Annotated in this window: 48 protein-coding genes and 1 riboswitch; of the genes, 7 read left to right on the top strand and 41 right to left on the bottom strand. The window is 47.8% G+C overall.

Annotation, left to right across the window (positions count from 1 at the left end):
• Positions 1–270 (top strand): hypothetical protein (locus AC3WRW_RS25290; RefSeq protein WP_492549007.1); only part of this gene is annotated, 270 nt, incomplete at its 5' end.
• A 153-nt stretch (positions 271–423) separates the two neighbouring features.
• Here AC3WRW_RS25290 and AC3WRW_RS25285 read toward each other — a convergent pair.
• The 5 genes from AC3WRW_RS25285 to AC3WRW_RS25265 all read right to left on the bottom strand — a co-directional run bounded on the left by AC3WRW_RS25285 (position 424) and on the right by AC3WRW_RS25265 (position 6,097).
• Positions 424–1,185 (bottom strand): LamB/YcsF family protein, encoded by a 762-nt coding sequence (locus AC3WRW_RS25285; protein ID WP_492549011.1) that lies wholly within the window; start codon positions 1,183–1,185, stop codon positions 424–426.
• Positions 1,186–1,392: 207 nt separating this feature from the next.
• A complete protein-coding gene (locus tag AC3WRW_RS25280; protein ID WP_492549006.1) occupies positions 1,393–2,433 on the bottom strand; it encodes a 5-oxoprolinase subunit C family protein in 1,041 nt (346 codons plus the stop codon).
• Complete coding sequence (gene pxpB / locus AC3WRW_RS25275) at positions 2,369–3,202, bottom strand: 5-oxoprolinase subunit PxpB (protein WP_492549005.1); 834 nt, start codon at positions 3,200–3,202, stop codon at positions 2,369–2,371. The genes AC3WRW_RS25280 and pxpB overlap by 65 nt, the downstream gene beginning before the upstream one ends.
• Positions 3,154–3,957 carry an alpha/beta hydrolase gene (locus AC3WRW_RS25270; protein WP_492549004.1) on the bottom strand — a complete coding sequence of 268 codons (804 nt, stop codon included), beginning with the start codon at positions 3,955–3,957 and terminating at the stop codon, positions 3,154–3,156. The genes pxpB and AC3WRW_RS25270 overlap by 49 nt, the downstream gene beginning before the upstream one ends.
• A 541-nt stretch (positions 3,958–4,498) precedes the next feature.
• Entirely contained in the window at positions 4,499–6,097 is a 1,599-nt protein-coding gene (locus AC3WRW_RS25265; RefSeq protein ID WP_492549003.1) for a bifunctional metallophosphatase/5'-nucleotidase, read from the bottom strand.
• A 152-nt stretch (positions 6,098–6,249) separates the two neighbouring features.
• Here AC3WRW_RS25265 and AC3WRW_RS25260 point away from each other — a divergent pair, with 152 nt between their 5' ends.
• Together AC3WRW_RS25260 and AC3WRW_RS25255 are read left to right on the top strand one after the other, a co-directional pair.
• Positions 6,250–7,215 (top strand): phosphate/phosphite/phosphonate ABC transporter substrate-binding protein, encoded by a 966-nt coding sequence (locus AC3WRW_RS25260; protein WP_171682720.1) that lies wholly within the window; start codon positions 6,250–6,252, stop codon positions 7,213–7,215.
• Between the two features lie 191 nt (positions 7,216–7,406).
• The gene (locus tag AC3WRW_RS25255; RefSeq protein WP_492549002.1) at positions 7,407–7,658 is read left to right on the top strand and encodes a hypothetical protein; all 252 of its coding nucleotides are present in this window, start codon (positions 7,407–7,409) and stop codon (positions 7,656–7,658) included.
• A gap of 48 nt (positions 7,659–7,706) precedes the next feature.
• Here AC3WRW_RS25255 and phnE read toward each other — a convergent pair whose 3' ends face one another.
• The 3 genes from phnE to AC3WRW_RS25240 form a co-directional block, all read right to left on the bottom strand.
• Complete coding sequence (gene phnE / locus AC3WRW_RS25250; protein ID WP_492549001.1) at positions 7,707–9,281, bottom strand: phosphonate ABC transporter, permease protein PhnE; 1,575 nt, start codon at positions 9,279–9,281, stop codon at positions 7,707–7,709.
• Positions 9,278–10,051 (bottom strand): phosphonate ABC transporter ATP-binding protein, encoded by a 774-nt coding sequence (phnC, locus tag AC3WRW_RS25245; protein WP_492549000.1) that lies wholly within the window; start codon positions 10,049–10,051, stop codon positions 9,278–9,280. The genes phnE and phnC overlap by 4 nt, the downstream gene beginning before the upstream one ends.
• A 173-nt stretch (positions 10,052–10,224) precedes the next feature.
• On the bottom strand, positions 10,225–11,250 hold the full coding sequence (locus AC3WRW_RS25240; protein ID WP_492548999.1) for a HoxN/HupN/NixA family nickel/cobalt transporter: 1,026 nt from the start codon (positions 11,248–11,250) through the stop codon (positions 10,225–10,227).
• A 168-nt stretch (positions 11,251–11,418) separates the two neighbouring features.
• Here AC3WRW_RS25240 and AC3WRW_RS25235 point away from each other — a divergent pair, with 168 nt between their 5' ends.
• The 3 genes from AC3WRW_RS25235 to AC3WRW_RS25225 all read left to right on the top strand — a co-directional run bounded on the left by AC3WRW_RS25235 (position 11,419) and on the right by AC3WRW_RS25225 (position 13,647).
• On the top strand, positions 11,419–12,264 hold the full coding sequence (locus AC3WRW_RS25235) for a sensor histidine kinase (RefSeq protein WP_492548998.1): 846 nt from the start codon (positions 11,419–11,421) through the stop codon (positions 12,262–12,264).
• A 5-nt stretch (positions 12,265–12,269) separates the two neighbouring features.
• Positions 12,270–12,932: a response regulator gene (locus AC3WRW_RS25230; protein ID WP_492549010.1), complete on the top strand. Its 663-nt coding sequence runs from the start codon at positions 12,270–12,272 to the stop codon at positions 12,930–12,932.
• 94 nt (positions 12,933–13,026) lie between these two features.
• The gene (locus tag AC3WRW_RS25225) at positions 13,027–13,647 is read left to right on the top strand and encodes a YcnI family copper-binding membrane protein (RefSeq protein ID WP_492548997.1); all 621 of its coding nucleotides are present in this window, start codon (positions 13,027–13,029) and stop codon (positions 13,645–13,647) included.
• Positions 13,648–13,709: 62 nt separating this feature from the next.
• Here the strand turns inward: AC3WRW_RS25225 and AC3WRW_RS25220 are convergent, their stop codons facing one another.
• Together AC3WRW_RS25220 and AC3WRW_RS25215 are read right to left on the bottom strand one after the other, a co-directional pair.
• Positions 13,710–14,192: a dihydrofolate reductase gene (locus AC3WRW_RS25220; RefSeq protein WP_492548996.1), complete on the bottom strand. Its 483-nt coding sequence runs from the start codon at positions 14,190–14,192 to the stop codon at positions 13,710–13,712.
• A gap of 28 nt (positions 14,193–14,220) precedes the next feature.
• Entirely contained in the window at positions 14,221–15,186 is a 966-nt protein-coding gene (locus tag AC3WRW_RS25215) for a thymidylate synthase (RefSeq protein WP_492548995.1), read from the bottom strand.
• A gap of 130 nt (positions 15,187–15,316) precedes the next feature.
• Positions 15,317–15,360, top strand: a riboswitch (PreQ1 riboswitch).
• A 13-nt stretch (positions 15,361–15,373) separates the two neighbouring features.
• Between AC3WRW_RS25215 and queF the strand changes: the two genes are divergently transcribed.
• Positions 15,374–15,871 (top strand): preQ(1) synthase, encoded by a 498-nt coding sequence (gene queF, locus AC3WRW_RS25210; RefSeq protein ID WP_492548994.1) that lies wholly within the window; start codon positions 15,374–15,376, stop codon positions 15,869–15,871.
• Here queF and AC3WRW_RS25205 read toward each other — a convergent pair.
• The 31 genes from AC3WRW_RS25205 to AC3WRW_RS25055 form a co-directional block, all read right to left on the bottom strand.
• Entirely contained in the window at positions 15,868–17,115 is a 1,248-nt protein-coding gene (locus AC3WRW_RS25205) for an ATP-binding protein (RefSeq protein WP_492548993.1), read from the bottom strand. The genes queF and AC3WRW_RS25205 overlap by 4 nt on opposite strands.
• Positions 17,116–17,285: 170 nt before the next feature.
• Positions 17,286–17,993 (bottom strand): DNA alkylation repair protein, encoded by a 708-nt coding sequence (locus AC3WRW_RS25200; RefSeq protein ID WP_492548992.1) that lies wholly within the window; start codon positions 17,991–17,993, stop codon positions 17,286–17,288.
• Between the two features lie 701 nt (positions 17,994–18,694).
• Positions 18,695–18,937: a hypothetical protein gene (locus tag AC3WRW_RS25195; RefSeq protein ID WP_492548991.1), complete on the bottom strand. Its 243-nt coding sequence runs from the start codon at positions 18,935–18,937 to the stop codon at positions 18,695–18,697.
• A gap of 71 nt (positions 18,938–19,008) precedes the next feature.
• The gene (locus tag AC3WRW_RS25190) at positions 19,009–21,081 is read right to left on the bottom strand and encodes a molybdopterin-containing oxidoreductase family protein (RefSeq protein ID WP_492548990.1); all 2,073 of its coding nucleotides are present in this window, start codon (positions 21,079–21,081) and stop codon (positions 19,009–19,011) included.
• A gap of 592 nt (positions 21,082–21,673) precedes the next feature.
• Positions 21,674–22,558, bottom strand: coding sequence for an L-serine ammonia-lyase, iron-sulfur-dependent, subunit alpha (gene sdaAA / locus AC3WRW_RS25185; protein WP_492548989.1), 885 nt, complete (start codon positions 22,556–22,558; stop codon positions 21,674–21,676).
• Positions 22,559–22,560: 2 nt separating this feature from the next.
• Positions 22,561–23,238 (bottom strand): L-serine ammonia-lyase, iron-sulfur-dependent subunit beta, encoded by a 678-nt coding sequence (gene sdaAB / locus AC3WRW_RS25180; protein WP_492548988.1) that lies wholly within the window; start codon positions 23,236–23,238, stop codon positions 22,561–22,563.
• Between the two features lie 201 nt (positions 23,239–23,439).
• Complete coding sequence (locus tag AC3WRW_RS25175) at positions 23,440–24,282, bottom strand: ABC transporter ATP-binding protein (protein ID WP_492548987.1); 843 nt, start codon at positions 24,280–24,282, stop codon at positions 23,440–23,442.
• 208 nt (positions 24,283–24,490) lie between these two features.
• Positions 24,491–25,147 (bottom strand): deoxyribose-phosphate aldolase, encoded by a 657-nt coding sequence (gene deoC, locus AC3WRW_RS25170; RefSeq protein WP_492549009.1) that lies wholly within the window; start codon positions 25,145–25,147, stop codon positions 24,491–24,493.
• A 186-nt stretch (positions 25,148–25,333) separates the two neighbouring features.
• On the bottom strand, positions 25,334–25,600 hold the full coding sequence (locus AC3WRW_RS25165; RefSeq protein WP_492548986.1) for a EutN/CcmL family microcompartment protein: 267 nt from the start codon (positions 25,598–25,600) through the stop codon (positions 25,334–25,336).
• Between the two features lie 3 nt (positions 25,601–25,603).
• On the bottom strand, positions 25,604–25,882 hold the full coding sequence (locus tag AC3WRW_RS25160; protein ID WP_171682692.1) for a BMC domain-containing protein: 279 nt from the start codon (positions 25,880–25,882) through the stop codon (positions 25,604–25,606).
• Positions 25,879–26,169, bottom strand: a complete 291-nt coding sequence (locus AC3WRW_RS25155) for a EutN/CcmL family microcompartment protein (RefSeq protein ID WP_492548985.1) — start codon at positions 26,167–26,169, stop codon at positions 25,879–25,881. Before AC3WRW_RS25155 ends, AC3WRW_RS25160 begins: the two co-directional genes overlap by 4 nt.
• A 10-nt stretch (positions 26,170–26,179) precedes the next feature.
• Positions 26,180–26,641, bottom strand: coding sequence for a ribose 5-phosphate isomerase B (gene rpiB, locus AC3WRW_RS25150; protein ID WP_171682690.1), 462 nt, complete (start codon positions 26,639–26,641; stop codon positions 26,180–26,182).
• A gap of 14 nt (positions 26,642–26,655) precedes the next feature.
• A complete protein-coding gene (gene tpiA, locus AC3WRW_RS25145; RefSeq protein ID WP_492548984.1) occupies positions 26,656–27,495 on the bottom strand; it encodes a triose-phosphate isomerase in 840 nt (279 codons plus the stop codon).
• 9 nt (positions 27,496–27,504) lie between these two features.
• A complete protein-coding gene (locus tag AC3WRW_RS25140) occupies positions 27,505–27,786 on the bottom strand; it encodes a BMC domain-containing protein (protein ID WP_492548983.1) in 282 nt (93 codons plus the stop codon).
• A 114-nt stretch (positions 27,787–27,900) separates the two neighbouring features.
• On the bottom strand, positions 27,901–29,331 hold the full coding sequence (locus tag AC3WRW_RS25135) for an aldehyde dehydrogenase family protein (protein ID WP_492548982.1): 1,431 nt from the start codon (positions 29,329–29,331) through the stop codon (positions 27,901–27,903).
• The gene (locus AC3WRW_RS25130) at positions 29,328–29,630 is read right to left on the bottom strand and encodes a EutN/CcmL family microcompartment protein (protein ID WP_171682686.1); all 303 of its coding nucleotides are present in this window, start codon (positions 29,628–29,630) and stop codon (positions 29,328–29,330) included. Before AC3WRW_RS25130 ends, AC3WRW_RS25135 begins: the two co-directional genes overlap by 4 nt.
• Complete coding sequence (locus AC3WRW_RS25125; protein ID WP_492548981.1) at positions 29,627–30,382, bottom strand: hypothetical protein; 756 nt, start codon at positions 30,380–30,382, stop codon at positions 29,627–29,629. Before AC3WRW_RS25125 ends, AC3WRW_RS25130 begins: the two co-directional genes overlap by 4 nt.
• Positions 30,383–30,401: 19 nt before the next feature.
• Positions 30,402–31,040 carry a phosphate propanoyltransferase gene (locus AC3WRW_RS25120; RefSeq protein ID WP_492548980.1) on the bottom strand — a complete coding sequence of 213 codons (639 nt, stop codon included), beginning with the start codon at positions 31,038–31,040 and terminating at the stop codon, positions 30,402–30,404.
• 14 nt (positions 31,041–31,054) lie between these two features.
• Positions 31,055–31,999, bottom strand: a complete 945-nt coding sequence (gene deoR, locus AC3WRW_RS25115; RefSeq protein ID WP_492548979.1) for a DNA-binding transcriptional repressor DeoR — start codon at positions 31,997–31,999, stop codon at positions 31,055–31,057.
• Between the two features lie 98 nt (positions 32,000–32,097).
• Positions 32,098–32,265 (bottom strand): XapX domain-containing protein, encoded by a 168-nt coding sequence (locus AC3WRW_RS25110; RefSeq protein WP_492548978.1) that lies wholly within the window; start codon positions 32,263–32,265, stop codon positions 32,098–32,100.
• Between the two features lie 26 nt (positions 32,266–32,291).
• Complete coding sequence (cdd, locus tag AC3WRW_RS25105) at positions 32,292–32,681, bottom strand: cytidine deaminase (RefSeq protein WP_492548977.1); 390 nt, start codon at positions 32,679–32,681, stop codon at positions 32,292–32,294.
• Between the two features lie 5 nt (positions 32,682–32,686).
• Positions 32,687–33,652: an ABC transporter permease gene (locus tag AC3WRW_RS25100; protein ID WP_492548976.1), complete on the bottom strand. Its 966-nt coding sequence runs from the start codon at positions 33,650–33,652 to the stop codon at positions 32,687–32,689.
• A complete protein-coding gene (locus AC3WRW_RS25095; protein ID WP_492548975.1) occupies positions 33,627–34,724 on the bottom strand; it encodes an ABC transporter permease in 1,098 nt (365 codons plus the stop codon). The genes AC3WRW_RS25100 and AC3WRW_RS25095 overlap by 26 nt, the downstream gene beginning before the upstream one ends.
• Positions 34,721–36,259, bottom strand: a complete 1,539-nt coding sequence (locus tag AC3WRW_RS25090) for an ABC transporter ATP-binding protein (RefSeq protein WP_492548974.1) — start codon at positions 36,257–36,259, stop codon at positions 34,721–34,723. The genes AC3WRW_RS25095 and AC3WRW_RS25090 overlap by 4 nt, the downstream gene beginning before the upstream one ends.
• A 91-nt stretch (positions 36,260–36,350) precedes the next feature.
• Positions 36,351–37,418, bottom strand: a complete 1,068-nt coding sequence (locus AC3WRW_RS25085) for a BMP family lipoprotein (protein ID WP_492549008.1) — start codon at positions 37,416–37,418, stop codon at positions 36,351–36,353.
• Between the two features lie 941 nt (positions 37,419–38,359).
• A complete protein-coding gene (locus AC3WRW_RS25080) occupies positions 38,360–39,238 on the bottom strand; it encodes a hypothetical protein (RefSeq protein WP_492548973.1) in 879 nt (292 codons plus the stop codon).
• A gap of 30 nt (positions 39,239–39,268) precedes the next feature.
• Complete coding sequence (locus AC3WRW_RS25075; protein ID WP_492548972.1) at positions 39,269–40,183, bottom strand: TIGR03943 family putative permease subunit; 915 nt, start codon at positions 40,181–40,183, stop codon at positions 39,269–39,271.
• Positions 40,184–40,223: 40 nt separating this feature from the next.
• A complete protein-coding gene (locus AC3WRW_RS25070; RefSeq protein ID WP_492548971.1) occupies positions 40,224–41,315 on the bottom strand; it encodes a permease in 1,092 nt (363 codons plus the stop codon).
• A 45-nt stretch (positions 41,316–41,360) separates the two neighbouring features.
• Complete coding sequence (locus AC3WRW_RS25065) at positions 41,361–42,548, bottom strand: HupE/UreJ family protein (protein WP_492548970.1); 1,188 nt, start codon at positions 42,546–42,548, stop codon at positions 41,361–41,363.
• A gap of 90 nt (positions 42,549–42,638) precedes the next feature.
• The gene (locus AC3WRW_RS25060; protein ID WP_492548969.1) at positions 42,639–44,306 is read right to left on the bottom strand and encodes an S-layer homology domain-containing protein; all 1,668 of its coding nucleotides are present in this window, start codon (positions 44,304–44,306) and stop codon (positions 42,639–42,641) included.
• 81 nt (positions 44,307–44,387) lie between these two features.
• Positions 44,388–52,103, bottom strand: coding sequence for a DUF4073 domain-containing protein (locus tag AC3WRW_RS25055; RefSeq protein WP_492548968.1), 7,716 nt, complete (start codon positions 52,101–52,103; stop codon positions 44,388–44,390).
• Between the last annotated feature and the right edge of the window lie 365 nt (positions 52,104–52,468).

The following is a 52,468-nucleotide window of genomic DNA, read 5'->3' as shown; positions in this document are numbered from 1 at the left end:
AGGCTGGGATGGTGTGTTTCTGTGGCGGACGGATTGCGGGAGGAGAAATGGTTTGCAGGAGGCTCGGATGGTGTGTTTCTGTGGCGGACGGATTGCGGGAGGAGAAATGGTTTGCAGGAGGCTCGGATGGTGGATTTCTATGACGGATGGGTGGTGGTGCAACAGGATTGGTGTAAAGTGGCGGGGCAGTTGACTGCGTTTACGGCAGTTGGGGTCGCTAACGGACCCGTTAGTCGCTATTTTGATTTTCAGCATCATGGCAGGAGTTAACGGACTGTATGGACTTTATCAGTTCATTTTAGGAAGGATATAGGGAATTTCGGACAAGTAGCTGCACTTGAGTCCGTTAAACCCTACTCCCATCCTAATAGTGGCAGATAGCAGCATCTCAGTCCGTTAGGCTCCGGCCTCTGGGCGCTGGGCTCAATCCCCCAGCGCCATAACCGCAATGCCGCTGCGCTTCAGCTGCGCGCGGATATCGCGCGCAAACGCCACGGCGTGCACACCGTCGCCGTGGATACAGATCGTGTCCGCGCGCATGCTCAGATCCTCTCCCTCCCGGGAGAGGACCTTCCCCTCGCGGACAAGCCGCACTACCTGCGCCGCCGCATCCGCGGCGCTCTCGAGCAGCGCCCCGGGCTGGTCCCGGGGCGTTAAAGCGCCGTCCCGCCGGTAGGTGCGGTCCGCGAAGGCTTCGCTCGCGGTCCGCAGCCCCGCGGCGGCGCCCGCCCGCAGCAGCTCGCTGCCGGGCGGGCCGAACAGCGTCAGCTCCGCGCTGACGCTGAGCGTCGCAGCCGCAATGGCCGCGGCGAGATCATGGCGCTTCGCCGCCATGTGATAGAGCGCGCCATGCGGCTTGACATGCTGCAGGCGTCCGCCTTCGGCGTGGACGAACGCCTGCAGCGCTCCGAGCTGATACAACGTCAGCTCGTAAGCCTCGGCCGGCGTGATCGCCATCTCGCGCCTGCCGAAGCCCTGCAGATCGGGAAGGCCCGGATGGGCCCCGATCGCAACGCCCTTGCGCAAGCACAGCTGCACGGTGCTGCGCATGGTGGCAGGATCGCCTGCGTGGAATCCGCAGGCGATGTTGGCGGAGCTGACGAAGTCCAGCAGCTCCGCGTCGCTTCCCAGGCGGTAGGCGCCGAAGCCTTCGCCCATATCGCAATTCAAATCTATTCGCAGCAAGCTCACGCTCGCATCCCCTTCCATGACTACGCGGTATATGATTTATGTCCTTATGTTTTGCAGTTGGTTTTATGTCTAGCAATGGTTTTATGTTTTGCAGTTGGTCTTATGTTTGACAGTTGGTTTTATGTTTAGCAGTTGCTTTTATGTCTAGCAATTGTTTTAATGTTTCGCAGTTGGTTTTATGTCCAGCAATTAGCTTGACGATCAACTATGATCCTTAAACCACGCCAGTACGCCCGCTTCCAACAGCTGCATATCCATCGCTTGCAGCAGAAGCTGCTCCTGCGCCTCGCGAAGGCTGGCTTCACGGAAACGAAGCCTGCCCCCTGGTTTTACTTGCGCGACAAGCGGCAGATGCGCCGAGATCACGTGTGCAATGCGCGGATAGCCTCCTGTTGTTTGGCAGTCGGAGAGCAAAAGAATGGGCTGACCGCCCGGAGGCATCTGAATCGTCCCTTGCACGACTCCTTCCGAGATCATCTCATAGGCAATGCCGTCTTTCGACGTCAGGGGCTCTCCCTCTAAACGATATCCCATCCGGTCCGATTGTGGAGTGACCATAAAGCTTTGGCTCAAAAACTTGCGCTTTGCGGATTCCGTAAAAAGCGCGGCCTCCTTGCCCCATACGACGCTTACAACCGGATTGTCTTCGTAATGTGGACGAATAAAAGCACTCACAGCGCCTGAAACAGACAGGCTGCCAATGTTCAGTGCGATCTTACTCGCCCTGCCTACATTCAGCTCATCACCGGCCGCAAGCGCTCTGCCTTCGTGACCGCCTATCCCCGCTCTTAAATAAGTGCTTTTGCTGCCCATGCTGACATTTACCGCAAAACCCCCGTGTACCGCTAAATAGGCTCGGCAGCCCTTTGCCGCGTATCCGATGTTCAGCTGTTCGCCTTTGCGAATGAGAAAAGGCCGCCATAGGGGCACCCTCCTGTCCTCCACATAGGCTTCCATCTCAGCTCCGCAGAGGGCCAAAAGCATATCCGTCTGCGCAACCATGCTGGGGCCTTGCAGCGTTATTTCTAAAACAGCGGCGTCCGCTGTATTTCCTGCAAGAATATTGGCGGTTCGATGGGCGAACAAGTCCATGGGACCTGATGCAATCACGCCATATTTGCGGTATCCGTAGCGCCCTTCATCCTGCATGGTCGATAATAATCCCGGTTTGATGACCTTAAAGCCCATGTCCTTGGTTCCTTTCGGCGATAAAATGGAACTGCTCCGGCGTGATCGAAACAAACTTCACCCGATCTCCCGCTCGCAGCAAAGACGGGGACTCGGAATCCGGCTGAAACAAAGCGATCGGCGTGCGTCCGATCAAATGCCATCCGCCCGGCGTTTCAAGCGGGTAAATGCCGGTTTGCGCGCCGCCGATCCCTACGGATCCGGCAGGAATGCGGGGCCTGGGCACCGGTTTTCTCGGTGTAACAAGCCCTTCGTCCATTCCCCCCAAGTACGGAAAACCCGGCGCAAAGCCAATCATATAGACCGGGTAAATTTTCGCTGTATGCAGCGCTACAACCTCTTCTGAGGTCACACCGTGATGAGCCGCTACATCCGCCAAATCCGGGCCAAAATCTCCGCCGTAACAAACGGGAATTTCTATCGGGGCCTCAGGCTGGCCGGGTTGGAGGGGACTTTCGGGTTCGAAGCTTTCTAAAAGCCGTTGAATATGTTGCAGAACTTTATCATAAGGCAGCAAATAATTCGCTCCGGCGAGATACTCCTGTTTGCGGAAAACTTCCGCTTCCGTAAATTGCCGGTATACCGCTACGGCGTCATAATAAATCGTTATAGTTGTATAGGCAGCCACTACTTCCGTGAAACCTTCGAAAGGATGTTTCTCCAGATAGGCTGTTACTTGCTTTACCAGCTCCAGTGTGGACGGCTCTATGCTCCCGCCAAGCGTAAGCACGATCGCCGAATCTCCGAGGTGATGGCAGTCATACTGCAGCTTCGTCATGCGAATTGCTGCTTTTTCAGCCAATTTGCGCAAAGCTCCGGCCACAAATAAGCTTCTCCATGGTCAACGGCCATGCCGATTCCATGTTTTCCACTCTCAAAAATGTGCAAATCATACGGCACTTTATGACGGCTTAGCGCTGCGGCGAACAGCAGGCTGTTCTCTACGGGAACGGCAGCATCGTCTGCTGTATGCCATAGGAAAGTCGGCGGCGTGTCGTCTGTGACTTGTTTCTCGGTAGACAGCAGGATAACCAGCCCCTCATCCGGTGTCTCGCCTAATAAATTGCGTTTGGAGCCCACATGTCCATACTCGTAGAAGGAGATGACCGGATAGCAAAGGATTAATGCATCCGGACGGCTGCTTTGTCTCTCGATCGGATCGGCCGCTTCTTGATTCCCAGCGTCGTAAAGAGTCCCGGCCGAGGAAGCCAGATGTCCACCGGCAGAAAAACCAAGGATGCCTACTCGCTTCGGATCAATGCCCCATTCCGCTGCGTGATGTCTCACGGTTCGAATCGCCCTTTGGGCATCATGAAGCGGAACCGGATGCTCGTATGGAGCTACCCGGTAGTTTAAAACGTAGGCGGATATCCCCAATCCATTGAGCCATTTGGCAACAGGCTCCCCTTCGTGGGCCGCACGCATGGCGTAACCGCCTCCCGGACATACGATAACGGCAGCGCGCAAACCTTCGCCTGCTGCAGGATACAAAGTCAAGCTCGGACATCCTTGGTTTACCTCGCCAATGCTCTCCCGGGATGCTCCGGGCCATAACTCAATCGTTGTTGCAGTGCTCAATTCAAGAAACCCCCTTCTTCAATTTCCTACTACGCTTATCATATCGAATCCACACCCGGCCGCATAGAGATAATTTTACAGTTTCCAAATCCAAACTTTACTGAAGAAGGAGAAGGTAAGTAACCGGAAAGACTCCCTCTAAATTACTCGAAAGAGGACCTCGCAGGAAGCATAGAGGGAAAAAATCCCGTTAATTTGACCCGGCATAGTCTGTTCTCACGAAATCGGCGCAATTAGTGGAAGGTTATCCGGCTAAATGGATCTGACAAGCTTCTTCAGTCAAAATAGTGGGAGTTTCTCCCTTTACTTAGATTACTTAGTGCCAGTTGCGGAGGAAGTTTGAAGTTTTTTGCTAATAAAGAAAGCCTCCATAGACGCAAAAAAACAAAGGAGTTAAGCAGATCCAATCATGCAATCCGCTTAATTCCTTTGCCTGATAATTGGCTATATCCACAGCCTATAGACATCCTCATTCATTCATACTTTCATTCATTCATACTTTCATACTTTCATTCATTCTCTCATTCATCATCTCAGCTTACTATCTGTCCCAAATAACTTCCCAATTCCCATTCACGGCAGCTTCAATCGTGCCCCGCTCCATAATGTACCCGGCAAGCAGCTCCGCTACGTCTGTCGGAATATCCTTGATCACCGGCTTGTCCTGGAACATGGCGTAATTGCCGCCGCCCGCCGCCCGGTAATTGTTCATGACTACGTCGTAGGACGCGTTAAGGTCCAGCGGCTTCCCTTCGTAGTCGAGTTGAACGACGCGCTCGCCGATCGGGCGGGAGATGTTCAGTTTATAGGTTATGCCTTCCCACATATCATAGTTGTAATGCTGCGGCTTCGGCTCACTAAACTTGCTGCTGACCTGAACTTCGCCGTCAGGCGTAAGCTCGAAATATTCCGCGGACTGCTCCAACGCATCCTTGATGTCTTGTCCGGAGATGCGAATCACTTTGAGTGTATTCGGATAAATATAGTTGGATACGATATCCCGCATCGTAATATCCGAAGGAAAGCCCGGCGAGACGTTATCGAACAGCGCCGTATTCGAGATGGACGCTCCGGACAGATCCATTTGCACGCGGTTGATGAACTCAATGAGCGCACTGTCTTTTAGACGAGTTTGCATAGGGTCTTTCACCAGCATATCGCCGGTGAGCTTGCCGATAGGCTGATCCAGCCACTCTTGTGTTTTAGCTTCGTATGCACTTACTAGCTCTACGAGCTTCTTGTCCGCTTCAACTCCGGAAACTGAGAGCAGTTCCGATGTCTTAGCGTCTATACGCCATTTGCCATCCGACATGGACAGCTCCAGCTTCACTTTCCCAAGGGCAACTCCTGCCGTTCCAGGCTGAACAACGGTAACCCCGTTGATGGCTTGGCCTGCAATGCTCCGATGCTGATGCCCTGTAAGCAGCACATCCAGCCCTTCGATTTCCATACAAAGCTGATAGCCTTGATTTTCCCCCGTCAATGGTTCTGTCGGTTCGCCTGTCTCCAGATGTCTTTCGAAACCGCCATGATAAGAGAGCACAACGACATCCAGCTGCTCCTCTTCCTTGAGCACTTTCACCCATTTCCGGGCTGCTTCCACGGCATCCATGAACGTCAAGCCTGCAATGTGAGCGGGACTCTCCCAATTTGGAATATAAGGCGTCGTCAAACCCAGAATGCCGATGCGTGCGCCCTCAGGGAGCTCTTTAACGATGTAAGGCTTCCCTAAGAACGGTTCTCCGGTCTCCTCATTGAGAATGCTGGCGCACAACCAAGGAAACTCGGATTCTTTGACCGCTTTACCAAGTACGTCAAGCCCATAATTGAATTCATGATTCCCGATAACCGCCGCATCGTAGCCGATATAGTTGAGTCCAAGCACCATAGGATCCACCGGCTCGTTGTCCAATCTAGCATGATGGTAGGCAAGCGGAGTACCCTGAATGAGATCGCCGTTGTCGATCACAATGACATTAGCTTCCTTCTTCCGCTCTTCGGCAACCAAAGCCGCTATTTTAGCTAAACCCACATCGTTTGGCTTATTATTCGCATAATGCAAAGGCAGCATATTGCCATGCAAATCGCTTGTTTCCAGTATGACTACTGTACTTTTCTGAACCTTATCAGGTTGAGCCAAGTTCCCCACTCCGCAACATTTTATTTTGTAAAGCCATACATACCAATTGTCAGTTTAACAAATACTTCACACTATCTTCCATATCTTTTATGATAATGTTATATTACATCTTAGATAAATAGCAAATTAAATTAAACGGAGGTCAAAAAGAAATGAAAAAATTAACAGTTATCTCGTTGTCCATGGTTGTGGCGGCAAGCATGCTTGCAGGCTGCGCCAAAAAAGAAACTCCGGCTCCATCTGCTTCCGCTGGTGCAGCGGCGACTGCTACTCCAGCAGCAGCGGCAGGTTTTATTCCGAAAGAGCTTAAAGTCCAGTTCGTTCCTTCCCAAAATGCTGAGACGCTTGAAGCGAAAGCAAAACCACTTGAAAAACTTCTCGGGGACAAGCTGGGTATCCCGGTTAAAGTTTCCGTTTCAACTGACTATAACGTTGTTATCGAAGCCATGGCTTCCAAACAAGTTGACGTAGGCTTCCTGCCTCCGAGCAACTACGTTGTTGCCCATGACAACCGCAAAGCCGCTGACCTGGTTGCTCAAGCAACACGTCTTGGTGTTGACGATGCAACTGGCCAACCAACGAAAGATCTCGTAAATTTCTATAAATCCGAAATCCTTGTTAAAGCAGATTCCCCAATCAAATCCGTTGCTGATTTGAAAGGCAAAAAAATGGGCTGGCAAGGTGTTACATCCGCAGCTGGTTATGTGTACCCAGGTCTCTTATTGAAAAAAGCTGGCGTTGATCCGGTGAAAGACGTAACAGGCGTACAATTCCAAGGGCATGACAAAGCGGTTATCGCGCTTCTGAACGGTCAAGTTGACGCTGTTGGCGTGTTCCAAGATATTCGTACGAACATGACCAAAGATTACCCGGACATCTTTAAACAAACCAAAGTTCTAGCTTTCTCCGATAAAATCCCTAACGATACAATCGCTGTCCGCTCCGATATGGATGCAGCTTGGAAAAAGAAAATCCAAGACGCTTTCATTGCGATTGGCAATGACCCAGAAGGTCAAAAAGTCATTTTTGAAGTTTACACACATAAAGGTTATGTTGTTGCCAATGATGCTGATTTCAATATCGTTCGCGACGCTAACAAAGAAATGGGCTTAAAATAAGCCACCACTCCTTTTATCTAACAAAAACCTCTACATGGACTCTTCCGGGATCATGTGGAGGTTTTTTCAATTCTACGCCGTTTTACTCTTGCATACTATGAGTGTGGCACGTCCGTGCAAATTTTTTTTTTACTTTTGCATGACAAATGTTTACCTGGACTTGTCCTATATCATAGTGGGGTGAAAATTGGATGTTCGAAAAGCTAATCAGCTGTAAAAATGAAGTCTCCATCCGGTGCGGCAAAGATGAGATTAAAGGAGTTATTACGAATTACTATTCAGCTTTTCGACTTGTGAAAATACGCAACATTTTGATTCCAATTGAACTGATCGAACAGATTGAAGTATTGGAGCCGCCTAGCAGTTCATCGGGATTAGCACCCATTAGCCGCGGATCGCTTCGTTTGGTGGTGCATGAGAGGCTTTCCGGCCAGGTGAAATAGATAAGCCTACATAACAAAACAGACGCCGCAGATGCGGCGTCTGTTGCTTTATACGATACGTTTGCGAAGCGACCCTGAGATGTAATCAATGATAGAGACGGTAATGATAATCCCGATAAGGATTATGCCCACACGCGGCCACTGCCTTGCATTGAGCGCGAAAATCAGCGGCGTACCAATCCCTCCGGCACCAATGATACCGAGCAGGGTAGCGGAACGAACATTAATTTCAAATCGATATAAGGTGTACGAAATGAAATCAGGAATAACTTGCGGCACCACGGCATAGGCCATCCGCTGCCAAATGTTCGCACCGACGGCATTCATCGCTTCCGTAGGTCCCATATCCATATTTTCGATAGCTTCCGCATACAGCTTTCCGAGCATCCCTACGGAGTGCAAGCCGAGTGCCATTACCCCGGCATAAGCATTAGGTCCTACGGCTTTGATAAAGATTAAAGCCATAATAATTTCGGGTATCGTTCGAACAACGCTCAAAAAGAATTTCCCCGTACCCGAAACGGCACGGTACCGGCTCATATTCGCTGCAGCCCAGAAGGCAAACGGCAAACATACGACGGCCGAAACGAAGTTGCCTAAATAGGAAATCGACAACGTTTCAAGCAGGGAGCGAAGCAAATCTTCGCCTTCCGGAATGTAAACATACGCCCAATCCGGGTGGAACAAGCCCGAAATCATGGCTTTTGTCAAAATCCAAGTCGTTGGCTGGAAGCCCGTCAGCTCCAAACCTGTCAACGACCAGATGAACAAAGCGATTACCGCAACCCAGCCTACGATTTTGTAAGTACGTGAGCGCGCCTCCGACATCGGCTTTGAGCTGCCTTTGAGCAGGTAGGAACGGAACCGTGTACTTACCAGATCGATGATGACAACAACCAGCAAGGTGTAGATAACAATCGCGCAGGACTGATCGTAGCGGAACAGATCCAGCGTGTTTTTGAGTAGCAAGCCGATACCGCCGGCTCCAACCAAACCGAGGATGGCGGACGCGCGGATGCTCACTTCAAACGTGTACAGGAAATGAGCCAAATAGGTAGGCGCGACCTGCGGGAGAACACCGAAACGAATCAGTTTCAGCTTGTTGGCGCCAACGGCTGTCATCGCTTCCAGCGGACCCGGGTCGATCGCTTCCGTCGATTCATAGGATAGCTTGGACAAAATACCGAACGTGAAAAAAATCAGAGCAAGCGTACCCGCTGTCGGCCCAAAGCCCACCAGCACTGCAAAAAGCGCAGCGTACAGCAAATCCGGAATCGTGCGGAGCAGATTCATGATTAGCCTCGCCGGATAGAATAGCCATGGCGACGTCGTTACGTTACGGGCTGCCAGCAGCGCAAAAGGATAAGCGAACAGCGCTCCAACGGTTGTACCAATAATGGACATTTGGAGAGTTTGCGCCATCGGCTTCCAAATGTCAGCGAAGAACGCCCAATCCGGCGGAAACATTTCCCCGATGAATTTGAAAATTTCCGGCGTGCCTGTAGCCAGCCTTGTGAGCGTCGCGTCTGTCTGATAAATACTTCCGACCAGGAACAGCACCATGATCAGAGCAGTGAGATAAAGCTTCGTACGAGGAGGTCTTTTGACGGTCGTCACACTCATCCCTCCTGCACCCCCAACAGCTCATCTTTCTTAATGGCACGGCCATAAATTTGGGAAAACACTTCATCCGTTGCCTCAGCAACCGGCCCGTCATAGACGACTTTACCGGCGCGAAGTCCAATGATACGGGTTGCATACTCGCGCGCCAAATCAATAAAGTGAAGGTTAACAACCGTTGTGATGCCTAATTCTGTATTAATGCGTTTCAAATCATCCATAACCTGTCTCGTTGTTAACGGATCCAGGGAGGCTACCGGTTCATCCGCCAAAATAATTTTGGCTTCTTGGGCCAGCGCTCTCGCGATGGAAACACGTTGCTGTTGACCACCGGACAATTCGTCAGCGCGTGAATAAGCTTTCTCCCGAATATTCACTCTTTCCAGTGCTTTCAGGGAAAGCTCGATATCATGTTTTGGAAACAAGCCGAGGACGGTACGCAGGGTGGAATGATAGCCTACACGGCCTGATAGCACGTTGCGCAGCACGGTAGAACGCTTAACCAAATTAAACGTTTGAAAAATCATGCCGATATCTCTGCGCATGCGACGCAATTCGGCACCGTTCGCCTTCGTGATGGATTTGCCATCTATCAAAATTTCTCCGTCAGTCGTCTCATGCAAGCGGTTGATGGAACGCAGCAAAGTCGACTTACCAGCGCCTGAGAGACCAACGATTACAATGAACTCCCCCGGTTTAATTGTCAAATTAATGTCGTTAAGACCCACAGTTCCATTGGGATATACCTTGGAAATATGTTTAAACTCAATCATATAAGTCCTACTTTCTATAAATGGTATCAAAGATCAGACCAACTAAATTCAACGAAATTCGGCAAAATCCTTCTTTCTAGCTTAACCTTAATAAAAAATTCATATTCCATTGTTCGCCAAAACAAAAGGTGGCCCAGAAACTAGTTCTAAGGCCACACGTCCATCCTTATGACTTAAACTTTTGCAGACCAGCGCTCCTCAATTTTCATCCCTTTCCAGACCGCAACGGAGACGATCCACGCGACGACGAACAGGGCAACGAGGATGAAGCCTAAGGTGCCGAAATCGATGTCCTGCAACCAAGTCCAGAAGGGTCCTTCCATGCCGAACTCTTCCGAGAGCACTTGACCAAGCTCAATGACGCCGATAATTAAAGCGGCAATAACCGCTAGGGCAGTAACAGTCAAATTGTAATACAGCTTCCGGACCGGCGTATGGAAAGCCCACTTGTACGCTTTGGTCATGAACATCCCGTCTGCTGTGTCGAACAGGCTCATCCCCGCTGCAAATAGCAGCGGCAGTGAAATGACGCCGATGAACGGAATCGCGTCCTTTGCCGCATGGGCGGAAATCGCTAACAGCGCAATTTCGCTAGCGGTATCAAAGCCCAAGCCGAAGAGAAAACCTAACGGATACACATGCCAGCTTTTGCTGATAAAAGAGAAAAGCGGCTTGATCATGCGGGTGATAAATCCGCGGGATTCCAAAAGCTCCTCAAACTCATTGTCATCGTGCTTGCCGCCGCGGAATTTCACGAACATTTTATACAAGCTTATGAGAATGAGCAGGTTAATGATTCCGATGATCACAAGAAAAAGCCCGGATACCGAAGCGCCGATCACGCCTCCGAAACGCTGCATCCAAGGAAGTTCCCGCTCCGCCCATTGCACGGAAAAAGCAGTGACAACCGCCATCAGGAAAACGACGGAGGAGTGTCCCAGCGAGAAATAAAAGCCGACGCCCAAAGGATTGCGCTTCTGCTGAACAAGCTTGCGGACCGTATTGTCAATGGCCGCAATATGGTCAACGTCGAAGGCATGCCGCATGCCTAGCGTATAAGCAAGCAGCCCGATGCCCCAAAAGGCAGGAGACGATTTGGCTACCGTATAAAGTCCAATTAATCCCAATACGTGGAGAAGCAGGATAAAGCCGACGTATCCTCCCCAGCTTTTTCGCTGCTGCAACAATGATTTCCACATGCGGTAAACACACACCTCTCTACGTGCTACGATTCATTAATAATGTAGCACACGTGTGCATAGCTTGAGAAGCCTTTTGCTTTATTTTTTGTGAAGGTATCCAACATTTATTTGTTATAATAGTATCCGTTCCAAACTTTAAGTCTTCGTAAGGAGTGTACTTATCTCATGTCTCTGCGTATTTATAAGCTTTTTACTATTTTCGTACCTGTGATTATCATTGGCGGCTTTGAATATATCCGCCATGAATTTCTGCTAAATTATTTAACGATGGAAGCAGGCAACTTCGCCATTACCGTCATTACGCTGCTGCTTTCCTATTTATTTGCTTCGTGGATGTTCCAGAACATTGAACGCAGCAATGAGCAGCTCACAATCGGAGAAGCCCGCAGAGCTGTCTATGAAGAGCGGGAACGCCTTGCCAGAGAGCTGCATGACGACTTGGCTCAGACGCTTTTTTTTCTCAACGTCAAGCTGAAGCAGGGCGATTTGGAGGAAGCCAAAGCCGCCGTTTCTGAAATCGACAACTCGCTCCGGCAGGCCATATTCAATCTCCGTACGCCCCCGGAGGAAGGAACCGGCCTCGATCAGCGCATCCATAAATTTCTGCGGGAATGGCGGTTGGTGACCGGTATTGAGCTGCAGGAGAAGCTGACGATTGATGAGACCAGCTTCTCTCCTTCCGAGGAAGTTCAGCTTTTCGGCATCATTCAAGAGGCTTTTACGAACATCCGCAAGCATTCCATGGCGACGGAGGCGGAGATCGTCCTGGAAGCCCAGCCTCATGTCTGGACGCTGAAAATTACCGACAACGGCCGGGGACTCCAGCACGCCGAAGCCAAAGGCAAGAAGTACGGCATCGAGCTGATGCATAAACGGGCCGCTGAGTTAGGCGCAGTTCTCGAGCTTCATGCAAAGGGCTCCGGCACGGATGGAGCAGAAAACGAAGCCGATGCAGCCGGAACCGGCACTGAGCTTACGGTGCGAGCCGCAGATAGGAGGAACCGGGCATGACAAACATTCAACCGTACCGCGTTCTTATTGTCGATGACCATCCCTTGGCAAGAAAAGCGATTCGCAGCATGCTGGAGCCTGTCGTCGACTTCGAAATTGTAGGCGAAGCCAGCAGCGGTGAGGAAGCCATTCTCCTGTGCGGCGAAGTCGCTCCGGATGTGGTGCTAATGGATATTCACATGTCGCCGATGGATGGACTCGAGGCAACGCGCCGTATCAAACAAGCCTATGGGACGATACGAATCGTTATGCTTACCGTTTCCGACGATGTTGCCGACCTTTTCACCGCGCTGCAATTCGGAGCCCAAGGCTATTTGCTCAAAAATATGGATCCCGATGAATGGCTCACTTATCTGCGCGCCCTGCTCGACGACAACTCCGAGGTCGCCCGGGGGATGGCGGACAAGCTTTTTCAAAGGTTCCGCGCACCTGTAGGCGCCTATGCGGAAGGTCCGACACCAAGCATGTTAACCTCGCGCGAGCAGGAGATTACCGCCTACGTAGCCCAGGGAGACAACAATCGGCAGATTGCCGAGAAGCTGTTGATATCCGAACATACCGTTAAAAATCATATGAAAAATATATTGGTCAAGCTCGGACTTGAGAACCGTGTCCAGCTAACCGGATTCGCCATCAAACACGGACTGACACGAAAAGGACAAAACTAGTCGAAAAAATAGCCCACTAGAGTCATACTCATAAGCTTATCAAACAGGTAACATGGACAAGATGAGAAGAGTTGATTTGAAAGGGGAAAGAAAGATGTTTAAGAAATTCATGTTAAATGCAGGTATTCTGCTAATCGGTTCAATGCTGCTCGCGGGAGTTGCCAGCGCTCACGTAACGGTTTATCCGAAAGAGGCTACACAGGGCAGCTACGAGAAGTTCACCGTACGTGTTCCATCAGAGAAAGATATTCCTACGGTAAAAGTGGAAGTCAAATTCCCGCTGGACTCCGTTGCCGTTTCCCGCTTTGAACCCAAAGCAGGCTGGACATACGAGCTTGCCAAAGATTCCGCAGGTAAAATTACAGGGGTAACCTGGACAGCCAGTGGGGACGGACTTGGCAGCACCGAATTCGGCGAATTCAACATGCAGGGCAAAGTAGCGGATGCAGCGACCCAAATCGTTTGGAAAGCTTACCAAACCTACAAAGACGGCAGCGTCGTGGAATGGGTCGGCGCAGAAGGCTCAGACAAGCCTGCTTCCGTAACGACGGTGAAAGCCAAATCCGGCGCTGTCACGGACAGCCACGGCAATGTCACAGCCGCTCAACCTGCCGCCGGCAGTTCAGAATCCAAAACGCCGCTTTATCTCTCCATTGCGGCCGTTGTGCTTGGAGCATTATCACTGCTCGTCTCGCTAACCAGAAAACGCAGCTAACGCAGCGAAAAGAAAAGGCCTTGAGTTCTCCGTCATGCATGACGTTGAGCTCAGGGCCTTTGTTATTTTCTTTGGTAAATCCGGAAGTAATACTCGTACGGATTTTTCTCGTTCCGCTCTCCTTGCTCGCTGGAGATCAAGTTCCAATCCGACAAGTCCAGCTCCGTCATGAACGTGTCCGCTTCAAACTCATGCTCGATGAACGTAATGTACATCCGGTCGACCTCGTCTGCGAACAGCCGGAATATTTCCGCCCCGCCGATGACGAAAAGCTCCTGATCCCGGAACGCTTCGGCAGCTTCGTGAACCGAGTGAATGACTTCGCAGCCCTCCGCTTGAAATGCGGGATTTTGGGTAAGAACGACGTTGCGTCTGCCCGGCAGCGGCTTCCCGATGGATTCGTACGTCTTGCGTCCCATCAGAATCGAGTGCCCCATCGTCACGGATTTGAAAAACTTCAGGTCGCCAGGCAAGTGCCACGGCAGCTTATTGTTTACACCGATGGCCCGGTTCCGGTCCATGGCGAAAATAAATGAAATACTCATGACTGCAGCCTTCCTTTCGTCAATTCAACTATACAGCTACCGGCGCTTTAATGGTTGGATGGGGATTGTATCCGACCAATTCAATGTCGCTTACGTCGAAATCGAAGAGCGACGCGACGTTCTGATTCAAATTAAGCGTTGGCAGTGGTTTCGGTTCACGGCTTAGCAGCGTGTGAATCTGGTCGATATGATTCGTATAAATATGCGCATCTCCCAGCGTATGCACGAACTCTCCTACGCCTAACCCGCACTCCTGTGCGATCAGGTGAGTGAGCAGCGCGTAGCCTGCAATGTTAAAAGGCACGCCAAGGAACGTATCCGCACTGCGCTGATATAACTGGCAGGAAAGCTTGCCTTCCGCCACATAGAATTGAAACATGGTGTGGCAAGGCGGAAGCGCCATGCTCGGCACATCTTCCGGATTCCAGGCGGAGACGATGAGCCTGCGGGAATCCGGGTTCGTTTTGATCATATGAATAACCTCTTTGAGCTGATCGATGGTACCGCCCTGCGTCGTCGTCCAATCCCGCCACTGCTTTCCATAAACGTCCCCGAGCTCGCCGTACTGCTTTGCAAACGACTCGTCATTCAGCACCTTTTCCACGAAAATAGCCATTTGCTCGTCATATTGCAGTTTGAACGCTTCATCCTGCTGGGAGCGCAGACCAAAATTACGCATGTCCGGTCCTGAATAATCTGTGCTTTCCACCCATTTCTTAAAAGCCCATTCGTTCCAAATATGGTTGTTATGCTGAAGCAGATACCGGATATTCGTACCTCCTTTAATAAACCAGAGCATTTCGCTGGCGATTAACCGAAAAGGCACCCTTTTCGTTGTCACTAACGGAAATCCCTCCGAAAGGTCAAAACGCATTTGCCTGCCGAATACGGACAGCGTCCCCGTTCCCGTTCGGTCTTCCTTCTTGATCCCATTTGTAACAATATCCTGCAATAAATCCTGATAGGCTTTCAAACTAACGTACCTCCATTCCATGTTCGACAAATATTCATCTATTCTACCATTCCCATTCGTTCTATGGTATCTACAATCTGCCGACAATTTTCTCCACGAAATTCCATGACGGCAGTGATGCATTTTCGCGGCATATATGGTACATTTGCTTTTGGAAGAGGTTCGCAAACTCCCTCTATAAAAAACTATGAAATGAGGATTTTCAACTATGGCAGGTAGAAGCAACGAAGATTTACAAGAGATCACTCTACTCGGTAATCAAGGAACGAAGTACGTGTTTAACTATGATCCTTCGGTGTTGGAGGCGTTCGATAACAAGCATCCGAACAGGGATTATTTTGTGAAATTCAATTTCCCTGAATTCACAAGCCTGTGTCCCGTAACCGGACAACCGGATTTCGCGACCCTCTACATCTCCTATATTCCGAATATCAAAATGGTTGAGAGCAAATCCCTTAAACTGTATTTGTTCAGCTTCCGCAATCACGGCGATTTCCATGAAGACTGCGTCAACATTATTATGAACGATTTGATCAAGCTTATGGAGCCTCGTTATATCGAAGTTTGGGGTAAATTCACACCTCGCGGCGGCATTTCGATCGATCCTTACTGCAATTGGGGCCAGCCGGGCACAAAGTTCGAAGCGATGGCCGAACACCGATTAATCAACCATGATCTTTACCCGGAAAAAATCGATAATCGCTAATTTTGCATTAAAGGCAGGGTGATGGTCACTGTCGTTCCGACACCCTCCTCGCTTTCGTAAACGATTTTGCCGTTCATCGATTCAATAATACGAATGGTTACAGCTGTCCCGAGCCCCGTCCCGACATCCTTCGTGGAATAAAAGAGATGGCCGATGCGGGACAGCTGCTCTTTGCTCATTCCTTTGCCGTTATCGCCAATCGTAATTATAACCTCGCCAATCAACCTCTTCGAGCTCACCTTGACTTCGCCATTTGCCTGCGTAGCTTCAATCGCATTTTTAATAACATTCACCAGCGCTTGCTGCAATTGTCCTCTATCGGAATAAATATAAATGTTGTCTTCGAGACGGCAATTCAGTTCCACGCCATTTTTCATCGCCATCGGTGTTAGTAGAATCATAATATTCGTTAGCACGTCGGAAAAAGAGAACGATTCCAGCTTCGTTAACTTAGGCTTGGAGAAATTCAAGTAATCGCTAATGATCGTCTCGGCCCGCTCCAGCTCCTCCATAGCAATCGTTAAGTACTGTTGATTTTTGCCCTGCTCGCTCGGACGCATGAGTTGAAGAAATCCTTTCACAACGGTAAGCGGATTGCGAACTTCATGAGCGATCGAAGCGGCGAGTTCTCCTAACGTTTTCATTTTTTCCGCTTTTTGAATTTGCACTTTCATTTTGGCATGTTCTTCATTAATTTCTTGCAGCATGGCAGAAAACCAAGTTCCCAGAACGAGGAGGAGGCCGAATGCAAGAACCGCTGGAATTAATTTTAAATGGAGCGGCATGTTCGCATAGGTCGAGTAACTCAATAATATCGCAAGCATGACGAACAGCGGGCCTAAGGAAACTACAACCGTTGCTTTTATTCGCGCGTTTCCTGTCAACGTTTTGACTTTCAACGAAGCAAAAAATGGAATTAGAAATGACAGCGTCATATTGAGATATCCGAACCAAAGCGTATCTCCGCCGAGATACGTACGCGTCAAAAAAATCATAACAAAATTCATGATCACTGCGGTTTGCCCCACATAAATAGCTGAGATGACCGTAGGAACATAGCGCAAGTCCCAATATAAATTAAAGTCTTTATAGGAAAATAACAAACAAAGAGTTGAAGCCAAACCATACAGCAAGCCCAAGGCAACGGGGGACTTCGCATAACGCCAGCGCTCTCCAAATACACTTTGCAGTAAAACGGGAGCGAGGACGATAAGGAGGTTAAGAAATAATTTTTCCAACAGCATAGCTCCTATTATCGCCCTCTCTTTCAAAAATTTAACTTCCTGTAACTTTTCTGCAAAAAATAAATTATTCCTTTATTTGACCAATGGATTTATCTGACATGTCTTGTAAACTAAAAAACTATGACAGAACCACCTCTCTCGAAGGCATCCCGTCATAGTCTCATCATCCTTTAACAAATGCACGTCTTCTTCTTTTTCCCTATCCGCCCCATCGCTTCCACTTTGTGAATATAGTCCGCGGCAAGCGGTACTTTGCACGCCGTCTGGCCCACGTCGACATGCACTTTGCCAATCTCCTTGGCCACATCCACGGCCGTATCATATAACGGGTGGCAGTACGTACCGACAGTCAGGACAAAGGTGTTCATCGTATACTTTACGCGATTGCGCTCCTCATGAATCGTTGTTCTAACTTGTTCCAGCAGCCCGGCAATCTCCTGCAGATCGAGCTTCTCGTCCGGAGTAATGCTGATAAAATTCGCATATGTGCTCCATCCGCAAGCTGCCAACATCTCATCAGGGGAATGCAGCCATACCCGCGCCATCTCAAGGGCAAAACCGCTCTCAGCGGCCACTCCCGCCACCGTAAACTCGGCCAGCATGTACCAATAAGCCTTCTGCGCCCAGTTCTGAAGCTCTTCCTTCGTCATCGTCTTGGGATTGATCGAAAGACCCGCCAAGTACATGGCATCCGTGTTCCCTGAATCATAAAGCGCAAGCGCCAAGCCGCGGTCTTTCTTAACATATTTGACCAGCTTCTTCAGATCCCCGACCTTCACGCCAAAAAACGGCTCTTGTGCGCCATGGCGAAGAAACGTTTTCTTCGTTTGCTCGCTCCCCAGCTCCTCCAAATGTCCCATTACCTCATCAAAAGTCATGATTTCACCAACTTGGCCTCATTTTTCCGTATTGTATCATACTGTGAACGGGATGCGAAGCTGATCTTGTGAAAGCCCCAGATTAAACTTATCAGGGGGAGGGGCACTCCCTTTGCGGCTTGCGCCAAGTATAGTCCGCTATTTTGGGTGAAAAGCGCAGGTGTTGGTGCTGGAGGGGCACTGCAGAGCCTTATTTGCCTTGGGATAGCCTCTTTTCATCAATAGTGACAGAATAGCGGATCGTAGGTTCCACTCTTTTACTCAAAGGGTTTTTTTCGGGGAAATAGTGGCCTGTAGTTCCTTTTCCCTCTCACGAGATGGTTTTCCCCCCGCAGTTCCATCAGCTTTGCATAACCATAACCCATACCCGTATCCTCGCAAAAAGACAAGCTTCGCAGCATCCATCCCCCGAGGTTAACAACAAGAAAAATCCAGCCTGAGGCTGTCCTCGTATTTCATCATGCTTCGGACACCACGGCCGTTATATTCGCGAAAAGCGTCTGTCTCTCTGCTAACAGACACAAGAGACTTTACTTGCCGAGTTCCGGGTGAAATCAGTACCCAAGCAATCAAGTAATAACGCTGGTGTCCGTTACATGTTCAAAGAGGTCCTTTTTCATCGAATAAGGGCCTCTCTGTCCGTCAGCTAGAGCAAAAAACCGATCCGCTGGGGATCGGCTTTCATCGCCTTGATCAATGACTTAATACAAAGGTTTCGTTTGGTACAGCGCCTGCGGCTGCGGGCAGTGTGGAAACGGGAGAATGTCCCGTATTTGGCTGAACGCATAATGTTTGGTGGCAAATTGAGTGTGGTATAAGTATTCGATCACATAGATCGACCCGCCTTGTATACTGCACAGAATTCCCGATGCGCCGGTGCCGTCCATTAGGGATACACCTACCGGACTGCCGATCAATGCATATGCTTTATGCTGCAAGGACATCGGCCATCACCTCCTGCATTACTTTATGCGGGGAAGCGCCCATGGGTTCAGCTCAGTTATGCTCAGTTTGCTCAGTCCAAATCAGCTGAGTAAACCTCGCGTTTCTCCAGCTTTTCGACCCTCACACGGCCGGAAAAGAAGGTTGCGCCTCCGCCCATATCCGCTAAACGATCCGGCGTAAGCGCGTTGACCAAAGCTTTGCTCCCGCCGTTCTTCGGCAAATCCGCCCACAGCCCTTGGCTCACAACGACGCCCGGGAGCACGTCCGAACCCGTCGCTGCGGTTAATTCACACTCGCCGCGTTCATTCCAAACGCGAACCATTTCGCCGTTCGCTATCCCTAATGCGGCTGCATCCGCCTCATTCATGTGCAGCTTTGGCATTTTCTCCATGCGGACATGCTTCTCATTATGAGCAAACGTCGAATTCAGGAAGTTATGATTCGGCGCCGGAATGAAGAGGAAAGGCAGGTCTCCTTCCTCTTGGAGCGGCACGTAGGTCGGCAGAGCCGGATAGCCTTTCTCCTCCATCTCACGGGAGAACAGCTCGATTTTGCCGCTCGGCGTCCGTAATTTCCCCGGAAATAGCGGCTGCACCTCCGCCTTCAGGAACTGATTCTCCAGCAAGCTTTCGTAAGTGATGTTCGCTAGCGCCGGATTGCCGGGATGATTCAAGGCTTGGCGCACCAGATCTTCGTCGGTATCCTGCAAAGCTTCATCCTCATAGCCCATTCCCGACGCAAGCAGACGAAACACATCGACATTCGCTTTGCTTTCGCCGTAAGGCCGGACGACAGGAAGCTGAATCTGCACGTACCGATGCCAATAGGAGCGGTAGAAGTCCGTATTTTCAAAAGAAGACGTAGCCGGAAGAACGATATCCGCATACTTCGCTGTCTCTGTCAGAAACAGATCATGCACGACCGTGAACAAATCCTCCCGCTGAAGCCCTTCTCTCACTTTATTGGCATGCGGAGCGACTAACGCCGGGTTGGAATTGTATACATACAGCGAGTGAATAGGCGGATCAAGCTCCTGCAAAGCGCTGCCGAGCAAGTTCATATTAATCTGCCGCGCTTCCTTCGTTCGTAGATCAGGGCGCTGCAGGGCTGGGATGTTATGCTCCAAATAGGCGCCATTCCCTTTGATGGCGCCGCCTCCGCGCTGCAGCCACTGCCCCGTCAAGGCCGGCAGGCAGGCAATCGTCCGCACGCACATTCCGCCGTTATCGTGATGCTGAATCCCGTTGCCGATTCGAATGAACGAAGGCGAAGTCTGACCGTACAGTCGAGCTAAACGGTAGAGATCCTCGGCTGGAACTCCCGTTATTGCAGATACCACAGAAGGTTCATACTGCCGGACATGCTCCCTCAGCTCTTCGTGACCAACCGTATATTGCTGCAGGAAAGCTTCGTCCACGTAATTTTCGGCGAATAAAATATGCATGATGCCCAGCGCCAACGCGGCATCCGTTCCGGGCATAATCGGAATAAACCAGTCCGCCCATCGGCCGGTTTGGTTCTTATGGGCGTCAATGACGACGATTTGCGCCCCGTTCTTGCGTGCCTTCTCAGCCAGCATCACCTGGTGCATATTCGTGCTGACGGCGTTGATGCCCCACATGATGATGAGCTTCGCATGCACCGTTTCCTCCGGATCGGTTCCAAAGCTGCCGCCCATCGTATACTTGTAGCCTACGGTTCCTGCCGCCTCGCAAATCGAATACAGCAGCCGGCTTGCACCCATCCGGTTAAAAAAGCGGCGGTCCATCCCTTCCGTCCCAATCCGCCCCATATTGCCATAGAAGCTGTATGGCAGAATCGACTCGGCGCCTTCCTCGGCAATCAGCTTTTTCCAACGGCTTGTGATGGTTGCAATCGCTTCTTCCCAGGAAATTCGTTCAAACGAGCTGCCCTCTCCTTTCGGGCCTATGCGCTTCATGGGGTACTGCAGCCTTTTATCATCATAAAGACGTGCCGTCATGTTACGGACTTTATTGCAAATCGCCCCTTGTGTCACCGGGTGGTTGGGGTCCCCTTCTATTTTAACGATCTTGCCGGCTTCTTTATGAAGCAGCAGACCGCATTGATCCGGACAATCCAGTGAGCATACCGCAGGGAAAATGCCGTTTTCTTTCTCGATCATAGACGTTTGCATCTGTTATTAGCTCCCCTCCATCACTTTAACTCCTTTACTATATACCGAATTGCAGCCCAGGGAAACATTTTCGCGTTAGTACAACGGCTCATCGGCCTATTCTCCTTCTAATAAACCACTGCTCCGTTGCGGGTCATTTTTTGTTCCGGTTTGACTTCTGAAAAGGCCGGTCGTTTGGGGCCTAGGCATTATAATGAGAGTGTGGGAGCAGATGCGAATGTGACATTATGTCCCTATGTTGTAATTTATACAACGTTATAGATGATTTTTGCAGCAATAACTCCCTACATTGTACAAAATGCAATGAAATAGCCTGGTTTGTCCTGAATCGGTCGTTTTAGAGTGCAAATGGTTGTATTAAGTACAATATAGCTGACCCGAGGCTTGAGATTCCGTCTAAATGGTTGTATAAAATACAACTTAGACGAGTTGGGGCACGTGAAGAAGTGGGGGACTTCAGTTCGAAGGCGCGGGGGGAAGATGTATTCTGGGAGGATGTATTCTGGAAGGAAGTACTCCGGAAGCATCCCCCTCACAAAAACACAAAAAACCCGCAGGACCACACCTGCGGGCTTCATCTCTATCGCTTCTTGCCTAAATTAAGCTCTTTCATAATTTGCCGGCCCGTTGGCGTCTGGGCTAACCCGCCTTTGGCGGTTTCCCTGTGTTTTTCGGGCATCGCGGTGCCTACCTCGTACATCACCTGTACGACTTCGTCGGATGGAATGACGGAACGAACACCGGCCAGCGCCATATCGGCTGCAGCCATCGCATTCACCGCTCCGAAGCCATTGCGAACGATGCAGGGAATTTCGACCAACCCGCCGACCGGGTCGCAAATGAGCCCTAGCGTGTTCTTCAGCGCAAGTCCTACCGCATGCATCGCCTGCTCCGGCGTGCCGCCGCGAAGCTCCACGAGCGCTCCTGCCGCCATCCCGATGGCCGAGCCGACTTCCGCTTGGCAGCCGCCCTCCGCGCCGGAGACGAAAGAATTATTGGCGATGACGTAGCCAATGGCACCGGCGCTTAATAAGCCTCTCACCATGTGATCGTCATCCCAGCCGAACCGCTGCTGACTGCTGATGAACACTCCGGGAATAATGCCGCAGGAACCCGCAGTCGGCGTGGCAATAATGCGGCCCATGGAAGCGTTCACTTCGGATACCGCAAGCGCATAGGCCATCGCTTTACAAGCTTCCTCCCCCAAGGAAGCTTCTGTCGTCGTCATATAGCTGGCTACGCGCTGAGCATCCTTCCCTGTCAACCCGCTGCGGGAGGTGGTGTCCTCCGTCAGTCCTTTCGCCACGGCTTCTTTCATAATTTGATAGTAAGCCCGCATTTTATCAAACACGTATTCGGGCGATTTGCCCGATTCTTGGCTTTGATCCGCCAGCATGACTTCAGCAATGGTCATTCCCTCTGCGGCGCATACCTCTGTTAGTTGTTTTAATGTCCGGAATCTCATTTCTATTCGCCTCTTTCTGTGAGATCCACTCTTTTAATATCCGATATCATGCTTAAAGCGTTAAGCTCACCCAAAAGCGCATCCGGAATGGGAACGTCCGTTTCAATGACGGTCATCGCATCCCGATCCCGGCCTTTCCGGTCCAAATCCATAAAGCCGATATTGATTTCATTGCGTCCAAGGATGGTTGTGATGTCAGCAATCATCCCCGGACGGTCATGATGAGAAATAATGAGAGTAGGATACACCGCCGTAAATTTTACATCAAAATGATTCACATTTACAATCTCAACGTTGCCACCACCGATGGAAGCCCCGGTCATTGTCACTTCTTTTGAACCTGAAGTAAGATGGAATTTAACGGTATTCGGATGATCCGCCTTATCTTTACTCGTAAGAAACGCTATCTCCACCCCGCGAGTTTGGGCCTCTTCGGCTGCATCCGGAATCCGCGGATCATCCGTTTCAAAGTCGAGCAAGCCGCCAATAAGCGCCAAGTCGGTGCCATGCCCACGGTATGTATCCGCAAATGAACCGTATAACGTAATTTCGGCTTTCGCCGGCTGCTCGCCGAGCAGTTGTCTGACAACACGTCCCAAACGGACGGCTCCAGCCGTATGCGAGCTGGACGGACCTATCATGGAAGGTCCGATGATGGAAAACACATCTTTAAAGCGCATTCTGAAGTTCCCCAATCTTATGAAGTTATTGCTTTATACTTCTATTGTATGAGGCGCTTTCACTAATGACAAGGTCTTTTGTCTTGTCCTTATTTTCCCATGCATGCGGCTCTCTCATTCAACTGTACCTTCGATCAACAAAATAAAAAGCCCCCACATACGCTTACAGCGTACATAGAGGATTTGGCTGCTTGTAATATTTTAGACAAGCACTGCAGCGGCTTCTACGCTGCTGTAGGCTTGCTTCCGTTGACTAACCTTCCTGCCTTTGCCGAAAGGGATACAAAGCGGAGTCCCAAACAGAGGATCTTGAATAATTTGGCAATCCATCTGAAATACCGTTTGAATCGTCTCTTCGGTGATGATATCTTCCGGCTTCCCTTGGATGGCGATCTTCTTGTTATGAATAGCCACAATGTGATGCGCATAACGACAAGCAAGGTTGATGTCATGCAGGACCATAACAATACTTCGCTGCTGCTTGGCATTCAACTCAAATAATAAATCCAGCACTTCAATTTGGTGGGACATATCCAGATAGGTTGTCGGTTCGTCCAGCAGAATCGTATCCGTTCCTTGTGCCAACGTCATGGCAATCCATGCGCGCTGTCTCTGTCCACCCGATAAAGAATCGACGGAACGATCCGCATACTGCTGCATATTCGTCGCTTTCAGCGCTTTCGTTACCATCTCCTCATCTTCGGCGGACCACTGTTGAAGCCAGCTCTGATACGGATATCTGCCTTGTTTGACAAGCTGGAGCACAGTCAATCCTTCCGGAGCTACAGGACCTTGAGGCAGAATGGACAACCGCTTCGCAATTTCCTTCGTCGGAAGCTTGGCGATTTCTTGTCCGTCTAGCAAGATGCTGCCATTCGTGGGCTTCAGCAGTCTGGCCAGCGAACGAAGCAACGTTGATTTACCGCAGCCGTTGCTGCCGATAAACACGGTGATCTTCCCTTTCGGAATGGCGATATCCAAATCTTCATAGATGCTGGTATCTCCGTAAGTTAACGTTAAATGCTGAGCCTCGATGGCGTGCATCGGTCATCAATCCTTCCTCGCTATATAATGAACGAAATCTTTTAGTGGTTAAGTTATCGATCATCCAACCATGATTTCTTTTAGTGTATAGTCGATGAAAAACATTGTCAATGATTTTGAGAATCATTTTCAATATATTGGATCTTTCCGGCAAAAAAAAGAGATTATCCTTAAAGGATAATCCCCATGCTATCAGTGCTTGTTGCAATTAGTAACCTTCGGTTTTGCCGCCAGTGACTAAAGCGACACTGGAGCTTGCGCCAATGCGGGTCGCGCCGGCAGCAATGATTTTGCGAGCCGTGTCAATGTCCCGGACTCCGCCGGATGCTTTCACACCCATCTCAGGTCCTACAGTGTTTCTCATCAAAGCGATGTCTTCCACCGTTGCTCCACCGTGACCGAAACCAGTCGAAGTCTTAACGAAGTCGGCTCCAGCCATTTTGCAAATAGAGCATGCCTTCACTTTTTCTTCGTCCGACAACAGGCCGGTTTCCAGAATGACTTTAACGACAGCCTGTCCGTTAGCGGCAAGAACGACGCCTTCAATATCCTTCTTCACCGTGTTCAGATCGCCTGATTTGAGTGCGCCGATGTTCATAACCATGTCAATTTCCGTTGCCCCGTTTGCGATTGCATCGCGGGTTTCGGCCATTTTGGAGAAGGTCGTTGTCGCTCCTAATGGGAAACCAACAACTGTCGTAATACCGACTTTAGATCCAGCCAGTTCCTTCGCTGCAAGCGGCACCCAGTAAGGATTGATACATACGGTTGCAAAATTATATTGCTTAGCTTCGCTGCACACCTTAATAATTTCATCTTTGGTCGCATCTGGCTTCAACAAAGTATGGTCAATTTTACGGGCAATTTCAGGCCCTGTAATGAATGGCGCTTTTTGTGAAAAAGAAGATCCGGACCGCGTACCTTCAGCAGCTTTAACGCTGACCGTTTCCTTTGTAATTTGCTGATTGCTAACTTGTGCAAGCACTTTTTGTGTAATTTGTTCTATAAGCTTCTCCACTTCCACAATCTTTCTCCTCCGCTTCATTTTTCTCTATTTATTTAGATCGTCGATAATCCCTACGATAACCGCATCTACAGCCCCATCAGGCCGCTTCATGACTTCGCGCGCGGAACCGCCCTCCTCTACGACCAAAACGATGTCGCCAACTCCGGCTTGCGCGCAATCCACAGCGATAAACGGATCAGAGTAAGGTTCACCTCTTTCATCTACGGATTGGACAACCATAAGTTTCAATCCGTGATGACTTTTTGTTTTGATCGTAGCGACGATGTTGCCGAGCACTTTGCACATTTTCATGAATTATTCGCCCGATTTCGGTAAAAGTTTCTCCACATCGCTATGAGGTCTTGGAATCACATGAACGGAAAGCAGTTCCCCAACTCGTTGAGCCGCTTCTGCGCCTGCATCCGTAGCCGCTTTAACTGCGCCAACGTCTCCTCTTACCAATACAGTGACAATGCCGCCGCCAACTAGTACTTTGCCCACTACCGATACATTTGCCGCCTTAACCATTGCATCCAAAGCTTCGATAGAACCTACGATACCTTTTGTTTCAATCATTCCCAATGCGCTACTCATGAATGAGCACCTCCATGTTTAATCACGTTATAGTTTTCAACAATCCCCATAATCCCTGCATCTGTCGCGACTAAATCCAAACCGAGCGGTAAGGATGAGTCTCTGCTTTTTGCCAAATAAACCAGATCACCGTAACCGGCTGCTCCATGGGTATCGATAACAACCATTGCTTTTCCCGTCTTTGTATGCTCATCCTTCATTGGCTGGACGATCAACAGCTTGAGTCCGGTCAGACTCTCATCTTTTTGCGTGCAAACAACGGTGCCGATCACTTTTCCCAAGAACATTGATAATCCCCTACCTGAATCTTTTTAGGAAGCGACTCTCGACTTCCATGATTTTGGTAACCCGTTTGTCATGCCTTCCGCCTGAAAATGGGGTATCGAGCCATGTTTTAACCATTTGTCTGGCCAGTCCTTTACCGATAAACTGACCGCCGATAGCGAGCATGTTTGCGTTGTTATGATCGCGACTGTTAATGACCGTTGATAAATCCCAGCATAGCGCACAGCGGATACCAGGCACTTTGTTCGCGGTCATCGTACTGCCGATACCAACGCCGTCAATCATAATACCGACGTAATTGTCGTTAGTTGCCGTAGCTTCCGCTACGAGAAAGGCAACGTCCGGATAATCAACCGCCTGTTTATCGTAGCAGCCAAAATCTATAATCGGGTACCCGAGCTCTGTCAGGTACGCTTTGATATCTTCCTTTAATTCCAAACCACCATGGTCACAACCGATAGCGACTGTTTTCATCTATGTTCGACTCCTTACCTAAGCGCCTTCAGAATGGCTTCAAAAGAGTGTGCTTGCAGACTGGCTCCTCCGACGAGAGCCCCGTCAATATCTTCTCTGGCACAAAGCTCCTTGATGTTGCTCGCACTTACCGAACCACCGTACAAGATCGGAACCCTGTTTGCAAAACCAATACCTTTCTTCTCGGCAAGCATCTGTCTGATTTCCCGATGAATGTCCTGAGCATCCGAAGGTTGAGCTGTTTTACCGGTCCCAATCGCCCATACGGGCTCATAAGCAATGATGAAGGGACTGCGCTCCTCCGTCACTCCGGCGAGTGCAGATTCAACTTGCGTGCGAATGACTTCTTTCGTCAAACCAAGCTCGCGCTGTAGCTGCGTTTCGCCAACACACACAATGGGAATCATCAAATTCCCAATGGTTTGCTGCACCTTCGCAGCTACCTGCTCATCCGTTTCTCCCGCTGCCCTGCGTTCAGAATGGCCGATGATGACATGACTGCAGCCTAATTCGAACAACAGTTCACCATGCACTTCTCCCGTGTGAGCCCCTTTGGGCTTCTCATGGAGATTTTGTGCACCTAAGGAAATCCCGGCTTGCTGCATGAGCTCCTTAAGCGGATATAGCAGCGGGGCAGGCGGACAGATGACAGCTTCACAATGCTCGTAAGGGGCATCGGTCAGCCCGCTGAAAAACTCCCTCGCTTCTTGCAAAGTCATGTTCATTTTCCAGTTGGCAACGATTAATGGCTTGCTGCGCCCAATGGGCGGCTGCTCCTCGATATCTGTCAGCTCAAGGGAGGATAGGACCTGCTGCACTACTTGTCTTATATGCTTCTCTAGGGCGCTATCCATGGGTTACGACTACTCCGTTTTGGATTGCGGAAGAACGATTTCCACATCGTTGTGCGGTCTAGGAATTACGTGTACGGAAACAACTTCCCCTACTCTGCGTGCTGCTTCGGAACCTGCTTCTGTAGCGGCTTTAACTGCTCCTACGTCGCCGCGAACCATTACAGCAACTAGACCTCCGCCTGTAAGTGTTTTACCGATCAGCGTTACGTTTGCAGCTTTCACCATAGCGTCCGCAGCTTCAATTGCACCTACAAGTCCTTTAGTTTCGATCATGCCCAATGCTTCTTTCATATTCGTTATTCCTCCTGTATGTTGGTTTTGTTGGTTTATAGGTTGTGCTGGATTACTTACGGCTCTTACGGCACTAGGAACAGTTCTTCGAGATGTTGCGGCTCTTGCCATACTCTATGTCTCCTTAGCCACTAGCACAGATCTGAGTTTTCTAGTGAACGTGCGTGCGGAGGTTAATCCTTCCCCAGTAGGACCAGCGATGGTTAAAGTCGTAAACCCCTCGCCGCCGAAGCCGAGACCGGCATAAGACGGACCGTTTTTGACAAAAATCGTAGCCTGAAGCGCCTTCGCCATTTTCGATAAATTGGTGATATTCTGCGAATGCATGACCGCCGTATGACGATTTCCCTTTTCAGCCTTGACAGCGTGTTGTATCGCCGTATCCACGTTGGGAACACGTACAATCGGCAGAACGGGCATTAGCATTTCAGTATACACAAGCGGATGATTCTCCGGTGTCTCAGCGATAATGAGTTTGACAGATGCATCTGCTTGAATGCCAATCGCTTGCAAAATGAGGCTGGCGTCTTTCCCTACATAATCTTTGTTGGGGAAATATTTCTCCTTCTCAGGATGTTTCGTTAAAATAACGTCCAGCAGCTTCGTTAACTGGTATCCTTTTAACTCATAGGCACCGTTCTTGAGCATCTCCGCTTTCAGACCGTTTGCCACGGATTCAACGACGAAAACTTCCTTCTCCGCTGTACATAGAACGTTATTATCGAAGCTTGCTCCCAGCACGATATCTCTGCCGGCTTGGCTTAAATCTGCGGTCTCATCGACAACAACCGGAGGATTCCCCGGCCCCGCCGCGATGACCTTCTTGCCTGAAGTAAGCGCTGCTTTCACGACAGCTCCGCCGCCGGTTACGACCAGCGCCTGAATGTTCGGATGCTTCATCAATTGTTCGCTCGTATCGAGCGTAGGCAGCAGAACGCTGGTGAGCATGTTCTCCGGACCGCCTGCGTCAACAATCGCTTGGTTTAACAGCTGCATGGCCTTGATGGAAACTTTCTTGGCGCTTGGATGCGGGTTGTACACGACTGCATTGCCTGCCGTTACCATCGAGATACTATTGTTAATAATCGTCGCGGCAGGATTAGTTGTCGGTGTAATTGAGCCTATAACGCCGAATGGCGAGCATTCGAGCAAGGTCAAACCGTTGTCGCCGCTGAATGATTGTGTAAATAAATCTTCGATGCCTGGCGTTTTTTCGGCGGCAAGCTTGTTTTTGGCAAGTTTATCCTGCACTCTTCCAAGACCGGTTTCCTTAACAGCCATCTCCGCCAATTCGGCTGCATGAGCAAGACTGGTTTCCCGCATCTTGCGGATAATGGTTTCCCTTTGAGCAAGGGATAGCATGGCGAATTTCTTAAAAGCAAGGCTTGCAGCGCTAACCGCTTCATCGACTGTTGCGAACACTCCGTGCTCGTAAGCGGCATAAGCGGCTTCTGGATCCGGCGCGGCCGTTTCATTCTGAAGATTACTAATGACTTGCGCGATGATCGCCCTGATATCTGCTTCAGAAATACTCAATTCATTCACCTCATTTCATTCTTACTGAATGTGATCTCGCCGTGCAGCTCAACGGTATCGACAATGGCGATGATCGTTGCATCTACAGGTACGCCTTGCGTAATTTTCGTTTGTCTGGCCGAACTTCCGCTTACCGTCATGACAATTTCGCCTTTGCCCGCATGCACAGTATCGATGGCGACAAACGGTTTGCCATCCGTCGCTTGCGTAACCATATCGACCGGCTCAACAATCAGCAGCTTCTTGCCGACAAGTTTTTCATCTTTGGTTGTAGAAACTACGGTGCCAATAACCCGGCAAATGTTCATGTATTCCCCTCCTGACTTTGACGCCATGTAAGTCCGAGCAATTTCGCCTCTTCTTTCGCGAGCGGCGTCATAAGCACATTAGCGGAAAGGGAGATTTCCGTTTCACCTTCATTGACCCAGTCTCTCACATGCTTCGCATGAATGAGCGGCCTTTTGGCGCTGCGCGGCGTTAGACTGAGCTTCGTCACTTTGGCAGCCAAATGCTTCATATATACAACATGAACCCCGTACTTGCTAAGGAGCTGCAAATGGCCGGAAACAGCGTCTTGGATAGCTGGAGGAACCGACAGTTTATCGACCCCCGCCGGGAGCATATAACTGCTGGATACGACAGCTTCTTTGCCGCTGACCAGGGCATTCACAATAACGCCGGACGATGGTTCATCATCGATTAATGAAGCGATTTTGACGAGCGTACCGATCGAAAGAACGGGAAGCACCACGATGTCCGCTTGCTGAACAGCTTCGGACCAACGTGATCTGTCGCTTCCGGTAAGTACAATTTGCTCATAGCTGGAATCGGGTGCCGATTCATATACGGGTAGCGGCGCATCCCCGCAGTAAGCTACGATAACCCGGGCGCTTGCCGAAATGTCAGAGATCAACTGCTTCACTTCCGCAGCATGGCGTTCGTCCGCAACAACGATCATAACGGAATGGCGAACGGCCGCAGCGGCAGGCTTGTCTTTCTTTAGAAGAAGCTCAGTCACGACTTCGCGAACGATTCTGGAAACCGTTTCCTCTAAGCTCATGGTTTCTCTCCTTCACAACTTACTTGAGTAGTATACCGGTTTGGCCGTTTTTTATATGGCCTGCATTCGCCTCGTCAAGATCGATATGCATTTCCAAACGGTATTTCTCGGATACGCGGATCAGAACATTGTCCAAGGTCATACCGCGCGGACCCTCAATCTGGATCTTGACGCGATCTCCATTGTTCACTCCGAACTGAGCAGCATCGGAAGTATGCATATGGATATGACGAGCGGCGGCAATGACTCCTTTATTTATCGTCAGTTGTCCTCTCGGTCCTTGAATGACGATGCCAGGCGTACCCTCGATATCCCCCGAATCGCGAATCGGCGGGTTGACTCCCAAGGTGAAGCCATCAAACAGCGAGATCTCGACCTGGGTTTCCCCCCGTGCCGGACCAAGGATGCGAACGCGGTCAATCGTACCTTTCGGTCCGATTAATGTGACCGTTTCGTTGCAGGCGAACTGTCCCGGTTGAGACAATTCTTTCATTTGCGTCAAGGCATCTTTCGAACCGAAAAGCCGCTCAACGGCTTCCGGCGATAAGTGAATATGCCGATTGGATACACCGATGGGAATACAGGGCTGCGAATTCATTTGTTCCAAGGTATCTTTCACCATCTGACCGATCATCTCGGCCAACTCTTCTTCCGTCATGATACTTTCTCCAATCAGGCCTTATATTCAAGCAAGTACTTGGCCGTAAATTGATCGGTAATCAGCGTATTGGTGTATTTTCCACGAATAGCGCCGTAAATCGCATCCACTTTCTTCACGCCACCGGCCACGAGGACAGACCTTTCCTTCTTTCTCAACTCCACCAAATCGATGCCGATCGTGCGGCGGTCCAACTCTTCGCTGCAAATCGCGCCCTCCAGATCAATGAATCTGGAACATATGTCTCCAACGCCCTTCTCATGAATAACTTCCAAATCCGTAGTGGAGAAATAATTAGCTTTCATCAAAACAGAGTCTTCCGAGGGAACTCCCACCGTGTACACCGCAATATTGGCCCGCTTGCCCATATCAAGAATTTTACGAATATGCCGGTCAGCCTCTATAGCCTGTTTAACAACGGTATGATCGACGATAGCCGGCAGCGGCAAGAGATGTGGATTTGTGTTATACGCCCCGCCGAAAAGATGAATAATTTCCGAAGCGTACGTATTATACTCCGAATAGCTGACACCGCCGTTCAACTGAACAACAGCCACATCTTTCACATGCTTGTTCTGCAGTCTAACGGCTACTTCATATAATGTTGTTCCCCATGAAGTCGCAATGGTATCTCCGTCTTTGACAACTTCATACAAAAATTCCGCCGCAGCCTCGCCCAAATATTTCTTGACGATGGACTCCTCGTACTGAGGAACCGAAACAACAATGACCTTCTGCAGCTTAAATTGTTCTTCTAATTGAGAGGCTAAATTCTCATTGTTTTCCGTTGGGTCCATAATCTTGATTTGGACAATGCCATCCGCTTTTGCTTGCTGCAAAAACCTCGAGACTGTGGGGCGAGATACCCCTAGATGCTTAGCAATGTCCTGTTGGCTATAGTCCAACTGATAGTACATTCTGGCTGCATCAATGATTTTATCAAGTTTTTCTCCACCCATTGGTCTCCGCCCTTACAATTGTACTGAAATATTGCTCATCACTATTTAACATAATTTCAATATAATTATAAGGAGAATCTGTAAAAAAGACAATCTTTTTACGAAATAACCCGGTGCAGCCATTCTACCAGCTTGCCTCCGACATATACGCCCATTACACCCATCACCGCTGAAAACACTGGCGGGGCAGGCAGCGGAAGACGAATATACTTGAATACAACGCCTACAAATGCTCCCGCTGCAAACGCGAGAATAACTTCTTTCATGATGATCCCCTGCTATCTTATGAGATTTATTCTTGCTGCATTTTGAATCCGAATGGAAGCAGTCCATCCACTGTCGTTACATACCTGTCATCTTTTAAATTCGTTAGAACTACAGGCATCGAACCTTCGCACAACTCCAACATCACTTGGCGGCACGCTCCGCATGGGGAGACAGGACCTTCGGAATCTGCAATAACGGCTATGGCTTCGAATTCCGTTACACCCTCTGAGTACGCTTTAAAGAGTGTCGTTCTCTCCGCACAGTTGCATAAGCCATAAGATGCATTTTCCACATTGCAGCCAGAGATGATCGCGCCGCTTTTCGTCCTAATCGCCGCTCCCACTTTAAAACCCGAGTACGGTGTATAGGCTTTTAATCTTGCTTCCCTTGCCGCTTCGATTAACTCATCGTACATAGCTTTCACCTCTGTCCTTTCTCATATGGTTTCCCAAGGGCTGCCGGAGCAACCGCTCGACCGACGAATCCTGCAAGGATGAGAATCGTTAATGCATAAGGGAAAATATAAATGAAATCGACAGGAATGTAGTCTGTAATCCCATATACTTGGAAAACCGATTTGAGTGCGGAAGCAACCCCGAAGAACAAGGCGGCGAACAATCCGGATATCGGTCTCCATTTTCCAAAAATCAATGCTGCCAGTGCAATATAACCTTGACCGGATATCGTATTGTGCGAGAAGTTGCTCGTCGTTGTAAGAGTAACAACCGCACCGCCCATCGCGGCTAACGCTCCGCTCGCCATAACGGCCATGTAACGCATTCTCGATACATTGATCGCAAGCGAGTCCGCTGCTTTGGGATGCTCGCCTACGGCGCGAAGCCGCAAACCGAATGGCGTTTTATAAAGAACGAAGGCCGCAATTGCGATGAGAATAAAAGCCAGGTAGCTGGTTGGATAAGCACTAAAGAGCGCATGGCCCAGATATGGAATCTTAGAGAGCCAAGGAATATCCCACTTCGAGAAAACATGCTTTAGCGTAGGCGTTTGTGCAGAACCGTTCAGCAATACTTTGCACAGGTAGATCGAAAGCCCTATAGCCAAGAAGTTGAGCGCTACGCCGCTGACGACTTGCTCCGCTTTGAAAGTCACGGAAGCAACCGCATGTGGCAGAGAGAACAGCATTCCTACAATAATGGCAGCCAGAAAGCCAATCCATGGCGACCATGCCCCGCCGCCCCACTGCGTTTCTGCAAAATAAGTGATGATAGCTGCAGTGAAGGCCCCCACTGTCATCATACCTTCCAAAGCGATATTCACGACGCCCGCTCTTTCGGAAAACAAGCCTCCGAGAGAAGCAAAGATCAGTGCAGTCGCGAAGACGATGGTTGTGTGCGTCAATTCACTTGCTAATTGTAGGATTTGCACGGTTACTCACTTCCTTATTTCTTTTTGCAAATAACTTCAACAACCACTTTACGATGCCGCTTGCTGCAACGAAGAATATAATAAGCGCGATGACAATGTTCACCAATTCTTCCGGCACGCCTGCGCCGAACTTCATGCCAGATGCTCCGAAGGTTAGAACCCCTAAGAGAATCGCACCCAGAATAGCGCCTAGCGGTGTATTTCTGCCGATTAATGCAACAGCGATCCCCATCATGCCGTATCCCGGGAATGCCGTGTTGACCGATTGATAATGAAATACGCCCAATACTTCACATACACCGCCGATTCCCGCAAAAATACCGCTGATAAACATTGCCTTAATGATATTTTTGTTGACGCTGATACCGGCGTACTGCGATGCTTCGGGATTAAAGCCTACGGCCCGCAGCTCGAAACCTTGTTTCGTCTTCCATAGAAGGACATAAAACAAAACGGCCAATGTAAGGGCAATGACAATGCCATAATGAATTCTTGAATTTCCGAACATTTCCGACAAACCCTGCGAGGAGAGCCAAGCGCTTTTATCGACAAATTTCGATCTCATTTGCCCTTTTTCTAGCAGGAACGTTTTTACGAAAAAATTAGATAAATAAAGGGCAATCCAGTTCAGCATGATTGTTGTAATTACTTCGTGTACGCCGCGTACCGCTTTCAGATAACCGGCGATAGATCCCCATAAGCCTCCGAGCAATCCTCCCGCGATGATCGCCAAAGGAATGTGCAAGTACCAAGGCATGTGCAGCTGAATGCCGACAAAACTTGCAGCAAGCGAGCCCATGATGAATTGTCCTTCAGCGCCGATGTTGAAAAGGCCTGTACGGAAAGCAAAAGCTACCGACAATCCGGTAAAAATCAGCGGTGTGATTTGACGAATGACTTCGCCGATACTGTTCAAATCTCCGAATGACTTATTGAATAAGGCTCCATATGCTTGGATAGGATTGTAGTTTCCGACGATCATAATGATGGCTCCGAAAAGTAACCCTAGGAGAATGGAGATAAGAGAAATTAATGAGGATTCTTTAAATAACCATTTGATGACCCTGCTCATGCGCTCTCCTCTCCTTGTCCCGACTTGCTGCCTGACATCATTAAACCGATCTCCTGCTCGCTAGTCTTTTTCGGATCGACAATACCAACAATACGCCCCTCATACATGACAGCGATGCGATCCGACAAATTCATAATTTCATCCAGCTCCAGCGAGTACAGCAGCACCGCTTTCCCTTTATCCCTTTGCTCAATCAGCTTTTTATGAATGAACTCGATAGCTCCCACATCAAGCCCCCGAGTTGGTTGCGTAGCTATTAATAAATCGGGATCGCTATCGACTTCCCGAGCTATAATCACTTTTTGCTGATTACCTCCTGAAAGCGCTCTTGCTGGCGTTGTTTCACTAGGTGTGCGCACATCATACTCGGAGATCAGATCTACTGCATGATGATTGATTTTGTCATAGTTAAGAAACAGGTTTTTATTGTATTCAGGGTAAAAATAGTTTTTGAGCACCATGTTTTCACTTACCGTAAAATCAAGCACAAGACCCGTTTTGTGACGATCCTCTGGGATGTAGCCAACCTTCGATTCCGAGATTTGGCGCGGCTTTAAGTTATGAATCGGCTTGTCTTTAATTAGAATTTCTCCGGATTCCACACGTCTTAATCCGGTGATGACTTCAATCAATTCTCTCTGACCGTTGCCTTCAACGCCGGCAATGCCCAGAATTTCTCCCTTTTTAAGCTCGAAGGATAAGCTTTTCAAAGCCAGAATTCCCCGGTTATCCAAAGCTTCGACATTCGATAACTTCAAGAATGAATCGCTTGGATTCGCATCCTGCTTCTCAACGGAAAAGCTTACTTTCCGTCCTACCATTTTTGCCGCCAACTCATCCGGCGATGTGTCCTTGACCGTCACACTGTCGATGACTTTCCCTCGACGGATAATCGTAACTCCACTGCAGACAGCCATAATTTCTTTCAGCTTATGTGTAATAAGAATGATCGTCTTGCCCTCGTTCACCAAGCTGCGCATGATCTGCATCAACTCTTTAATCTCTTGAGGGGTTAATACTGCTGTCGGTTCATCGAAAATCAAAATGTCAGCCCCGCGGTAAAGCGTTTTCAATATCTCCACGCGCTGCTGCATGCCCACTGAAATATCTTTGATCAGTTGATGCGGCTCTACCTGCAGACCATACTTGGCTGACAATTCCTCGACTTTGCGAACAGCTTGGGCGTAGTCGATCGTAACGCCTTTGGTAGGCTCCGTGCCTAGAATGATATTCTGAACGACGCTATAAGGTTCAACGAGCATGAAATGCTGATGAATCATGCCGATTCCCAGTTCAATAGCTTTTTTCGGATCTTTAATATCTACTTTCTGCTCATTAATCCAGATCTCGCCTTCATCAGGCTCATAGAGCCCGAAAAGAATGTTCATCAAGGTTGACTTTCCTGCACCGTTCTCGCCAAGCAGTGCATGAATTTCCCCCTTTTTCACTTGGAAACTGATAGAGTCGTTGGCTACAATGCCGGGAAATCTCTTCGTTATACCGCGCATCTCAACAACAGTTTGATCTTTCCGCATATGAATATCACCCATTTCATTTGCTTACTTTAATGTGAGTGACAAGGCTAGTTTAGGAATACAACTAGCCTTGTCAGGAGATAAGAACTGATTATTGAGCCGTAGGGACTTTAATTTCTTTGTTAACAATTTTCACTTCATACTCATGAACTTTCTTCAAAATATCCGCAGGGATGTTCGGATTTTTCTCTGGCAGGCCTACTGCATTCTCAGCAAGACCCAGATCTTGAACTTTACCGCCTTGGAAATTGTTTTTATCCAGATCCGTAGATACTCGAATAACCGCTTCATTTACACGTTTCATCATGGAAGTCAATGTCACATCATTACCGAACGTTGTGGATTGATCTTTGTCTACGCCGATAACCCAGATGTCTTTGTTCTTTTTCTTACGCTCGATAGCTTCGTTAAACACGCCGTCGCCTGTAGATCCGGCAGCATGGAAAATGATGTCCGCGCCATCGTTGTAGATCGTTGCAGCAGCCGCTTTACCTTGGTCAGGTGCATTGAATGCGCCCGTGTAGTTAATAACAACCTTCGCATTCGGATTAACCGCTTTCACACCAGCTACGAAACCAACCTCAAAGCGTTTGATAACCGGAATTTCCGCACCGCCGACAAATCCGATTTTGTTCGTTTTCGTCATTAAGCCGGCAACTACCCCAACCAGGTAAGATCCTTCATTTTCTTTAAAAGTTACGGATTCAACGTTTGGCGCATCTACGACGGCATCAATAATAGCGAATTTCGAATCTTTATTGGCATCTGCGACTTGCTTCATCGCATCACCCATCATGAAGCCGATACCCCAGATCAAGCTGCGTTTGTTCTTAACAAATTGATTCAAGTTTGTTACATAATCAGCATCGCTTTGGCTTTGCAGGTAATCAACCTTGCCGCCTGATTGGCTTTCGAATGCTTTCAGGCCTTCCCAAGCGCTTTGGTTAAAAGAGTTGTCGTTAACGCCACCGATATCGGTAACCATCCCGACGGTTGTGCTGCTTTTTTTGCCCGCTGCTGCCGGTGTTGCCGCTGCTTTGTCTGCTGCCGGTGCCGCAGTTGAAGCTGTATTGCTAGTTGTGTTGCCTCCACATGCTGTCACAAACAATGAAATCATAACAACGCTTGCCATAGACATAACCCAGCTTTTTTTCTTCATACTCATTTCGTTAAGCCCCTCTCTATTGGTCAGTTCAATCAGTGATGCAAACTTTGAAACCTTCATAAATTACAGCGCTTACAATTTCTAGTTATTAGCTCCTCCTTATTAGAATGTTGAAATAAAGAAAAATTAATAATTAACATTGTTTCACAAACTCATTATATGACACCTATGAACATATGTAAATACTAAAGATTACATTATTTTAATAAAAGATATCGCTTACAATTATTATAAGCGCTACCATTCTGGATAAACCGAAATAAAGCGGCCGTTTTCCTGAAATTTCGTTATATTAATCACTTTACATTTGAACAAATGCAAAAAAAGAACCTAGCCTGTGGCTAGGTTCTTTTCTAAACTCGTACGTTGGAGCGTGCTGAGGGGATTGGGGAAAGGATTACGACCGTTTCAAATACCGAGGCTATCGCTTCTCCATCCCGTTTGCTGCCTTCGCATCTCTTACCCCAATTTGGTTCTCATTCCGGCATTCCTCATCCCTGATTCGGACACAGCGGCCGTTATCTTCGCGAGAAACGTCGTGACCTTTCTGCTAAAAGACACCACAGCCCTTATTTGCCGATTCCGAGGCGAAATCAGCCCCATGTGTGCAAACAACAGCACTGCTGTCCGTTACATGCTCGAATTGGCCCTTTTCCAACGAATAAAGGCCACTCTGTCCGTTCCCCGTTAGCGAGGACAAAGACCAACGTCCATCACAGGGAACTACAGGGCTCTATTTCAGCGAAAAGCGGGATTGCAGGCGTCCTAGGGGAACTACAAGGTCTTATTTCACCCAAATAACCCAACACTCTTGAGCAAATGGCGAAATAACGGCCCCTAGTTCCCTCTTCCTCACGCAAAGAGATCTTCTTACCAAAATAGCGCCCTGCAGCGCCCCTCCAGCGAGGCACAGGGACTCGTCGTCCCTGTTTCACTTATTTCACAGTGAAAGTACCTTTAAACCCGCCTGGTTCCACGGTGTACTCATAGATACCGGGCTGCGGATTATTCATCAGGAATACATTGTCGCCTGGATTTAAATTAGCATCAATGCCCAGCACAGGCGACTTTAGTTTCAAGCCTGTTCCCGCGTTCGCATTCACATTGACAATCGCTTTAATCATTTGCTTCGGCTTGAATTCCGTATTTTTCGGACTTAAGCCCGAACGGCTAACCTGAATGTTGGCAATCTGAAGATCATTTTTTTCATCGACAACAGCAACCTGGCTTTGAGGTTGGCCAATGGTCCCAATTTGAATATGATTTTTTTGCAGCAAAACACCGCCCCCGAAGACAACGACGATCGCCGCAAGGACAATGGTGCCTTTGTAGGATGTGGCTGCAGGCTTGGCTTTATTTTTAGCGCCTTTGGCCGGCTTGGCCTTTTGCTCAACACGGTTTGATTGCCATTCCATCCATTTCTGCGTAAGAAACATAAAGATGAGAAATACGGTATCGGAAGCAACAATAACCTTATTCGAAACCATTAGCATAACGCCTAACAGCTCTCCTGCCATGCCGCCTAGAAATGCAATCAAAACACCGTTGATGGCAGCCTGCAAGCCTTTCGGTTTACCTGAAATAAAGCCCGATACGACGGCAAACAGAGCCGCTAGTGCGATAGAAAGCCAAATATTCGCTTGATAAGCTTGCGCCGCTACCAAACCAAAAGCTACGCTTGCGATAAACGCAATCAGCATGGCGAATAGGGAGCCCATCGTCCCCTTCAGCTTATCTCTCATTCGAAATAAATAGAAAATATTATAACCTGTGTATAGTGCGATAATCACTAAGCTTCCAACATTCAACAGCATCCAATCACCCCTTCAGTCCAAAAATTAAACTTACAGTTTAGCCGCGAAATCCCAATCCGGATAAACGTAAGGCACACTCGGCGCTGTCGCTTTATCAATTTTATCGATCATGATTTTCATGACCTTTTGCCCGTGATACGTGGTTTGATCAATGGTTCCGGTCACTGTAATCCAAGAATCATTGGCATACTGACCTGCTTGAGCCGATTCCGCGATAATGCCGTACGGCGAAATATCCGCAATACAATGCGTCATGCCTAATCTTCCGATGATGAACTGCGAATCAGGCATGCCGTCTTCACGGTAAACGAACCCTGTAATTTTTATTGGCTTGCTCTGGAAATTGTCTACAAACGTATTCATCGCCTGTAATTTTTCGATGTACCATTGGTCTTTCATTTCAATTTGATCCTGCTGATAAAGCAGCATGCCGAGCTTCGCATAGTCGCGGTTATAGATCGAAGTTTTAAATTTTTCTTTCAATGCGGGATCTTCATTGCCATCCAGTTCAACCAAATCGGCCGGAGCGGTACTTTGATTAAGTGAAACGCCCCCCAGATTCATCCCTTTCTTTTGCGCCAAGGAACCGGCAAGCGCGGTATTCGGCAGCACGGCCCCAAACACTAGAGGAAGGAGAAATAAACTGTACAGAATGATGTTTTTGCCCAATGAAGTCGGAAGTTCGTGACTGTGTCCGTGATCGTGGTCATGATTGCAATCGCATACGATGACTGGTCTTTTCAGGGAAACGATCGAAATGTACAACTGAAAACCGCCAACAATAAGAAGCCCTCCTGCGGCGATATCCAAATAGATCGTGAGTTTCGGCGTTACATACAGAAGGATCTCTCCCGATACCTCTAAATACACAATTAAAGCCGCAAAACCAAGCAATATAAACGCTCTTAAAAAGTTGTGTATGACGGCGGCATTTATTTTTACCATAGGAAGCTCATCCTCCAGGCTAAGATCGTGAAGACAGGCATTATTTTAAAATAAATCCTTCCAGGAGCAGTGTGCCCCCATATACAAAAATAATGACAAGTACGCTAAGCAAAACAATAAATTTTTTCTTGAAGACAGCCGACATCATCAAAAGCCCTTTTAAATTCAGCATCGGTCCGAAAACCATGAAAGCAACAAGCGAGCCTTTCGAGAAGGTCGTCAGGAAAGATTGTGCGACAAAAGCATCGGAAGTAGAGCAAAGAGATAAAATAAATCCAAGGCCCATCATTAATAAATTGGCGCTTCCCTGCCCATGTCCGAGCGCAACGAGACTATCTCTGGACACAAACGTCTGCAGCAGACCCACAAGCAGCGCACCAAACAGTAAAAATTTGCCCATATCGAAAAACTCGAGCACGGTGTGGCCCATCATTTCAACCCATTTATTCGTTTTCGGTTGATGGTGGTGATGGCCATGATGATCATGATCATGGTTATGATGGTGATGATCAGCTCCATGATTGTTTAACGTTTTTAGCGTCTTCTTCACCGGCTTCGGCTCTGCGGACTCTTTCACTTTCAGCTGATCCGGGTTCACGAATTTATACACGATCAATCCAACGATCAAAGCTACGACGAACGCTAATCCCATACGCGAATACGTAATTTCGGGATGGGAACGGAAAGCAACAAAAGTCGACCAGAAAACAATCGGGTTTAAAATCGGTCCAACCAGAATGAACGTTGTGGCTACATACAAAGGCATCCCTTTTTCAATCAGCTTGCGAATTGCAGGAACCATTCCGCATTCGCAAATCGGGAAAATAATTCCTAAAATACTGGCGGTAATGATCCCCAAAATCGGATTTTTGGGAATGATTCTTTGGATCGCCTGATCAGAGACAAACACTTGAAGCACGGCTGAAATGATCACGCCGATCAAAATAAACGGCATGGCTTCCAAAATAATGCTGATAAACATCGTTTTGAAAATTTGCAGCTTCGGATTGTTTAAAACAGATCCTGGCGCCGTTGTAGAGAAGAAGTATAATAGCGCAATAAAAGCCAGACAAAGGCCGGCGAGCATATTGCTGTTCCACATGGTTTTTTTCTGCACTATCGTATTCTGCAAGGAACTTCCCCCTACTCTTATTCTGAATATGAATCCTGTTTATAATTACGCGAAGAGCCTTTCTACCAGCCAAATCCCGCCTAACACAAGCACGACGCCGGATGCCGCGATAACGGCCCGTCTCGATAGTTTCCAACGATGGAAGTAATACAAGAGCGGTAATAATATAGCGACAATCGAAATTTGCACAGCCTCAATCCCCAGATTAAAGCTGATTAAATCAACCGCTAATTCATTTTTCGGAATGACCATTTCCTTCATAATATCGGCGAAGCCCATACCGTGAATCAAACCAAATAAGAAAGTCAACACCCAGCGGTGGCTGACATTTTTGCGAAGCATGTTATCCAGAGCGACATAGCAAATGCTAAGCGCAATGGCAGGTTCGACAATATAAGCAGGCACATTAATGATACCAAGTACCGTTAAAGTTAACGTCATGCTGTGTGCAACCGTAAAAGCCGTAATCATCGTTGCATATTGTTTAAATGTTTGTCTGGCAATCAGGAGCGAAAATAAGAAAAGCAGATGATCGTATCCGGTTAAAATATGATTCATCCCAAGTTTGAAAAACGAAAGCCATCCTGAGTTTTCTTGCGAATTCGCAGCTGCATTGTCTTGCTGCTGATTATGATTCTCTACAGAATTACCTGCTTGTCCAAGATCTTGATACAAAGTTGAGTATTCATCAGCCGTCATCTGCATAAGCCAACTGCGGTCTTTACCGGATAATGCAGCGGTAGTCTTTTGAGGTCCGTATACGATGGCCAGCAAGTTGACGTAATTGGTTTTTGAATCATTAACATACTGCACGTCCGTCAATGAAATGGAATCCGTTTCGGACATAGGAGGATACAACACCTTGAGTATCACTTTCGTTGCGTCACCTTTGCGATCAAGAACAAAGCTTTCCACTTTCGTCCATTCTTTCGGTTGATCGTTAATTTTCAAAGTGACACTTTTCTTAACCATCGCTTCGATCTTATCTTTCATCGCATCGAATTCTTCCTGCTCAATCATATGGTTATTGTTGGTGTCGCCTCCGACCAGCTCGATAACAGATAACTCATCTAACGCATAAGTCATCTCTGTTTCCGTTTTCGTTAGCGTAAGTGTCGTGTAAGCAGCGCTATACGCGTGGGCTTCAACCATTTGCTTGAAGGGTAGAGCGAACAGAAACAATGCAAGCAGCAACGACAAGGCTAGACGAAGTGAAGGTTTAGACCGGAACATGATATTCCTCCATTAAATAATTGATTTGTAAGCATGAGAATGCCATTCTTGCGAATGGCATTCTGTCTGTTCTACTCTTGAATGAGCTTTTTAGTTCGATAAAACGTTGTAAATGACCTGAGCTGCTTCGGCACGTGTTGTAATGCCTTTCGGATCGAATACACCCACGGAGCGCCCTTGCACCAGATGAAGCGCAGCCGCTTGATTCACAAACTGAAGTGCCCAAGACGAAACTTCCTCTTCATCGGTGAACGATGTACCCGTATTGCCCGCAGCTTGACTGCCATGGACAGTGGCGTATGCGCGCATCATCATCGTAACCATTTCCTCACGCGTTATTTGCGCGTTTGGATCAAAGATAGTTTCGCTCTTGCCATTCACTACACCTGCTTTTACCGCGCTAGCAATTGTTTCCGCATACCAATCGGTTGCGTGTACATCCGTAAATGAAAGCTGTCCGGTTCCGGTAATCTTCAAAGCTCTGACTAGCAGCGATGTAAACTCAGCACGCGTTACGCTGCGTCCTGGCTCAAACGTCGTTGCGCTCGTTCCGTTTACAATTTGTTTTGCCGCAAGTATCTTGATGACGTCAGCAGCCCAATGTCCGTTCGGAACATCCGTGAATGCTTTCGTCACTTCAAGTACAGCGTACTTGCTGAAGTGACTGATTTGCGCAGTCATTTCTCCATTGCTGTATTGCCCGCCGATGAATTCGAGCTTGCCGTCATCGGCAATGTAGTAAATTCCGGCTAATTTCGGATTTATCGAAGCGTCAACTTTCAAATGAATCGTAATAGGCTCGTTGAATTTCGACAGGCTCGCGATTGTTGAACCATCTGACTTCGTGAGAGATAGCGAAAAGTCGTAAACATCGCCGGCAAGCTTAATATCCGCTTGAGATTCAGCTTGTCCTTTAGCGATAACATCCTTCGCGGCAGCAGCCGGTAACGGCTCGAATTTCAATGAGATCGTGCTGTCTTTCAGTGCATCCGCGGATAGTCCATCCGTTAACTGCTTAATTAAGGCAACAGGTATATCTAAGGTTAATTTATCCGATTGAATTTCAAGCTGATTTTGACCGAGCAGTTGGGCGCTATTAGAAGGCAGCGCAACCTGCTTCACGTCTGCCGACACGGAAACGATCACTTTGCCGTTTACTGCCGGCTTGCCCATTTCCTCAGCCGTTACGACATGTTTACCATCGACATCTTGGTTTACTGGGCCTATAGGACCACCGCCACCACTAGGAGGAGGAGGAACAGAATTTGACTTAGCAGCGATGTCAACTGACTTACTAATGTTTACAGTGTATGATGTCTCCTGATCCTTATTATTGGAAATATCGACACTTGTTAGTTGAACCGAAGCCGTTCCTTTATTCAAAGCTTGAAAGGTAAAAGTGCCTAAAGCCAAAGTTTTACTTTCTTCAAAATCTTCATTTACTTCTGTATGTGCAAGTTTAACTCGACCTTTCGCTTCAGCTGCATCTGTAAAATAGCTCAAGCCAGAATCTTTCCTCGAACCGCTAACAAACTGCAAAAGACTAGGATCATAGTCAAGGTAAACTTCGTAAGCATGCACATCAAGAAGATTGCTGCCCGTAACTTCAACAGTTATTCGATCATCTACAGTAGGTTTGTCATTTGAGACGTTAAGGGCAAAAGATACATCAGCCGCGAAAGCAAATTGCGGAAGCAGCAAAAATACGAGAAGCGTTACTACTGTACTGCATGAAAGCAGTTTACGTATATGCATCATAGTAAGGCATTCCTTTCTTTAAAGGCTTTGGAGGAAGGCATATCCGCCCTCCCCCAAAGTCCGGAATTTAGCTTAGCGTAATTATTTGCCGGAAATAATTTTTCTAGCAATAATTGCAATATCCTGAATATCTACTTTTCCGTCATTGTTTATATCTGCTTTTTTGTAGGTGTTCCAGTTTGGATCAGCAGATGTTTTGCCATAGTACCTTCCTGCGATACCTAAGTCTGCTATGCTGATTTTACCGTCTCCGTTCAAATCTCCTGGCTCAGGGATAATGACCGATGACGTAAATGTAAGCAATGCCGTATTCAGCGCGGCAACAGCTTGGTCGATCACAGACTGCGCAGCGGATGGATTGTCTGAAACAGCTTGAGCGCTGTTAATCGCTGTACCCAGGGCTGTCTTCGTACCTGCCGGGTATTGTCCGATTTTGGTTCCTTCCTCAGCACCGGCAAGCTTTGTCTGAGCGTCTGCGATTAATGCGTTTAGTGCAGCCTTATCGACGATGACCGATATTTGTACGCTGTGGGAAACGCCCGCCACTTGGGTTTCTCCGAAATCTCCTTCAGTAAGCACCAGATTGGAGAGGGTGATTATTGCTGTCGTATCTTGCGTGATCGACGGCTTCACTTTCCAGCGCAGCTTCATCAAATCGCCATTTCTTACATTGGCTGCGCCTATGATGGTAGCAATGAAACGAATTTGCCCTGGTTTCTCTTGTTGACTTGCAATCTCGAATTCATTATTTATCGCACTGGCTGATACGAATTCAACTTGTGTCGGATCATAAGTGAATGTTATATCCTGGGCATACACATTGCTTGTTACATTCGATAAGCCATAAGCCAGATCGAATGTATCGCCAACGAGAACACGGTTGGTTCCAGTTAGTGTCGGATTAATGGTATCCAATCTGCTAGACACTGTTACATCACTTGTTGCTGTTTTGCCGCCATCTACAGTCGTTACCGTAATGGTTGCTGTTCCGGCGCCTGCTGCCGTTACTTGACCACTGCCATCAACAAGGACTACGTTCGGATTATTTGATTTCCATGTTACAGCTTTATTCGTCGCATTCATCGGAGCTACCGTTGCAGCTAGCGTTTGAGTGTCTCCAACAAATAGGGCCAGTGTACTTGGTGTGAGAGTCACTCCTGTTACATTAACTCCTGCTGCTGTTACGGTTACAACCATGGTTGCTATTTTGCCGCCATCTACTGTCGTTACTGTGATCGTTGCTGTTCCAACACCTGCAGCTGTCACTTTACCCGTGTTATCTACAGCCGCCACAGTTGCATTATTCGACGACCATGTTACCGCTTGGTTCGTCGCGTTTGCAGGTGCAATTGTTGCGGTAATGGTTTGAGTGCCCCCAACAGTAAGAGCCAGTGTACTTGGCGTGAGAGTCACTCCTGTTACAGCAATCGTATTATCCGTAAACGTAAGAACCGTAGATTGACCCGCTGGTACTGCTCCGTTGGCTTTCACACGTACTTGCACGGTATGATTGCCGCTTAAGTTCGGAGCCGCAGCCGCGTTGTATGTTGTCCACGCTCCGCCGTCAATGCTGTATTCCATCGTTGCGTCAATACCAATTATTTTGTTGTTCACATCGTCGGCCGTTACGTTAGGAGCTGCCGGCACTTGTGCATTGCCTGTAAAGGTCAACGTTTTGCTAAGTCCTGGCATGACATCTCCAACTGCACTCACACGAACCTGAACTGTGAAATTACCGTCCAGCATAGGTGGAGTTGCCGAGTTGTAAGCTACCCAACCTGAGTTGCTGATATTGTACTCCATGGATCCGTTAATGCCGATTATTGTTTTACTTACATCGTCTGCGCTTACGTTCGGCGCAGCTGTTAATGGAATACCTGTAATAACAACGTCATCCAGTCTATTCGTCCCGCCGGTTGCTATTGTAGAACCGTTTGTTGAAGACGTTGATGTTACGATCCATCTAAGAAGAACATTGGATTGATTGTTTGCTGCTGCAGGAAGTGTAGCGTTGCTTAACACTCCGCCCGTAGTCCATGATGCATTTCCAACAACAATGGATCCATTCTGTACATCAGACCAGATTGAGCCGTCCAAACTGTATTGCAATTTGAAATCTCTAGGCCCAGTACCTGAACTATATTGTCTAGATGATACCTGAATATAGGAATATCCAGTTGTCACTAAGGAAGCTGTCCAGTAAGACGGAACTGGTGTCCAATCTGCCGCTGTTACGGCAGCCGAACTGCCAACTCCTCCACTTGCCGTAAAGGTAAAGCTGCTTCCACCTGCACCGACTACAGCTACTGACTTAATTCCTTTATTTGCTGAAATCCCATCCGTAGCAAGCGCTGTTGAACCCGTAAAATCCCATTTCGCCACAGTAGCCGGAGTCACTGTACTGGATACTGTAATATCGGCCCATCCGGTAATTTTATTGGATCCGTCAACAGATACAATGAAGATATGTTGGCTTGGATTAGCGAAAATATCTGTATTAACGACTAACGGTTTCGTATAGTCAGAAGCTAATTCTCCAATTGCAGGTTGATACAAGGCATTCGCTGCGCCAACCGCATATTTCAACGTACCAGCTGGAACTGCTGTAGCTTTAGTTCCCAATGTACTGCCTGCCGCCCAAGTAAAACCGGTTAACACAGGAGCAGCCGTACTGAAATATAAATCCTTGATTTGACCTGCAAGCACACTGCCAGTCGCTTTAACACGGACCTGAACATTATGCTCGCCGCTAAGATTAGGAGGTGAGGAGGCCACATAAGGATTCCAGCCCAATCCATCGATATTGTATTCCATAGTCGAATCGATACCGACAATCACTTTCGCGCCAATATCGGCTCTAACGTTCGGTTTCAACGGTATGACATTGATGACAGCCGATGCCTTGAAACCTCCATCGAGCGTCTCAGCACTAATCGTTGCCGTTCCAAGACCCACGATAGAAACGACGCCGTTATTTACCTTGGCAATAGCCTCATTGCTCGAACTCCAAATAACAGTCGTAATCGTTGCATTTGCCGGCACTACACCAGCTGTAAGCGTAATATCCGGATCGCCTGGCGATACTGTCGCTGAATTTTTATCCAGCTGAACGCCCGTTACCGGGACGAGAGCATCGGTTTTAATCAATTCTCTAGTATCGCGTACCCGAATCCGGGTACCTTCGGAGAATGCTCCGGATAGACCAATCGCCGAGAGCTTGTCCCCAATTTTAAGTTTCGGTATCGGCACTCCGCTTTGGCTTGCAATATAACCGTCTACGAATACAAGCACACCGCCTGAACCGTCATCTATGACGTAGGAGCTGTCATCAGGGATCGCTGTAACTTGCCCGAAGACTTTGACCAATTGTCCCATATTTTCATCTAAAGTTGCATTTTTCGTAGATAAAGATTTGGGTTGTATTGGCGAGCCCGAACTTATTTTCACAATGCTGTTAGCAAATTTATCAAACTCAAGCTCAAAGTTGTTCTCAAAAATTTTGATATGACCGTAAGCTCTTATCGTGTCTCCGACTTTCAAAGATCCTTCCGGAATTTCACTGAAAGCCATGATACCGCCAGTATCATCCTGTACATAAACGGCATCGTAGAACACACCGGCTCCGGAAGTTACTTTACCTTGAACAACAACTTCCGTATCGGGAGCAAGTTTGCGCGCATCGCCGATCGCAGTAACTTTGGTATCCAGGTGACCCAGCCATTTCATCGCGTTAAGGGCAAAGTCCCCGTTATCATTAGGGTCCGTACTCACCTTCAGCTGATTGTCATTAAAGATATTCATACCCGCAATGAAAAGTCTGCCGTTGCCGATCTGCTCAGCCGCCACTAGAGGAATTTGCGAGCCTCCTGTGCTTCCTGACCCCACCTTATAGGAGAAGCCCCCTGATGGTGCACTCTGCTGGAACGTTGCTTCGTTACCACGAACCAATATGGAAACATTGTTGGTATCCGCAAGTGCCGCTCTTGCTCCAGCGTTATTACGAGCAAGACTCGTACCACTGTAAAAATCCATCACTGAAACAAAATCAGTTAAATAATTGCTCAGAGGAACCGGATGTGCTCTTACCGCGTATTCATTTCCTGTAATTGTAGCCCAGAAATTACCCGCTCTTGAATCATCATAAATCGTATCGCCATTGAATAATACAGTTGATCCTACACCTGATAATAAATTATTGAGTGCCGTCCCATTGCTTTTTTCTGATACGAAAACAGATCCGCCGCCAGTAGTAATAAAGTCTTTGATTGCGTTAATCTCTGTCGTTGTATACGAAGTAGCTGGATGGGTAAGCATAAGAATCTTAGTGCCTGCTAATGAAGCAGAAGTTATGGCTGTCGTATTCTCAGAGATTGTATAGCCTTCTTTGCGCATCATTGAAGTAAACGTCGTCAAATTGTTTGCATATTTGCCTGTATCTGTCGATGTATTCTCATTTTGATGCGTGGAGTCAATCAGTACCTTGATTCCCAGTGGAGGCTTGATCGTAAAGGCTTGTTCAAATTTATTTTCTCCGATATTATTTCCATCACCTGCTGTAAGCACGACAATGATCTTATGATTCCCTGCAATCGGGTTAGCCCAAGTCACTTGTGCCGTAGCGGACTTATTCGTCTGAAGCTCGCTAATAACGGCTTCACCGATTTTATTTCCGATATCTACAGAATCATAGTAAAAACTTGCGTTTAGATTGCTAACATTGATAACACCAAGATTGCTGATGCTAGCCGTTAGCGTAGTTGGAACCGCTCCGGTAATCGATCCTTCCGACGCAGTCACGCTGCTAACCTTAACATACAGATCATCTGTTGGAGACCAAATTGGAGCAGAATAAATGCGATCCCCGTCTTTTTGCGTAACACGTACAACAAACCATTGTTGACCGCCCACGACATTCACTGTTGGTTTCCAATTATATGACGTTTTCGATCCAGACGGACTAATGGTATCCACAACTCTGCCGCCATTGCTGACAATTTCAATTTTTTCAATGTTATCGTTAGACGCTGTCTTCAGATAGCTGTATTTCGGATCGCTGCTACTTTCCGAGACAGGATCGCTAACATTGATATCGAATTGCAATGTTTTTGTGTCAGTAATGGAACCCATATACCAACCGCTTGCCGAAACATCCAATTGCGCATTTGGATCTTCACTGAAATAAACGCGCATTTTACGCATAGAGTCAAGTAAAGACTCTTGTGTTAGATCTTTGGACACGATCACTGTACGTTTTTTCGTTTGTCCCCAAGTAGCGTCATGATTGTCTTCGCCATAAGTCGGCGCCACATGCCATCCCAAGTCCAGCGCACTGAACAGTTTATCTTCCGCATTCGCATATCCGTAGTGACCGGAGCCATTTCCTACTTCAAGCATGGTGAAGAGTTTATCTACTTTTTTATCGTAAGGAATAAAATTATCGAAAGCATTGGCAGACATCGCCGGATGATTAAACTGGGCAACGATATTATCGTAAGTCAGAACCCATGCATAGTAATTTTGCAGATTCTGATATTTGCCCCCGTCTTGCATACGATCGATAAAATCAGTTGTACCGAAAACGTTAGAATGTCCCCAAGTGGTCGAAGTCATTTCAAACGCCGGGAACACGACAAATTTACCGTCTTGCGTATACTGCTTCGCCAAATCTTTGGTTAATTGCCAATCCGAACCGCCTGCACGCTCTGGCATGCCCTTGTGATCAACAGTATCCTTATTGACCAGAGAAGAATCAATATCGTGTGAGTGGTCAGAGAAAGCAAAAAAGTCATAATTATAATTTTGCGAAGCTTTCAACGCATCTTCCGGGCTGCCGGAAGCATCATGTGAAATATTCGTATGGTTGTGCGTTGTCCCGCGATAATGATTACCGCCTGTAAATCTTTGGGCTACCGTGAATGTCCAAGAATAAGTTGATAAATTGCCAACTTTATCTTTTGCTTCAACTGTAATGGTGTTAGGACCTTCCGGTAAATCATCCGCTGTAGTCAAATTAAGTCTGATTTGATCTTCTGTGATAGTCGCTTGATTCGTGAAATCTTTGCTGCCGATTGTGATTTTGGCACTTGCTTTATTTACGCCGCTCAAATCAAACATAGAAACAGAGATTTCAGGATGCTTAGTTTCTATTGTATCTCCGATAGCAGGAAGCGCATTGGAGAATGTCGGGCCTTCGGTATCTGCACCTACTTCGACTGTGTAAGGACCGACAGATACGGTTTTGTCCCCTTTTGCCTCAATATAATAAACGAAGGTTGGAATAGGAACACTCGCTGCCGGGATCGAGCCATTGTAATTCACAGCGTCTGCGGCATTCATAGCAATCGATTTATAGGACGCATCCCCGACAGCTTTGTAATACAAGGTAACGGTGTCCGCATTTTTGACAACCGCCGAGAAAGGAAGATCGACATCCGGAATCCCTTTGGCGAGTGGGGTATGCGTTACAGTGACTTCGCCTCTAATATCGGCGAGGTTTCTAATCAACAAATAATAGCCGGTTGTATACGGAGAAGTAACTTGAGATTGCCCAACGATACCTGTAAATGTATAAAATGAGTTCAAAACCAGCTCATTACTCGGGTCAATTCCGGTTATTCCCAGAACTTTTACAATGGCTGTTTTGTCTTGAGCATCAGCCACCGTTACATTGTAGTCTGAACCTAATTTAGTAACAGCTGTTACTTTCCCGTAGAATTTAGTTAAACTTCCTTCTAAAGGCTCTGCTGAATTAAAAGAAGTTAAGTCCGTAATTTGAATGGTTTTCGGGACAGGAGCAGTAGCAGTTCCCAAGTCCGTAATGCTGTTTGCTATAAAACGTGCTTGGCCTTTAGTGAATGCAACACGTCCGGAAATTTGCAGGTTATGACCCTTCGTGATGGTTATAGAAGGATTATTTAAACCGATGACATTAATTCCGCCGCTGGAATCTTGAATGTAGAAATTGGTGTTTTCTGTTCCAAGCACTTTGTTCTCAGCGGTCACTACACCGGTAATTGTAGCTGATTTCCCTAAATTTGTTGTCAACCCATTAGCATCTACTTTTTGGAGCGCGCTTATTGTTGTACTTCCCAAGTCAACTGTACTTGTTGGGTAGGAAGAGTTTCTTGGATTTGGCGATTCAAAAACAAAATCATTCTTGTTGTTTTTAGAATCCCAACCGTTTCCATCACCAGATACATCAGGTTGCAAACCTGTGTTAGTTAGACGGAAATAAGACATTGTCGAAACATTGGGATTAGCGATAGCAACTGTCCCCCATGAGTCCGTTGCCGTTCCATAGCCGATGAAATCAACGACAGCAGCATCCGAACTGCCGCTTATCGCGGTCTGTTTTGAAGCAATTGCAAGCTTTGCTCCAGCAGCACCAAAATTGACGCTGCCAGAGACAATAACATCAGGATTTTGCAGATCCAATCCCACTGTGTTGGATTGAGCCGTACATTGAATCAGATAATAGCCATTGGCAGGGATCGATCCCGTTAATTTGGTTATTGTAGAGAAAGCACCTGTCGCTGATGTATTCTGCAACGACCATGTGCTTACGTCTACCGCACTATTGGTCGGATTGTATAGTTCAACGAACCTGTTTTTATAAATACTTGTGCTGTTGCCGATGAAGACCTGACTAATGACAACATGATTAGACTTACTTGGGGCAGCCGCTTGAGCCTTCGGTACATTTACAATGAAACCAGTTGGAAGAATCATCGTAATAAATAAAAGAATCGATAGCGCAAGGCTGTACCATTTCTTATTCTTTGCTAGTATATGTAGCAATCTTACTTCCTCCTCACAAATTCCTTTTTTTGAAATTCAAGTAATTGCAATATTGACCGAAATTTGGTAAGTTAAGGAAGGCCCTCTTTTACATGGCAAAAAAGCCTTGACAAAAGATGCCGCCATAGCCGTCTATCAAAGCGCCTCGCCAAAAGCCTATTGATAGCGGCTTCTTTTTATATTTCTCACCCCTTATTGAGAACGTTTACTTGCTAAAAAATCTCATGAATGGAAAATTTTCAAACTTTTGATAATTATCAATTTTACATTTGATCATAATTAAACTATATGACATATTTGTTTGAATGTAAACCGATTTTTCTCGCTATTTCCTTTACAATTCCTTAATTTTTTGAAAATTTTAA

Source organism: Paenibacillus sp. FW126-R14 (genome assembly GCF_058789495.1).
This window is presented reverse-complemented; position numbering and strand designations above follow the sequence as displayed.

Excerpts from the sequence above, each read along its gene's own strand:
- AC3WRW_RS25260 (WP_171682720.1), top strand. The coding sequence starts at position 6,250 with ATGAAAAAATTAACAGTTATCTCGTTGTCCATGGTTGTGGCGGCAAGC.
- AC3WRW_RS25255 (WP_492549002.1), top strand. The coding sequence starts at position 7,407 with ATGTTCGAAAAGCTAATCAGCTGTAAAAATGAAGTCTCCATCCGGTGC.
- phnE (WP_492549001.1), bottom strand. The coding sequence starts at position 9,281 with ATGAGTGTGACGACCGTCAAAAGACCTCCTCGTACGAAGCTTTATCTC.
- phnC (WP_492549000.1), bottom strand. The coding sequence starts at position 10,051 with ATGATTGAGTTTAAACATATTTCCAAGGTATATCCCAATGGAACTGTG.
- AC3WRW_RS25240 (WP_492548999.1), bottom strand. The coding sequence starts at position 11,250 with ATGTGGAAATCATTGTTGCAGCAGCGAAAAAGCTGGGGAGGATACGTC.
- AC3WRW_RS25235 (WP_492548998.1), top strand. The coding sequence starts at position 11,419 with ATGTCTCTGCGTATTTATAAGCTTTTTACTATTTTCGTACCTGTGATT.
- AC3WRW_RS25225 (WP_492548997.1), top strand. The coding sequence starts at position 13,027 with ATGTTTAAGAAATTCATGTTAAATGCAGGTATTCTGCTAATCGGTTCA.
- AC3WRW_RS25220 (WP_492548996.1), bottom strand. The coding sequence starts at position 14,192 with ATGAGTATTTCATTTATTTTCGCCATGGACCGGAACCGGGCCATCGGT.
- AC3WRW_RS25215 (WP_492548995.1), bottom strand. The coding sequence starts at position 15,186 with ATGGAATGGAGGTACGTTAGTTTGAAAGCCTATCAGGATTTATTGCAG.
- queF (WP_492548994.1), top strand. The coding sequence starts at position 15,374 with ATGGCAGGTAGAAGCAACGAAGATTTACAAGAGATCACTCTACTCGGT.
- AC3WRW_RS25205 (WP_492548993.1), bottom strand. The coding sequence starts at position 17,115 with ATGCTGTTGGAAAAATTATTTCTTAACCTCCTTATCGTCCTCGCTCCC.
- AC3WRW_RS25200 (WP_492548992.1), bottom strand. The coding sequence starts at position 17,993 with ATGACTTTTGATGAGGTAATGGGACATTTGGAGGAGCTGGGGAGCGAG.
- AC3WRW_RS25195 (WP_492548991.1), bottom strand. The coding sequence starts at position 18,937 with ATGTCCTTGCAGCATAAAGCATATGCATTGATCGGCAGTCCGGTAGGT.
- AC3WRW_RS25190 (WP_492548990.1), bottom strand. The coding sequence starts at position 21,081 with ATGATCGAGAAAGAAAACGGCATTTTCCCTGCGGTATGCTCACTGGAT.
- sdaAA (WP_492548989.1), bottom strand. The coding sequence starts at position 22,558 with ATGAGATTCCGGACATTAAAACAACTAACAGAGGTATGCGCCGCAGAG.
- sdaAB (WP_492548988.1), bottom strand. The coding sequence starts at position 23,238 with ATGCGCTTTAAAGATGTGTTTTCCATCATCGGACCTTCCATGATAGGT.
- AC3WRW_RS25175 (WP_492548987.1), bottom strand. The coding sequence starts at position 24,282 with ATGCACGCCATCGAGGCTCAGCATTTAACGTTAACTTACGGAGATACC.
- AC3WRW_RS25165 (WP_492548986.1), bottom strand. The coding sequence starts at position 25,600 with ATGAAAATGTGCAAAGTGCTCGGCAACATCGTCGCTACGATCAAAACA.
- AC3WRW_RS25160 (WP_171682692.1), bottom strand. The coding sequence starts at position 25,882 with ATGAGTAGCGCATTGGGAATGATTGAAACAAAAGGTATCGTAGGTTCT.
- AC3WRW_RS25155 (WP_492548985.1), bottom strand. The coding sequence starts at position 26,169 with ATGTTCTTGGGAAAAGTGATCGGCACCGTTGTTTGCACGCAAAAAGAT.
- rpiB (WP_171682690.1), bottom strand. The coding sequence starts at position 26,641 with ATGAAAACAGTCGCTATCGGTTGTGACCATGGTGGTTTGGAATTAAAG.
- tpiA (WP_492548984.1), bottom strand. The coding sequence starts at position 27,495 with ATGGATAGCGCCCTAGAGAAGCATATAAGACAAGTAGTGCAGCAGGTC.
- AC3WRW_RS25140 (WP_492548983.1), bottom strand. The coding sequence starts at position 27,786 with ATGAAAGAAGCATTGGGCATGATCGAAACTAAAGGACTTGTAGGTGCA.
- AC3WRW_RS25130 (WP_171682686.1), bottom strand. The coding sequence starts at position 29,630 with ATGAACATTTGCCGGGTTATTGGCACCGTAGTTTCTACAACCAAAGAT.
- AC3WRW_RS25125 (WP_492548981.1), bottom strand. The coding sequence starts at position 30,382 with ATGAGCTTAGAGGAAACGGTTTCCAGAATCGTTCGCGAAGTCGTGACT.
- AC3WRW_RS25120 (WP_492548980.1), bottom strand. The coding sequence starts at position 31,040 with ATGACGGAAGAAGAGTTGGCCGAGATGATCGGTCAGATGGTGAAAGAT.
- deoR (WP_492548979.1), bottom strand. The coding sequence starts at position 31,999 with ATGGGTGGAGAAAAACTTGATAAAATCATTGATGCAGCCAGAATGTAC.
- AC3WRW_RS25110 (WP_492548978.1), bottom strand. The coding sequence starts at position 32,265 with ATGAAAGAAGTTATTCTCGCGTTTGCAGCGGGAGCATTTGTAGGCGTT.
- cdd (WP_492548977.1), bottom strand. The coding sequence starts at position 32,681 with ATGTACGATGAGTTAATCGAAGCGGCAAGGGAAGCAAGATTAAAAGCC.
- AC3WRW_RS25095 (WP_492548975.1), bottom strand. The coding sequence starts at position 34,724 with ATGAGCAGGGTCATCAAATGGTTATTTAAAGAATCCTCATTAATTTCT.
- AC3WRW_RS25090 (WP_492548974.1), bottom strand. The coding sequence starts at position 36,259 with ATGCGGAAAGATCAAACTGTTGTTGAGATGCGCGGTATAACGAAGAGA.
- AC3WRW_RS25085 (WP_492549008.1), bottom strand. The coding sequence starts at position 37,418 with ATGAAGAAAAAAAGCTGGGTTATGTCTATGGCAAGCGTTGTTATGATT.
- AC3WRW_RS25080 (WP_492548973.1), bottom strand. The coding sequence starts at position 39,238 with ATGCTGTTGAATGTTGGAAGCTTAGTGATTATCGCACTATACACAGGT.
- AC3WRW_RS25075 (WP_492548972.1), bottom strand. The coding sequence starts at position 40,183 with ATGGTAAAAATAAATGCCGCCGTCATACACAACTTTTTAAGAGCGTTT.
- AC3WRW_RS25065 (WP_492548970.1), bottom strand. The coding sequence starts at position 42,548 with ATGTTCCGGTCTAAACCTTCACTTCGTCTAGCCTTGTCGTTGCTGCTT.
- AC3WRW_RS25060 (WP_492548969.1), bottom strand. The coding sequence starts at position 44,306 with ATGATGCATATACGTAAACTGCTTTCATGCAGTACAGTAGTAACGCTT.